The organism is Pediococcus sp., from assembly GCF_003533255.1.
GTDB lineage: Bacteria > Bacillota > Bacilli > Lactobacillales > Lactobacillaceae > Pediococcus > Pediococcus parvulus.
Map to the genome: position 1 here is coordinate 1 of NZ_DOEM01000033.1, position 57,671 is coordinate 57,671.

At 37.4% G+C, this 57,671-nt stretch carries 48 protein-coding genes, 1 pseudogene and 1 riboswitch (1 of these 50 running past the window's edge); of the genes and pseudogenes, 37 read left to right on the plus strand and 12 right to left on the minus strand.

Annotated elements, in window-relative coordinates:
• Nucleotides 1-48 precede the first annotated feature (48 nt).
• Nucleotides 49-1,584, minus strand: a complete 1,536-nt coding sequence (locus DD627_RS07680) for a DUF6056 family protein (protein ID WP_260274573.1) — start codon at nucleotides 1,582-1,584, stop codon at nucleotides 49-51.
• Nucleotides 1,585-1,864: 280 nt separating this feature from the next.
• On the opposite strand from DD627_RS07680, the gene DD627_RS07685 reads away from it, so the two are divergent.
• From DD627_RS07685 to DD627_RS07700, 4 genes are all read left to right on the plus strand, one after another.
• Complete coding sequence (locus DD627_RS07685) at nucleotides 1,865-2,998, plus strand: CDP-glycerol glycerophosphotransferase family protein (protein WP_260267954.1); 1,134 nt, start codon at nucleotides 1,865-1,867, stop codon at nucleotides 2,996-2,998.
• An 87-nt stretch (nucleotides 2,999-3,085) separates the two neighbouring features.
• On the plus strand, nucleotides 3,086-3,649 hold the full coding sequence (locus DD627_RS07690; RefSeq protein ID WP_260274572.1) for a hypothetical protein: 564 nt from the start codon (nucleotides 3,086-3,088) through the stop codon (nucleotides 3,647-3,649).
• A complete protein-coding gene (locus tag DD627_RS07695; RefSeq protein ID WP_260274571.1) occupies nucleotides 3,636-6,332 on the plus strand; it encodes a CDP-glycerol glycerophosphotransferase family protein in 2,697 nt (898 codons plus the stop codon). The genes DD627_RS07690 and DD627_RS07695 overlap by 14 nt, the downstream gene beginning before the upstream one ends.
• A gap of 220 nt (nucleotides 6,333-6,552) precedes the next feature.
• Entirely contained in the window at nucleotides 6,553-9,306 is a 2,754-nt protein-coding gene (locus DD627_RS07700) for an LTA synthase family protein (protein WP_260274570.1), read from the plus strand.
• 93 nt (nucleotides 9,307-9,399) lie between these two features.
• Here DD627_RS07700 and DD627_RS07705 read toward each other — a convergent pair whose 3' ends face one another.
• Together DD627_RS07705 and DD627_RS07710 are read right to left on the minus strand one after the other, a co-directional pair.
• Entirely contained in the window at nucleotides 9,400-10,143 is a 744-nt protein-coding gene (locus DD627_RS07705; protein WP_260274569.1) for a DUF4811 domain-containing protein, read from the minus strand.
• On the minus strand, nucleotides 10,143-11,624 hold the full coding sequence (locus tag DD627_RS07710) for an MDR family MFS transporter (RefSeq protein ID WP_057784863.1): 1,482 nt from the start codon (nucleotides 11,622-11,624) through the stop codon (nucleotides 10,143-10,145). Before DD627_RS07710 ends, DD627_RS07705 begins: the two co-directional genes overlap by 1 nt.
• Before the next feature lie 237 nt (nucleotides 11,625-11,861).
• On the opposite strand from DD627_RS07710, the gene DD627_RS07715 reads away from it, so the two are divergent.
• From DD627_RS07715 to DD627_RS07730, 4 genes are all read left to right on the plus strand, one after another.
• Nucleotides 11,862-12,281 carry a MerR family transcriptional regulator gene (locus DD627_RS07715; RefSeq protein WP_229923059.1) on the plus strand — a complete coding sequence of 140 codons (420 nt, stop codon included), beginning with the start codon at nucleotides 11,862-11,864 and terminating at the stop codon, nucleotides 12,279-12,281.
• A gap of 86 nt (nucleotides 12,282-12,367) precedes the next feature.
• Nucleotides 12,368-12,538 (plus strand): hypothetical protein, encoded by a 171-nt coding sequence (locus DD627_RS07720; protein ID WP_260274568.1) that lies wholly within the window; start codon nucleotides 12,368-12,370, stop codon nucleotides 12,536-12,538.
• 135 nt (nucleotides 12,539-12,673) lie between these two features.
• Nucleotides 12,674-13,537: a hypothetical protein gene (locus tag DD627_RS07725; RefSeq protein WP_260274567.1), complete on the plus strand. Its 864-nt coding sequence runs from the start codon at nucleotides 12,674-12,676 to the stop codon at nucleotides 13,535-13,537.
• A gap of 61 nt (nucleotides 13,538-13,598) precedes the next feature.
• Nucleotides 13,599-13,723, plus strand: a riboswitch (FMN riboswitch).
• Between the two features lie 117 nt (nucleotides 13,724-13,840).
• Entirely contained in the window at nucleotides 13,841-14,437 is a 597-nt protein-coding gene (locus DD627_RS07730) for an ECF transporter S component (protein WP_260274566.1), read from the plus strand.
• 73 nt (nucleotides 14,438-14,510) lie between these two features.
• Here the strand turns inward: DD627_RS07730 and DD627_RS07735 are convergent, their stop codons facing one another.
• Nucleotides 14,511-15,587, minus strand: coding sequence for an aminopeptidase P family protein (locus tag DD627_RS07735; RefSeq protein ID WP_260274565.1), 1,077 nt, complete (start codon nucleotides 15,585-15,587; stop codon nucleotides 14,511-14,513).
• Between the two features lie 158 nt (nucleotides 15,588-15,745).
• On the opposite strand from DD627_RS07735, the gene DD627_RS07740 reads away from it, so the two are divergent.
• A complete protein-coding gene (locus DD627_RS07740; RefSeq protein WP_260274564.1) occupies nucleotides 15,746-16,318 on the plus strand; it encodes a GNAT family N-acetyltransferase in 573 nt (190 codons plus the stop codon).
• A gap of 759 nt (nucleotides 16,319-17,077) precedes the next feature.
• Here the strand turns inward: DD627_RS07740 and DD627_RS07745 are convergent.
• Together DD627_RS07745 and DD627_RS07750 are read right to left on the minus strand one after the other, a co-directional pair.
• A complete protein-coding gene (locus tag DD627_RS07745; protein WP_057785032.1) occupies nucleotides 17,078-17,440 on the minus strand; it encodes a DUF1304 domain-containing protein in 363 nt (120 codons plus the stop codon).
• Nucleotides 17,441-17,646: 206 nt separating this feature from the next.
• Entirely contained in the window at nucleotides 17,647-18,249 is a 603-nt protein-coding gene (locus DD627_RS07750; RefSeq protein ID WP_260267048.1) for a nitroreductase family protein, read from the minus strand.
• Nucleotides 18,250-18,418: 169 nt separating this feature from the next.
• On the opposite strand from DD627_RS07750, the gene DD627_RS07755 reads away from it, so the two are divergent.
• The 6 genes from DD627_RS07755 (at nucleotide 18,419) to DD627_RS07780 (ending at nucleotide 23,317) form a co-directional block, all read left to right on the plus strand.
• Complete coding sequence (locus DD627_RS07755; protein ID WP_260274563.1) at nucleotides 18,419-20,125, plus strand: GW dipeptide domain-containing protein; 1,707 nt, start codon at nucleotides 18,419-18,421, stop codon at nucleotides 20,123-20,125.
• A gap of 125 nt (nucleotides 20,126-20,250) precedes the next feature.
• The gene (locus DD627_RS07760) at nucleotides 20,251-20,619 is read left to right on the plus strand and encodes a VOC family protein (protein WP_260274562.1); all 369 of its coding nucleotides are present in this window, start codon (nucleotides 20,251-20,253) and stop codon (nucleotides 20,617-20,619) included.
• A gap of 81 nt (nucleotides 20,620-20,700) precedes the next feature.
• Nucleotides 20,701-21,024: a hypothetical protein gene (locus DD627_RS07765; protein ID WP_057785036.1), complete on the plus strand. Its 324-nt coding sequence runs from the start codon at nucleotides 20,701-20,703 to the stop codon at nucleotides 21,022-21,024.
• A 161-nt stretch (nucleotides 21,025-21,185) separates the two neighbouring features.
• Nucleotides 21,186-22,019: a YitT family protein gene (locus DD627_RS07770; protein WP_057785065.1), complete on the plus strand. Its 834-nt coding sequence runs from the start codon at nucleotides 21,186-21,188 to the stop codon at nucleotides 22,017-22,019.
• Nucleotides 22,020-22,088: 69 nt separating this feature from the next.
• Nucleotides 22,089-22,703, plus strand: a complete 615-nt coding sequence (locus DD627_RS07775; protein ID WP_057785064.1) for a histidine phosphatase family protein — start codon at nucleotides 22,089-22,091, stop codon at nucleotides 22,701-22,703.
• A 98-nt stretch (nucleotides 22,704-22,801) separates the two neighbouring features.
• The gene (locus tag DD627_RS07780; RefSeq protein WP_057785063.1) at nucleotides 22,802-23,317 is read left to right on the plus strand and encodes a hypothetical protein; all 516 of its coding nucleotides are present in this window, start codon (nucleotides 22,802-22,804) and stop codon (nucleotides 23,315-23,317) included.
• Nucleotides 23,318-23,891: 574 nt separating this feature from the next.
• Here the strand turns inward: DD627_RS07780 and DD627_RS07785 are convergent.
• Nucleotides 23,892-25,748 (minus strand): FAD/NAD(P)-binding protein, encoded by a 1,857-nt coding sequence (locus DD627_RS07785; protein WP_260267887.1) that lies wholly within the window; start codon nucleotides 25,746-25,748, stop codon nucleotides 23,892-23,894.
• A 172-nt stretch (nucleotides 25,749-25,920) separates the two neighbouring features.
• Here DD627_RS07785 and DD627_RS07790 point away from each other — a divergent pair, with 172 nt between their 5' ends.
• From DD627_RS07790 to DD627_RS07815, 6 genes are all read left to right on the plus strand, one after another.
• The gene (locus DD627_RS07790; RefSeq protein ID WP_068805696.1) at nucleotides 25,921-27,372 is read left to right on the plus strand and encodes a glycoside hydrolase family 1 protein; all 1,452 of its coding nucleotides are present in this window, start codon (nucleotides 25,921-25,923) and stop codon (nucleotides 27,370-27,372) included.
• 571 nt (nucleotides 27,373-27,943) lie between these two features.
• Nucleotides 27,944-29,596, plus strand: a complete 1,653-nt coding sequence (locus DD627_RS07795) for a peptide ABC transporter substrate-binding protein (protein ID WP_260267885.1) — start codon at nucleotides 27,944-27,946, stop codon at nucleotides 29,594-29,596.
• 437 nt (nucleotides 29,597-30,033) lie between these two features.
• The gene (locus DD627_RS07800) at nucleotides 30,034-30,753 is read left to right on the plus strand and encodes a gamma-glutamyl-gamma-aminobutyrate hydrolase family protein (RefSeq protein ID WP_057784657.1); all 720 of its coding nucleotides are present in this window, start codon (nucleotides 30,034-30,036) and stop codon (nucleotides 30,751-30,753) included.
• A gap of 278 nt (nucleotides 30,754-31,031) precedes the next feature.
• On the plus strand, nucleotides 31,032-34,244 hold the full coding sequence (locus DD627_RS07805; protein ID WP_260275071.1) for a YhgE/Pip family protein: 3,213 nt from the start codon (nucleotides 31,032-31,034) through the stop codon (nucleotides 34,242-34,244).
• Nucleotides 34,245-34,468: 224 nt separating this feature from the next.
• On the plus strand, nucleotides 34,469-35,089 hold the full coding sequence (locus DD627_RS07810; RefSeq protein ID WP_068805709.1) for an HAD family hydrolase: 621 nt from the start codon (nucleotides 34,469-34,471) through the stop codon (nucleotides 35,087-35,089).
• A gap of 27 nt (nucleotides 35,090-35,116) precedes the next feature.
• Nucleotides 35,117-35,350 carry a helix-turn-helix domain-containing protein gene (locus DD627_RS07815; RefSeq protein WP_068805711.1) on the plus strand — a complete coding sequence of 78 codons (234 nt, stop codon included), beginning with the start codon at nucleotides 35,117-35,119 and terminating at the stop codon, nucleotides 35,348-35,350.
• Between the two features lie 67 nt (nucleotides 35,351-35,417).
• On the opposite strand, the gene DD627_RS07820 is transcribed toward DD627_RS07815, so the two are convergent.
• The 3 genes from DD627_RS07820 to DD627_RS07830 all read right to left on the minus strand — a co-directional run bounded on the left by DD627_RS07820 (nucleotide 35,418) and on the right by DD627_RS07830 (nucleotide 37,052).
• Complete coding sequence (locus tag DD627_RS07820) at nucleotides 35,418-35,816, minus strand: MarR family winged helix-turn-helix transcriptional regulator (protein WP_057784653.1); 399 nt, start codon at nucleotides 35,814-35,816, stop codon at nucleotides 35,418-35,420.
• 212 nt (nucleotides 35,817-36,028) lie between these two features.
• A complete protein-coding gene (locus DD627_RS07825; RefSeq protein WP_057784652.1) occupies nucleotides 36,029-36,433 on the minus strand; it encodes a helix-turn-helix domain-containing protein in 405 nt (134 codons plus the stop codon).
• A gap of 76 nt (nucleotides 36,434-36,509) precedes the next feature.
• Nucleotides 36,510-37,052, minus strand: coding sequence for a sigma-70 RNA polymerase sigma factor region 4 domain-containing protein (locus tag DD627_RS07830; protein WP_057784651.1), 543 nt, complete (start codon nucleotides 37,050-37,052; stop codon nucleotides 36,510-36,512).
• Nucleotides 37,053-37,449: 397 nt separating this feature from the next.
• Between DD627_RS07830 and DD627_RS07835 the strand changes: the two are divergent.
• The 5 genes and pseudogenes from DD627_RS07835 to apf (DD627_RS07855) all read left to right on the plus strand — a co-directional run bounded on the left by DD627_RS07835 (nucleotide 37,450) and on the right by apf (DD627_RS07855) (nucleotide 41,932).
• Nucleotides 37,450-38,661: pseudogene (locus tag DD627_RS07835) on the plus strand (PTS sugar transporter subunit IIC).
• 101 nt (nucleotides 38,662-38,762) lie between these two features.
• The gene (locus tag DD627_RS07840; RefSeq protein WP_057784649.1) at nucleotides 38,763-38,951 is read left to right on the plus strand and encodes a hypothetical protein; all 189 of its coding nucleotides are present in this window, start codon (nucleotides 38,763-38,765) and stop codon (nucleotides 38,949-38,951) included.
• A 24-nt stretch (nucleotides 38,952-38,975) separates the two neighbouring features.
• Nucleotides 38,976-40,160: a GNAT family N-acetyltransferase gene (locus DD627_RS07845; protein ID WP_057784648.1), complete on the plus strand. Its 1,185-nt coding sequence runs from the start codon at nucleotides 38,976-38,978 to the stop codon at nucleotides 40,158-40,160.
• A 266-nt stretch (nucleotides 40,161-40,426) separates the two neighbouring features.
• A complete protein-coding gene (gene apf, locus DD627_RS07850; protein WP_286984615.1) occupies nucleotides 40,427-40,996 on the plus strand; it encodes an aggregation-promoting factor in 570 nt (189 codons plus the stop codon).
• A 240-nt stretch (nucleotides 40,997-41,236) separates the two neighbouring features.
• Nucleotides 41,237-41,932 (plus strand): aggregation-promoting factor, encoded by a 696-nt coding sequence (gene apf / locus DD627_RS07855; RefSeq protein WP_068805731.1) that lies wholly within the window; start codon nucleotides 41,237-41,239, stop codon nucleotides 41,930-41,932.
• A 100-nt stretch (nucleotides 41,933-42,032) separates the two neighbouring features.
• Here the strand turns inward: apf (DD627_RS07855) and DD627_RS07860 are convergent, their stop codons facing one another.
• Nucleotides 42,033-43,490: an NCS2 family permease gene (locus DD627_RS07860; RefSeq protein WP_057784646.1), complete on the minus strand. Its 1,458-nt coding sequence runs from the start codon at nucleotides 43,488-43,490 to the stop codon at nucleotides 42,033-42,035.
• Between the two features lie 313 nt (nucleotides 43,491-43,803).
• Here DD627_RS07860 and DD627_RS07865 point away from each other — a divergent pair, with 313 nt between their 5' ends.
• Nucleotides 43,804-45,177: an MATE family efflux transporter gene (locus DD627_RS07865; protein ID WP_260275054.1), complete on the plus strand. Its 1,374-nt coding sequence runs from the start codon at nucleotides 43,804-43,806 to the stop codon at nucleotides 45,175-45,177.
• 12 nt (nucleotides 45,178-45,189) lie between these two features.
• Nucleotides 45,190-45,378, plus strand: coding sequence for a hypothetical protein (locus DD627_RS07870; protein ID WP_057784644.1), 189 nt, complete (start codon nucleotides 45,190-45,192; stop codon nucleotides 45,376-45,378).
• A gap of 177 nt (nucleotides 45,379-45,555) precedes the next feature.
• On the opposite strand, the gene DD627_RS07875 is transcribed toward DD627_RS07870, so the two are convergent.
• Nucleotides 45,556-46,749: an acetate/propionate family kinase gene (locus tag DD627_RS07875; protein WP_260266810.1), complete on the minus strand. Its 1,194-nt coding sequence runs from the start codon at nucleotides 46,747-46,749 to the stop codon at nucleotides 45,556-45,558.
• A gap of 218 nt (nucleotides 46,750-46,967) precedes the next feature.
• Between DD627_RS07875 and DD627_RS07880 the strand changes: the two genes are divergently transcribed.
• From DD627_RS07880 to DD627_RS07920, 9 genes are all read left to right on the plus strand, one after another.
• On the plus strand, nucleotides 46,968-47,927 hold the full coding sequence (locus DD627_RS07880; RefSeq protein ID WP_260266809.1) for a LacI family DNA-binding transcriptional regulator: 960 nt from the start codon (nucleotides 46,968-46,970) through the stop codon (nucleotides 47,925-47,927).
• A 91-nt stretch (nucleotides 47,928-48,018) separates the two neighbouring features.
• A complete protein-coding gene (locus DD627_RS07885) occupies nucleotides 48,019-49,680 on the plus strand; it encodes an alpha-glucosidase (RefSeq protein WP_260275055.1) in 1,662 nt (553 codons plus the stop codon).
• Between the two features lie 14 nt (nucleotides 49,681-49,694).
• Entirely contained in the window at nucleotides 49,695-50,993 is a 1,299-nt protein-coding gene (locus tag DD627_RS07890; RefSeq protein ID WP_260275056.1) for an alpha-amylase family glycosyl hydrolase, read from the plus strand.
• A gap of 143 nt (nucleotides 50,994-51,136) precedes the next feature.
• Nucleotides 51,137-52,429, plus strand: coding sequence for an ABC transporter substrate-binding protein (locus tag DD627_RS07895; RefSeq protein ID WP_260275057.1), 1,293 nt, complete (start codon nucleotides 51,137-51,139; stop codon nucleotides 52,427-52,429).
• A gap of 23 nt (nucleotides 52,430-52,452) precedes the next feature.
• Nucleotides 52,453-53,313, plus strand: a complete 861-nt coding sequence (locus DD627_RS07900; protein WP_260275058.1) for a carbohydrate ABC transporter permease — start codon at nucleotides 52,453-52,455, stop codon at nucleotides 53,311-53,313.
• Entirely contained in the window at nucleotides 53,313-54,125 is an 813-nt protein-coding gene (locus DD627_RS07905; protein WP_260275059.1) for a carbohydrate ABC transporter permease, read from the plus strand. Before DD627_RS07900 ends, DD627_RS07905 begins: the two co-directional genes overlap by 1 nt.
• A 19-nt stretch (nucleotides 54,126-54,144) precedes the next feature.
• Nucleotides 54,145-54,801: a hypothetical protein gene (locus tag DD627_RS07910; protein ID WP_068805759.1), complete on the plus strand. Its 657-nt coding sequence runs from the start codon at nucleotides 54,145-54,147 to the stop codon at nucleotides 54,799-54,801.
• Between the two features lie 92 nt (nucleotides 54,802-54,893).
• Nucleotides 54,894-55,997 carry an ABC transporter ATP-binding protein gene (locus DD627_RS07915; protein WP_260275060.1) on the plus strand — a complete coding sequence of 368 codons (1,104 nt, stop codon included), beginning with the start codon at nucleotides 54,894-54,896 and terminating at the stop codon, nucleotides 55,995-55,997.
• Nucleotides 55,998-56,068: 71 nt separating this feature from the next.
• Nucleotides 56,069-57,671, plus strand: the 5' portion of a protein-coding gene (locus DD627_RS07920; protein ID WP_260275061.1) for a glycoside hydrolase family 65 protein. 659 nt of this gene lie beyond the right edge of the window; only the first 1,603 of its 2,262 coding nucleotides appear in the window; the start codon lies at nucleotides 56,069-56,071; its stop codon lies beyond the right edge, outside the window.

Sequence of the window (57,671 nt, forward strand, 5' to 3'; positions counted from 1 at the left end):
CAGATTCTTGACCTAAATCCAGTGTCCGATTATTAATTAAAGGCAAAATTAAAAGGATTTTTGGTATTTTTTCCAATCTTTAAAAGGAACAAAGACTAAATTATGCGTTTTTTCAGGAATATGCATTCTTCGCATATAAACAAGATGTTGAACACGATTAGGCATAGGGGATGTATCCCAATTATATTGTTGAAATGGTAGTCTTGAGACATAAACTGTAGTTTTTCTTTGTCTTAGCTGGGAACTAATGGCAGCAGGACGGTAATGATTAACGTACCCGTTTGCAGTCATGGTTCCTAAAAAAAATATCATGGAAAACGTTCCAAATATAAGTGGCATGTATTTAAATTTATGAGTATGATCAATTTTAATGGTTAAACTAGAAATGTAATTTACTAATTCAAGCGCTGCAAGAATCATAAAAGAAACGGTTGCAAAGGCGCATCGAGGACCATACGGTGTTATAACTGCAAATGGTGCCGACAAAAGGAGTGCTGACGCAATATAAAAGATTAACTTTGTGCGTAGGGGTAGACTATTAACGAAAACAAGCGATAAGCAAAGTGCTACCACAAAAACAATACTAAAAATTGAAAGAATATTGAGTATTAGTTGTGAATCGAAATTTGCTGATGAAAATAAATTACGGATAAAAGCGGCAAAAAAACTATAACTAAAAAGAATAAGACTTAACAAAAATTTCAAAAACGAAACAATCAAATTTGATTTTGTTTGCCACATACAAACAATTAAACAAGTGCTGATTATAAAGATAATAACGCCGTTTTCTTGAAAAACAAATTTATACATACTAGTAGAATATATTTTTACGATTGCATTCCACATTTGTACTCCAAATGCGACATGGCGAAAATTGTCTTTTCCAGATAGTGCTGAGACGTAAATCGGGTTACTAAACATAGTTATAGCACCAAGCACAGTACCGAGTGTATAAGCAATAATGCTTGGTAACTGTGATTTATTAATAACCAAGAAGTAGACAATTGCTCCAATTCCTAAAACTACTGAATAGATCGTTATATTTTCAATAATTAAGCACGAAGTAATTCCTAAAATGAACATACCAAATAATGTGGGTAAATGAGTTTTATTCTTTACGAGTAGATGTTTTTCAAGCCAGTAGATAAAATAAAATACAGGCAACATTCCTAATATGTAGTTGATAAATCCGGCGAACCAACCAAAAGTTTGAGAATATATTTCAGTTGACATAGTAAGAAAAAGACCGATGGTTAATAAATAGTGCCAAGCATGTGCAGAATGTTGATAGAAAACAAGTCTACTTGTCCAGCCTATTAACATTGTGCCTAATATTGCGTACAGGAAAATTCGAATGAAGAAAACTCTTGTAATAATAATTTCTAGTATATTACTAAGTAATCGTCCGTTATATCCGACAAATCCCGTGGACAATCTATGCATTCCGATTTTCGAAGCCCAAGTCCAGTCATCACCACTTAATGGAGTGACAGTAGCTAGTAATAAAAAGAAAATAAATATTATTGCTAAAATAAAGAACGCTGCTTTCTTTGATGATTTACTTTTTTTGATAATTTGTGACATACTTCGGATCATCCTTTCCCCATAAGATATACAGGAACTTATTTACTATTTGCATAAAGCACAATATAATTATATTATTCGCTTCAACAAAATAACCTGCATAGACTAATTATAACAAAGTATGATAAACAGGGTTTAGGTAACTTCGTGAAGTCCTGTTGAACACACAACAGATGATTAAGATTTTAGGGAGAAGTTATATATGAATATGATGAATTCATCAATTGAATTATTAAAAGGGTTCGTGCGCAGAGGACGAACCATAATTATTAGAAATATTATGAAGCTTAGATTTAAGCCTTATCGTAATCCAACAATAGTATTTGAAAGTTTTCAGGGAAGACAAGTTAGCGATTCTCCGTTTGCTATTTATGAAAAACTAAAAAATAATTCCAGCGTAAATTGTATTTGGTCAATCAGACTAAGTCAAAAAGAGTTTTGTGAAAAAAATAATATTCCATATATGATTAGAAGAAGCCTGAAATGGGCTATGAGCATGCAAAGAGCGCGCGTTTGGGTGATTAATACACGGTTACCTATATGGATTAAGAAACCGCCGTACGTTCAATATATTGAGACTTGGCACGGGACACCTTTAAAAAAGCTTGGTTTGGATATAAAGAAGGTAACTATGCCAAATACCACGACTGATATGTACCACCAAAATTTTGTGAACGAAACGCATCGATGGGATGCGTTAGTGTCTGCAAATGATTATTCAACAAATATTTTCCGGAAGGCTTTTGATTATCACAATAAGTTCTTAGAAGTGGGTTATCCGCGAAATGATAAATTAATTAATTCAAGTTCAGATGAAATTCGCAACTTAAAACAAAAACTAGGGATTCCCAGTGATAAAAAAGTCGTTATGTATGCGCCAACATATCGAGATAATTCCTTTGCGGCAAAAGGTGAATACCTATTTAAAATGCCATTTGCAATTGATAAATTACTTGAAAAATTGGACGAAAATGCCATCTTAATTTTACGAATGCACTACTTGATTATAGGTCAACTAGATTTAAGTAAGTACGATGGTAAAGTGTTAGATTTTTCAAGATATCAAGATATTTCAGATTTATATTTAATATCGGATGTGTTAATTACAGATTATTCATCTGTTTTCTTTGATTACGCGTACCTAAAACGGCCAATTGTATTCTTCCCATACGATTATCATGAGTATAAAGATGACCTTCGAGGATTTTATTTAAACTATGAAACTGATTTACCAGGAGAAATTGCCTGGAATCAGAATCAACTGTTTAACTTAGTAGATGAAAGTTTAGGCGAGAACAATAAGCCATCAGCAAGAATGGAAAGTTTTTATAAGAAATTTTGTGCTTATAATTCTGGTAGAAGCTCTGAAAGTGTTGCAAATTATATCATGCAGTGGTTGAAAACTACGGCATGATATAAGAGTTTAAAGTATAATGTACTTTGTAGGTCAGAGAGCAGAATTAAATTTTTTTTAAATCTTTTGAATTAAGGGAAGGAAGTTTTGATCATTAGTAATTTTGCTATTTCACTTGTTCAAACAGATGATCAGTTAAAAATATCAGTAGCTAACGAAGAAACAAAATTAACTAAATTGTTTATTTCTCCTGTTTACTCAGAAAAAAAGCTACAAACCTTAGATCCTGTTCATGAAAATGAATTTTTTATTGATCTAAAGAAGCTTATTATAGATTTGAACCAGCAAAAAATTAATAGTAACAAACTAGACGTTCAGGTTTTGAATGAGTATGTGTCTGCGAGTGTTCTTGATGATGAAAAAAATTTAGAAATACAACCAGCCCGGCTTAACTTAAAAAAAGCTGACTTGCGTGTAGAGAACTTACATGCTTATTCATATGGAACTGATTTTATAACTCCGTACATTACTAGAAATGGTTTTTTAGTATTTTCCTTTAATACAGCGGTACCAGATAGTATATATGTAAGGCAAGAAACCATATCAAGTTTTTCTATTGATAACGAATCAATAAATATTTCAGGTAACGTAACTACTAATTTTCTTAAAGTGAAAAAAAATATCTATAGATTTCTACTTGAGAAGTATTGATAACACTTGCCAACTTCCTGGAAAGCTAGAATTCTCAAGTACAAATAAAAATTTAACTAGAAATAGATATAACTTTTCATTTCATATTTCAAAAACAGAATTAGCTGATACTGTTAAAAGTATTGATTATATTCGAGATGTGTTAGATTTTGATATTTCTGTTGAAGTAGAAGGCTATAACGAAATCTTAGGACATCGATTGGGAAGACCCAGAGCAAAAGTAAAGCAGAGCCTAAGAGGAAATATGATCCTTAAAACGGCTGACTTTAATGTTGAATTGACACCCTACTTTACGTTGAAGGGCAATAACTTAGCAATGTATTGTAATGTGTTTAACGACGAAGCTATTGCAACATATAAGAAGGTTCTTGAAAAAAAGGTATCTAAAGAAGATAACGTTTGGTTAATTGGCGAAAAAAGTAATAAAGCCCAAGATAATGGATATTTTTTCTTTAAATATTTAAGAAAGAACCATCCGGAAATTAATGCCTATTACGTATTAGATGAAACTTCGTTAGATCGGCAGCATTTTGAAACGACAGATCATGTGGTTGTTTTTAACTCGGCAGAACATTTTAGGGTCGCATATTCAGCAAAGGTAATTTGTGGGACACACGATTATAAAATCTTGTTGCCAACAATTAATCGAGATTTCTTGAAACTGATTAAGGCTAAAATTGTATTCTTGCAACACGGTGTCTTAGGAACCAAGAATCTGGTTGATATTAATGGACGGATGTTTGATACCTTTTATGCAGATGTTTTTGTAACCAGCTCAACGCGTGAGAAAAACATTGTGGTAAACGATCTCAAATATCCGGCAGATAGTGTACTTGTTTCTGGCCTGCCAAGATTTGACCAACTATTTTTGAAAGGTACCAAAGTAAAAAAACAAATCCTCATTATTCCAACTTGGCGCGACTGGCTTCGTGATGATGAGACGTTTAAAAAAAGTAATTATTTATCGATTTACAATAGTCTGATTAATCATTCATATTTTCATGAGCTAGCAAATGAAGGATATAAAATTCTATTTTGCTTGCACCCTAATGCTCAGCAGTTCTTGCATTACTTTGATATTCCAGATTATGTGATACCAATCAGCCAAGGGAAAGCAATGGTTCAAGATTTGATCAAAGAGTCTTGCCTGATGCTTACTGATTATTCTAGTGTGGGAATTGATTTTTCGTTTCTTGATAAACCAGTTATTTATTATGAATTTGATCAGGTTCGTTTTCTCGGAAAAAAGGGATCTCATTTAAACTTGGAACACGATTTGCCGGGTGATGTCGTCTACAGTGAAGATCAGGTAATTGAAAGCCTAAGAAGAGCTCACCAACGTGATTTTAAAATATCTGAAATTAATAAAGAAAAATCCGGTAAATTTTTATTGAAAAAAGACCTGAATAATTCCGAAAGAGTGTTTGAAGGTATTCAAAGCATTGGTAAAGAAACCACCTTTGAACGGCTTCGATACGGGTTTGTTTTTAATAAAGCTTTTAATCGGTTTAGAAAATCTAGGCATTATTTTAAAATTATGCAGTTTGTCTACAGTTTTATGAAAGTCTTTTGCCGAATCAAACCGAAACAAGTGATTTTTGAAAGTGGGATTGGCAAGCAATATTCGGATAGCCCAAAACAAATTTATCAAAAAATGTTAACTGATCCTTTTTTTGAAGGATACAAATTCATTTGGATATATAATGGTTACGATATTGAAAAAGATGATCGCTTGAAAATTATCAAACGCTTTAGTTGGGAATATTTTTATTATTTAGCAACTTCAGAGTATTGGGTAAATAATCAAAACTTTCCATATTACATCCACAAACCAAAGCACACAACATTTTTGCAAACTTGGCATGGAACACCATTGAAAAAAATGATGAATGATGTGGATAGTTTTTCAGATAAGGATGCCGGCTATGTTCCTAGAATGAATAAAGTGAATGCTCAATGGGATTATCTCGTTTCACCAAGTCATTATGCTACCGAACGGTTTGAATCGGCATTTCTACCAAAAGCTAAAATTCTTGAAGTTGGTTATCCACGAAATGATGTGTTCTTTTTGAGTGACAACGAAAAAGGCGAAATCCTCAGGCAGCTACGTAATATGTGGGGCATTAACAATAAAAAAGTTATTCTGTATGCACCAACATTTAGGGATGATGACAAGACAAGTGCGGGGAAACAGGACTTCAAATTAAATCTAAATATTGAGGCAATGTACAAGGCTTTACACGAAGATTATGTTGTGTTATTTAGGCAACATGCTATTGTGAAAACTAAGTTGTATATTCCAGATTATTTTAAAGATTTCTTCATAGATGTTTCTAAATTTTCGGACGTGCAACAATTATACTTGTTAGCTGATATGTGTGTAACTGATTATTCATCCGTCATGTTTGATTACGCAATCACTAAAAAGCCTTTGTTATTTTATACGTATGATTATGAAGACTATAAAGAAAATCTGCGTGGCTTTTATATTGACTTTGAAGCAGAGGCACCAGGCCCTCTTTTGTATGATACAGATCAACTGATTGATGCGGTTCAACACATTGACCAAGTGGAAAAGAATTATGAGTCTAAATATCAACAGTTTTATAACAAATACGGATATATTGAGAATGGTACTTCAACCAAAAAAGTTATTGATGCCGTATGGAAAAATGCTGAATAATACTTTTGGAAGAATTTGATTATATAGCGGTAATTAAGTGAGTATAAATTGTCAATGCAACAAAATCCGATGATTTATACTCATTTTTGATGATGAAAAACATTTTTTGCAGGCAAGTATGAAGGAGAATTATATGATATTTTCAAAGATAACCAAAAAATCATTAGTAGCAGGAGGTATTTCTATACTCTTGTTGTTATTCTCAATGTGTAGCAGATTATTGCTTAATGTACAATTACCAAAAATTAGTGAGGGCTTTTCTGAGTTAATAAGGTTCAGTTCACTTTTTCGAAACATTGGCATCATTGGCATTACAGGCGCTTTGGGGAGCACGATTGAATTAAAGAAAGTTTCATTTAAAGGCGTTGTGAAATTACTTTGTGAAGTGCTAGCTTATACACTACCAATTACTGGCTTTGTATTTGCGGTAAATGTTCAAAGTATTCAAAGGAATACTTTTATAGCAGCTTTTTTACCATTTTTGGAAAAAACTTATTGGTTTACTGCAACAATACTGGCTGGCTCACTTTTGCTAGCAATAATGGGGCAATTAAAATTATCTCCAAGGACAATTATTCTCTGTTTGGGTGGAATTAGTTTAGCAACATTTTTATTTTCAATACTTTATCCTAGTAGAAATTTAGCTCTTATGACGGTGTGGGGGTTACTAAGCTTCTTGAGTGCAAGTCTTTTAGAAAATGAAAAAGTTCAATACAAATTTTCATATGTAGCGACCCCCGTATTAGCAATACTACTAATAGCAGTTTTAATTTTGGACTGGAAAGATTCTGGGAATGACTTGTTGGATGCCTTATTGATTGTTTTGGCTTTTATGACGGTGACAAGTTGGGAACTATTTCCAAGAGCCACTAATTCACTAACAACTTTCAAATCTCTTGTTGTAACAAGAATATTTTTGGGAATCTCCTTGTTAGCTCTAAACCCTTTAGTGTATGAGGTGTTAGTTAAATATACCTTATTACAAATTGCAAATTTAACCACAATTTATTCTCTACTAGAATTTTACCTAATTACATTAATTATTGGCCTAGTAGCTGTTCTAATTGAGTCATTTGGGATTGCAAAATTATACTCTGGGCAGAGAACTATGCAAGTAACGTTGCCAATTGCAGTATTTGTTATCAGTATCAGTTATTTGATTTATGATGGCCTTCAATTTTTAGACACTGGGCTTGTGTCCTTACAAACCAGTCAAGGCAATTCCCTTTATCTAGCATTGATAAATCTGTTTATTGTAACCCTACTGTATTTATTCATTCAAGGCATATTTAATCGTTTCTGGTATTCTAACTTTATTTTTATAATGCTAATGATGATTCTGAGCTATGCAAATTATGCCAAACTAATGGCACGTGATGAACCTATCATTCGTCCTGATTTTGGGATGATTAAATCATTACCAGATATAGCTCAAATGGTGAACTTGAAAGTAGTTTATGGATTAATTGCCGCGTTTGTTGTAGTCATAATTCTTGCTGTAGTACTACAACGGTTTGTACTGAAAGGCCCCATTTTTCGGTGGCCAGTTAGAATAGTAGTTCTTTTCCTATCTGGCTTTTTATTGTTTGCTTTTGCACAAACTGAAAACAAAATGAATTTAATTAACTGGGACGATGAGAAAGTGACAGATAGCAATCCATTGATGTCTGTATTAAGTAAAGCAGGTTTTAGTGCACATCCTGGAGCGCTTGAAATGTCTACAAAAAAGTATGGTCCTGCAATTACATTTATGAGTACAGTCATTATTAAAACAATGGACAAGCCCAGTGATTATTCAGAAGCCCAAATTAACAAGGTTGTGAAGAAGTACAAAAAAGTTGCAAGTCAAATTAATAAAACAAGAACGAATGGTTCTTTGAAGAAGCAAACTGTTATTTATGTTTTAAGTGAAAGCTATGCCGATCCAAGAATGTTACCAACAGTCAAATTGTCTGCAAATCCAATTCCGTATGAACAATCTTTGGAAAAAAGCAATACCTCTGGATTAATGTACAGTCCAAGTTATGGTGGAGGAACAGCAAATATTGAATTTGAAGCGTTGACTGGATTGTCAATGAATAACTTTGATCCCTCAATGGCAACGCCTTATGTGTTCTTAGTGCCAAAAGTGAATAATTTACCTGTTATTACTGATTATTTTAAGATAAAAACGGCAATTCATCCATATTCTGGAGTCACATACAATCGGAAAAATGTTTTTAAAAAATTTGGTTTTCAACATTTCTACAGCTTTACTGGAGACAAGTTAACCTATACAAGCAAGCTTGGTAAATCAAACTATGTATCCGATGATTCAGCGTATAAACAATTATTGAAGCAAATTAATACGACCAACAGAGGCCAATTTATTCAGTTATCAACGATGCAAAATCATATGCCATATACACTGGGTACATATGCCAAAAATAATTTTAAGGCAAGTGGAAATTTGACAAAGGCAAGTTTGAACTCGGTTGAATCGTACGTGCAAGGCCTGAATTATACAGACCAAGATTTGAAAATGTTGGTTAGCAAAGTTTCAAAAATGAAAAAGCATGTCACAATTGTGTGGTATGGCGATCATCTACCTGGATTATATGAGGGTGGATTGGTTAGTGGTAAAAATCTGACTAAGTACGATAATAAGCTTCATCAGACAAATTATTTTATTTACAGCAATTTTAAACATAAGAAAATTAGCAACACAAAAGTTGTTTCACCAAATATGTTTACACCCATGATGTTTAAGCAAACGAATACCAAAGTTGATCCATATGTGGCTCTATTGACGGAAATAAATAAATACGTACCAGCGGCAGAAAGGAATAAATTCATGTCTGCAAGTGGAAATTATATTGAATATAAAAACTTATCAAAGAAGGCTAAATCAACCTTAAAAGATTATAAATTAATTCAGTATGATATTACGGCAGGAAATCAATATTCTATCAAGAATAAAGAATTTGTCAAATAAAAAAGTGTTGATATAATTTGATTAATTATCAGCGACCAAAATTGGTCGTCTAAAATAATCTACAAATTAATATCAACACTTTTTTTGGAATATTTATTTCGTAACTTCTTGCACAATCTTTGCCATTGCCTGCTTTTGATAAGCAGCAGTGGCTTTTTTAGTTGCTTCAGTTGTCAAAGCCTTTTGTTTGGCAGCTGACATTGTCGGATCTTTCTTCATAGCCGCTGTGACGGCTTTTTTAACTGCAGCTGTCACATAAGCTTTTGCTTCTTTTTTCATATTTGTTGAATTTTGTTTAACTAATTTTTGAAGTTTTTTAGTCTGAGCTGAACTCAAAGTTAGCCAATCTTTATTGATCTCAAGTGCATTGCGATGCTTTACTAATTTATGATCATTACCTGCAATACCGAACCAAAGTTTATAGCCAGAACTCTTATAAACCCACCGCGTTGTTTTGGTGACAACACGTGGAGTGCCAGAAATCACCTTAACTTTATTAGAAGTTTTGGAAGGGTCTGGGTTAGTTGTGGTCGGTTTCTTTTGAGAGGCATTTTCTTTATAGATGTAAACGCGATTCTTACTGGAAGTTCCAACATCTTGATATAGCAACATTTTAAGTTGTTTAGAAGGCGAAACGGAAATAAGATCTGTTGTTTTAGTCGTTGTGACTTTCTCCATGCCAAAGTGGTCGCTGTCATTTAAAACGATCAAGACAAGTGAGAGACCCAACAACGCTGCTAAAACAATACTTACTGTCCATCGTATAAATGGTTTTGAAATACTTACCATGCTGATGAACAGGTCGATGGCAAGAACTACAACTGCAACAATAATCATTAGTTCTCACCTCCGTTAACAACTTTTTCTGGTTTGATTGAACGAGGGCTTCGACCACTTACAAAGAAGGAAACGACAAGTCCAATTAAACAAAAGGCAATAGCAGCGGCAAATGCAGCATGATAGCCACTTAGGGTTGCATTCATAAAATCATTTTTATAGTTCAATGGTGCTGATTTAAGCAAGCTCTTTTCAGGTGCTTGATTGTTGGTCACATTAGTCAAAATACTGATTAATATAGCTGTTCCTACAGATGAGGCTACCTGACGAAGCGTGTTATTTACGGCAGTTCCGTTACTCATTAAATGCAATGGCAGAGCATTCATCCCAGCAGTAGTAACTGGCATCATGGTCATTGAAATTCCGGCCATTCGAACACCATATAATACAGTGATATAAATGACAGGTGTGGTGCGTGTGATAAAGGCAAACGGAATGGTTCCGATAGTTAATAAGAACATCCCTGTAATTGCCAAACGACGTGCGCCAATGCGGTCAAAAATCCGTCCGGTGATCGGACTCATTACACCCATCATTAAAGCTCCGGCTAGCAGTGTTAATCCGGATTCCAACGCAGAATCTCCCCGCACAATCTGCAGATAGAGAGGTAAAACCATTTCAACACCAACCATGGCCATGTTGGAAACTGAACTAAGCAAAGCTGAAACAGAAAATTCTGGGTTTTTCAAAACCCTTAATTCCAAGAATGGATTATCAAGGGTTAATTGACGCCATCCAAATAATAGGATGAAAACAACCCCAATAATTAGGCTGGCAATGACAATTGTACTTCCCCAACCTTCAGTTCCAACTTCTGAGAATCCATAAAGTAAAGATCCAAAGCCAATCGTTGAAAGCGCAGCTGATAGCCAATCCAAACTAGATTTTTTGGTTGGTAAAACGTTTTTCATGAACCAAAATCCGGCGATAATGACGATGATGACAATTGGAATTAACATGCCAAAAAGGACACGCCATTGGTAAGTATCGATTACCCATCCAGAAAGAGTAGGACCAATTGCAGGTGCTACACCGATAACTAATCCGGCAAGACCCATTGCTGTTCCGCGGCTCTGTGCCGGGAAAATTGAAAGCATCAAGGTTTGTAGGAGGGGCATTGTGACACCAACGCCTAAGGCTTGAATAAGACGACCTATTAAAAGTACTTGAAAACTAGGTGCAATGTAACAGGCAATTGTTCCAAGTAAGAAAATTGTCATAGCACTCTCGTATAAGGTCTTTGAGTTAACACGTGATGTTAACCACGCACTAATTGGAATCATAATTCCATTAACTAACATGAATCCGGTTGTTAACCATTGAACCGTTGAGGTGGTGATGTCGAAACTCTTCATTAAAGTTGGGTAGGCGGTAGAAAGAATCGTTTGATTCAATACCGTACAAAATGAGCCAACTAAGAGGAGCACAACAAGCAGGGAACGGTTATATGGTTTTCCATTTGTATCGATTGCTTTTCCCAAAATGATGCTTCCTTTCGTAAAAAAAATGTTCAAGAACTAATATAGGCCATTTACTTTTTATCGTCAACTAATTTGACAATAATGTTAAAATATATATAATTAGTGTTAGTTATTCTAACGAATACGTTTTCTTCTTATAAGTTCGTTATAATTTGTAAAGATATTAAATAGAATCTGAAAAGAAATGGAATGAAAAAACAAATGAATTCTGATTTTATTCAAAGAGTAAAAAATATTATGAAAACTCATGATTTTCTTCTGGGAATTGGCGATATTGCTAGTGCGACGAAAGTTTCTCAACGCCAACTGAGGTATTGGGAAAAAAAGGGATACATTCACCCAACCAAATCCTCTGAAGAACGTCGTCATCGTAAATACTCCTATCATACTTTGATGAAGGTATCAATGATTCAATCTTATGTAGATTCTGGCTATACCCTTAGTGTAGCGGTAGAAAAATCTTCTAAACATGAAGAAATGACAAATGCATTGAAACATTTAATTGGCGATCGATTACGTGATTTTAACATCCTTGAAGATGGTTATGAATTAGACTTTGGAGCCGTTGAGGGAATTTCAGAAAGCAAAAATTTGGTTGCGGTAATCCGGGAAGGTCAACCTACCAAATTTATTTTACGAGAAAAAAGTGATTCATAGGTCACATTTCAGTAATTTATGAGCTCCTGCGTACTATTTAGTGCCACACTTAGTGGTGTTAAATACATAGCAGGGGAGCTATTTATATGGAAAGAAAATCAAAATTTTTACGTCGCCTAATTTGTGGATTAGCTGTAGGATTAGTGACATTGGGCCTGGCAGATTCTGCGCTTGCGGCGACTTATACGCAAAAAAGTAACGCACTATCATCATACTCTGCCAGTAAGTTCAAATACGTTAGTAACAGTAACTACTAGTTAACTGGTAACTTTACAACTAAGAAACAATATTCATATGCATCTGGGTATAAAAAATCTACCTTTCAAACAAGACCAGATTCTGTAAATTATAAAAAAGGTAACAAAAAAGTTAGCTTTAAATCAAGTTATTTTTTGCCAGTTACTAAGTGGAAAGGGTTAAGTTGGGGAAATCCACAAAGTTTTGCGATGACCAGTGCGAATACAGCTTATGTTTTATGTACCAGTGGGTCGTACGCTTGGATTACAAGGTATAATCTGAAAGAGTTGCGGGCGTTAGGTGCTACAAAATCCGGTAAAATGGATATGATTCGTCGAGCTACATTTTATAATGCCAATGCGAAAAAATATCCAACACAAAATCAAAATACAACCTATAAAAGAGTTCTAAAAGCCGTCAAAGTTGGGCCTAAGTTTAAGAACTTTGGTCATGGACAATCTTTGGCATATAATCCAAAAGATAGTTCACATCTTTGGTTTGTTGGAACCGGATTGGTCGCTGGGAATCATGTCTCAACTAAGGCAAATGTTCAACGTGTCAAAATCAGTACGTTAAAGCCAGATAAGAAAATCAATTTCCGTTTCAAGAGCAAGAGTGGCTACATTGCTGGTGGGTTAAATTTGGCGTTTGATAAATCTGGGAATGCCTACTTGGATTCAAAAACTGGTACTCGCAGTTTGAAATTATTCAAAGGCAAAATTTACACTAAATCAGTTAAATTTAAATTGGTTATGCAAGGTATTAAGTATGCTCCCGGTCCACGAACTCAGTCACTTGCATACAACAAGAAGCGCAATCGCCTGTACATGATTGCCGATGATAGTGTTATTTCAGTCCCTGTTTCTAAATTAGGAAAACTAAAGAAGTCTGATGTTCAGTCAACTCAGTTTAGTGCTAAACGGGAATTTGAAGGTATGCAGTTTACTAGTGATGGTAGTTCATACTTACTAACCAATAAGGGTGCTGAAATTATGCAAGGTAGTACAAAATCATTCTAAATACAAATTACTAGTTATTTAATTGAAAGTAGTGTAACATTACTCTTGAAAATTAAATAAGGTTCGTCTTCAGGGGCAGGGTGAAATTCCCGACCGGTGGTTATACAGTCCACGACCCATCCGCGTGATGGTTGAATCGGTGAAATGCCGATACCGATAGTTAAAGTCTAGATAAAGAAGATTGGGTTATTTAGCTTACTAAAAATTCAATTGGCTCTCTATACTCTGAAATAGTATAAAGGGTCATTTTTTATGAGTAAAAATAATTCACCTGGGATGAGTCCTTCAAGGAGGATGTCTCACATGGGTAACAAAAATGTTCCGCGTTTAGTGGTCATCGCAATGATGGCTGCGATTTCTTATGTTTTATTATTGTTTAGTTTTCCAATTTTGCCAGGATTTTCATTTTTGAAAATCGATTTTGCCAATGTTCCAATTCTTATCACAATGTTGGTCTATGGACCAGGCGCAGGAGCGGTTACGACGGCCGTTGCAGGTTTGTTGGATATTGTGACTAAGGATAGCAGCATGGTTGGTGTGATTGGCATTATTGCCAATTTCTTGGCGACAATGTGCTTTGCATTACCAATTTACTATTCTTTGAAGAAACACATGGATCAAGGGATTAAACAGCAAGCCCGATTTTTGGTTCGGGGAATCATTTTGGGGACAGTTTTAATGGCGGTCTTTATGAGCCTGACCAATCTGTTCATTCTGTTACCAATCTACTTTAAGCTGGTGAGTTTCCAGATCAGTATTTCAACACTCAACATGGTACTGTACGGCGTCTTGCCGTTTAACCTAATTAAGGGTGTTATCGTTGGAATTGCCACAGGTGTGATTTATGCTCGAATGGTACCGTGGCTCCAAAGCCGTTTTCAAGCTGTTAAACATTCATAATAAAATAATGCCTGTTGGTGAGAAATTATCGAATTGATATTTCTTCACTAACAGGCATTTTAATTTCAGTTAATTAGTTTAAGATAATGAGATCGTGGGTAATATCCGAGAGTCGTTGACAACCGTCCTTGGTCACAAGCACGTCATCTTCAATCCGGATGCCACCGAGATTCGCCACATAAATTCCTGGTTCCACGGTTAAAATTTCGTTTTGAGACACCTTGTATTCAGGCATCGCGCCGTAACTTTGAGGATATTCATGGATATCTAGTCCAATTCCATGACCAATACCATGATTGAACTCTTTGCCGTAACCTTGTTCAGTAATAAAATCACGACCAATTTTATCAAGAGCTTTGCCACCGACGCCCGGTTTGATGGCATCAATGACTTTTTGTTGGGCTTCTTTGACAATTTCATAGATGTGTTTCAGCTTCGGATCAGGTTCGCCTAGTGAAATGGTACGGGTAATGTCTGAGGTATAACCATCAAAATAGTAGCCAAAATCAATGGTAATCATTTCTCCAGTTTTAAGTACTTTAGTAGTGGCATCTCCATGAGGCATTGCCGCACGGGGACCACTAGCCACGATTGTATCAAACGAAGCACCAGTGGAACCATGATCCTTCATCCAGATGTCCAGTTTGTTCACAACTTGGATTTCAGTCATGCCCGGGTGAATTTGGGTGAGGAGATACTTGAAGCCTTGAGAGGAAAGCTCAATGGCTTTGGTGGTGGCTTGGATTTCTTCAGGACCTTTAGCAGCTCTGAGAATATCGACGACTTGTGAAGTTGCAGTTAAGGTGACTCCAGGTAAGTGGGTCAGTTTTACATAAACGGAATACTTGAGATTGTCTTCAAAAGCTAACTTGTGGACCTGCTGTTTAGTGACCACACTAGTGATGATTTTCATATAATCACGGGTAATGGCAAGGTTAATGCCTTTTTCGAGACGCTCATGAAGATCCTCTTCATAGCGAGCGTCGGTGATTAACGTTGCGTTGTCAGTAGTCACAAGTAAACGGCCGTCATCTTCAAGACCATCAAAGCCTGATAGGTAAAGCAGGTTGAATCGGTTCTCAATTAAGATTGCATCAACTTTTAAGTCAGTTAATTTAGTTTGCAGTGCTTGGATTCGTTTTGTATACATGAAAAAACCTCTTTTTCTAGAATTGTCATAAACCTAGTTTAACCTAATTTTAATGAAAAACAACTTGTTTTTATGGGATTATAAAATCAATAGTAACTTTCAAATTGGCTTTTAATGTTTAATAAACTAGATTGGCTGCAACAGCGGGAGGTTTTGTAATGAATATGGAAGAAAAACTTTTGTTGAATAATTGTTTAGAAACGGAGCGCTTATATTTACGTCCGGTGACAATTGAAGATGCTGAAGATATGTACGAGTATACAAGTGATCCAGAAACGGTCAAGTATATGTTTGAAGTTCATCATAATTTGGATGATACCAAGCGTGAGATCTTAAATTATTTTGTCAAAGAGCCCATCGGTAAATGGGGAATTGTGCTTAAAAAGACAGGCAAGTTTATTGGCAACGCCGAAATGCATCTAGATACGCATAATTTAAGTGCCGAAATTGGTTATGCGATTGGACGGAAGTTTTGGGGAAATGGCTATGCTCCTGAAGTTGCAACGCAAATTTTGGAGCTTGGATTCGATGAAATGGGCCTGAAACGGATGTATGCACTCTATTGCGTGGATAATAAAAAATCGAGCCGGGTGCTGGAGAAAATTGGCATGCAAAAGGAGGGTGTTTTACGAAATCATAGTCAGTTAGAAGGTAAAATGGTGAACGATGGGTTGTATGCAATGACCGATGAGGATTGGCAGAAACTAAGGAAAATGGGTGAAGCATTTTAATTGTAACCGTTTGCATTCTGTGGTAGTATTATAAGTGAGGAAGGGGTTAATCCCCAACCAAAAGTTCTTCTCATATTGAAGGTTAGCTGGTTAAATTTGAACCAATCTGATAAACGAAAATTTAAAAACATCATCTACAGACGTGATGTAGAAAAGAAGTCTGAGATTGTTGCAGAGATAGTCGGTTAACGGAGAAACACCTTAGTTTGTTGGAGGATTTTCAACATCGGTAAGATAAACTGGATAAACGGTCAAAAAGTTCGCTAAGGCTCGACAAAAGTGTGGAATCAGTGGGAGACTACTTGAATCGCACCAGTAGATAGATAATGGATAATGCGAGTGGGCTAGAACAAAGGCCGATGAAGCACAATTAGTAAGAATAGCAGATGTTCGAAGATGAAATGTCATGCGGGTTCTTACGAAACAAATATGAAAGTTGTGAAGGTGTAAGGTTATTTCAAAAAGTACAGTATTAAAAGGTTGGGGAACTTCCTCATAAGGGAATCCAAGAAATGAGAAGATCTTGGGTTCTTTTTTTGTGCAGTGAGTGAGATAAAGTGGTAACAAATAGAATCTAAGTTCGCCGTAAGCCGGGAGAATTCCCCGCAGTAGGCGAACTTAGATTCTATTTATTACTTTATCGAACTGTCCTAAACTAAATTAGAGAACAGAAAGACATGCCGAATGCGGAATGTTTATTCCGCGGTAGGCGTGTCTATTTAGATTTCTGTAGCATTCCTCAAATATTTGAGAACAGTCTTACAAAAAGAGCAAAATAAAGGTCACAGCAGCTGGTAATAACTGTAATATAAAAATTTTCTTGGTTGCTGTCAAGCCGCCGTAAGTTCCTACGATCATAATAAAGAACATTAGCAGCCGCATAACTGTTAGTAATGTTACGCCATTAAATAAGAACAATGAACTAATAATTAATAGGCCAAGGGCACCATTGTAAATACCTTGGTTGCTCAGTGCAATTTGGGCATTTTCCTGTTTCAAAAAGGTAATTGGCATATCAAATGCATTTGCTTGTGTGTGTGGACCTGCAAACATTTCTAGAAACATGATTCCTAAATGCTCAAGGCCGATTAATCCAGTCAAAATAAGCGCGAATGTTGTCATGATCTCCTCCTATTTTTTTAAATAACCTACCCTTGTTTCAGTATAATTGTTATTCTCATAAATTTGTAAAAAAATATTCAATTTATTAATTATAAAGAAAACATTTGATAAATAGAAGGCAATTATGCAAAACAAAAGAGATAACCGAAAGTAATTAAACAATCAGTTATCCCAAGCATATCGAGAAATAATAAAAATGGAAGTAACTATTTCAAAATCTTAAATCGATCATTATCTGATACAAATGTCTTGTCGGCAGCCGGCTTTTCAATTGAGCCAAATGGCATTTGTCCACGTAATTCCCAAGTTGTGGGAATATTAAATGCAAGACGAACTTCGCCATCAATTAATGGATTATAATGTTGCAAATTGGCACCAATGTGATTATCGGCAAGTGCCGTCCAAACATTTTGTTGAGCGCCGCCAATCCCTTGTTCTGCCCAAGGAGCAATATTTGCGGCATACAAAGGTACTTGCTTTTCATAGTCAGCAACAACACTGAGATCAGTAAAGTATAAAATAGTCCCATAAGCGGCTTTAAAAGTGGCTACTTTTTGTTTTGTGCTAGCATATACTTGTTCGTTAGGAACTTCAGACTTTAAACGATTGGCCACAATGTCCCAGAGTTGATCATGTTTGGCACCGTATAAAATTACGGCACGGGTTGTTTGAGCATTGAATGAAGTGGGCGACTGTTTAATTGCAGTTTCAATTAATTCATTAATGTCCGCTTCGGGCAAGGTCACATTTTTACCTAAATTATAAATGGAACGACGTTGTTTTAATATATCAAGATATCTTGTATTCATTTTGAATATTCCTCTCAATAAGATTACCTATTTATCCTACCAGCTATATTTTCGTAAGTAAAGAAGCTTTCTAATGTTTCAATGTGATTACTATTAGGTGGAAATGGTAAAAACAAATTATATGACATGGTAAAATAAATTGTTTGAGGATATAAGGGGAGAAGATAAAATGTCTATTCAGTTAAAAAAAAGGGTTTCGCAGGCAATTTTTACTATTATTGCAATACTTGCGTTGTCAACACCAGCTTATGCAAGTGCGACACACACAGTTACTGGAAATAAGGCGGTTAGCCATACTGCTAAGGTTGTTATTCGGACTTACCGTGCCAAATCGAATAAAAAAAGAATCTACACGTTAAAATCAGCAAGTCACAGTAAGTACATACTGAAGGCTAAATATTATGTACATAGTTTTAGCAAATTTACATTATTACGTTCAGCAAAAGTAGGTGGAAAACTTTACTATGAAGTTAAGAGTCCCTCGGGATATACGGGATGGATCTGGTCGGGATATCTTGGTGATCCAACGACATACTATACTAAGCTTTCTGCAAAGACCCTCCAGGTAAAGTTAGCAGCTACGAACAATTTCTATAACCACGTGCCAGGTGGCGACTATGGAAAAGGCAAGTTAACGCACTATGGTAAGAATTATCACGGTAAAGTAGTTACGGTTACGGGAGAGGCAAAAAAAGTCTATAAGACTCACTACTTCTGTGTGTCTTATAATGGTAAAAATCTTGGCTGGGTTTACGGTGGAGCGTTGCAAAAGCCAATTGTCACCAAAAAAGTTGTAAAAAAAATATCGACCTACACACAGCCAGAGGTTGCTTTAAATGCTTTTGACAAAACAAAATATACGTATGTAAAAAATGTAAATTATTTTGTGAACGCCCCCTCTTCTTATGGGATAGCTCCAAATTATCCACATATTGTTAGTATAGCAAATACGATTAAACATGAATCTGGTGAAGGGCAAACAGATTTTACGACGGATATATATTTGCCAAGTACTTATAAAAAAAGTGGCGATTTTGGAAACGCACAAAGTATGATCATCGATGGGGATACCGCTTATGTAATGAATGAAATCCCACATACAACCACAGGCCAAGGTTTTGTAGTCAAATATAATTTGACAAAGCTTCGTGATTTAGTGAAAGACTCAAAAGATTATTCTGTATTACGGCGCGCTGCCTATAATAAACTGAATGGTAAAGCATTAACAGATGATGAAAAAGAAGCAATAACTTGTATGACGGTTGGACCAACGTTTACGACTGGTCATGGGCAATCGATGGCACTTAACCCCAAGACAAACCAAATTTGGTTTGTTGGGAAAAGTGGGTTGAGCAATGAGACAAGCAATATTCAAGAGCTTAACAAAACTACGTTGAGACCAGACAAACAAATCAACTTTAAAATGGGACAAAATCAAAATACACCCAAAAATTTAACTTTTGACAAAAATGGAAACTTTTATGAATTTGTACAGAATACTGCCGCTTGGGGGCCAAAAAACGGCGTGAAGATTTATAAAGGTAGTATTAGGTCTGATAACTCGGTACAAATTAATTTAGTGATGCAGGGCATGGAACATGCACCTGGCACTCATTCACAGTCAATCGCTTATAATGCGGTAAATGACCGGTTATATTTTGTTGCGGATGGCAGTATCTTGTCTGTACCTGTTTCAAAACTGGGCAAACTATCTGTAGGAGATGTCCGTTCAGAAAATTTCCAGTCATATGATGCAAATAACAAGAAGATTAATACACGCGAATTTGAAGGCTTAACTTTTGATGCGTCTGGAGCGGGTTACTTGCTTTCTATCCGTGGAGTTGAAATAATGAAAGCAACAAGTTCAAACTTCTAAATACGATTGATCTTTGAGGAGAAATTAACGATGGCAGCACATAGCGCAATCTATCCTTACTTAACGTTTACAAATACGAAAGAAGCACTTGAGTATTACAAAAATACGTTTGGAGCCAAAATGTCGTGAGACTTCCAGTGACAGCTGAAGCAGCTGCAGCGATGAACGTTCCCGCAGATGTTGACTTTTCACAAATGACCATGCATGCGGCGTTTACGATTTTAGGGAATTGGATTTATGCCTCAGACAATTTTGAGGGTAATGATGCATTGACCAATAGTACACGTTTATTGATCGACATCGATAGTGATGATGCTGAAAAACTTGCGGCAGCGCAAAGCTTATATGCTAGTTTGGCTAAGGAACCATCAGTCAAAATCACTATGCCATTGGCGGACCAAGGATGGGGTGCTAAACTTGCCATGTTTACAGATAAATATGGGTTAACGTGGATGCTTCAAATCCGTTCGTGGTCACAACCCAATCATGGCTAGAATTAAAGTCGTTCATCTTGTTTTGACAACTACTTTTGGGATATAATGCAGGTTATAATATGCAAAAGTGAGGTCGAACAAATGATATCGGTATTTGATGTAGTACGAATTAGTCGGATTGATCATACTGTGGTGAATAGTCACCAGTTAGTCATTACCGATGAAAATGGGAAACCGAATGGCTTGCTGACAGATCTATTAAGGGATGTTGTTGAGAAAATCAACATTTTCATGAACATTTCTTTGAGTACAACGGTGGATGATGTGTTGGTTTCTTTGAGTAATAACACCCCCTTACCGGCTGATGCGTTGGTCGAGTACGAAAAGATTTTGACTGAAACCGTCATAAACATCAATTTTGCACCTCGTAAACAAGTTATTGAGCTAGTTTTAGATCGACATTAATTTAGATTTTTAATAAAAGTAACGCTAATCATCCAGATGACTATCGCTACTTTTTTTGTACGTTTATATATTCATTAAAAATTATACACATCATTAGCTTTTTTTGCTTAAATTTGAGATAATTAATTTAAGAAAAATTACTTGGAAGGAAAGGTGATGTGATGAACAAACGCGAATTTCATTGGTTATCCCAAATGGGTTTAATAATTATTGCCCTCGAAATTATCGCCATTAGTATTAATATGTTTTACGCACCGCACAATGTTGCCTCAGGAGGAACCACAGGGATTGCCATTTTGCTGCACGAAAGTTTCGGTTTCAATATGTCACTTGTCGTCTTGATTCTAAATGTGGCAATGCTGGTGCTATCGTACTTTACTTTGGATAAAGCAACCACGCTGCGCATAACGTTTGGTAGTTTGTTTTTACCTATTTGTTTGGCATTAACACCCCAGATAAAATTGGTGAATGATAGATTGTTGGCTGTTATTGTAGGAGGCGCAATCTTTGCGGCTGGGGTGGCGCTTTTATACCATATCGATGCTTCCAGCGGTGGGACCACCGTACCGCCGCTAATTTTCAAAAAGTACTTTAATATTAAAACATCATTTGGATTGTTGGCCATTGATGGCTTGGTTTGTTTTTTCAACGTATTTGTTTCTGGGTTTGAAGCTTTCTTTTTGGCCATTCTTTCATCGGTGCTGACCATGTTCATCATGAACTATATTGAAACTGGTTTGGATCGAAAAAAAGTAATATACATTATGAGTGATGACAATTTAGATGATGTTAAACATAGTCTAGTCACTTTGATGGAAAAAGGCATGACTATTTTTGATGTCAAGGGCGGGTATACTGGTGATCAAAAGCAAATGCTGATGATTGTGGTTGAAAATGCGGAGTACCAACACATTTTGAATCAAATTCATGCCGTGGCCCCAGATGCATTTGCACTTGTTTACAATGTCGCAGAAGTTCGGGGTGGAAACCTTTAAAAGGGTTTTCAATTCTCGCTTAAGAGCTGTAGTATGGAATTAATAACTATAGATAAGTGGGGATAAAACATGACTGAACTTTACATTGTGCGACATGGTGAAACCCGAGGAAACATTATGGGATTTAAGCAGGGCCAGGTTGATGCCGAGCCTTCACAATTGGACGAGACGGGAATTAAACAAGCCGAGAACTTGCATGATCATTTTGATATTAGTTTTGCGGACCAAATTTTTGTGAGTCCATTGACACGAGCAAAAGATACGGCCAATTTGCTGAATAAGGGGCGCAATTTACCAATTCAAGTTGATGATCGTTTATTGGAAATTTCTTACGGTGACTGGGATGGTCAATATGATACGGATTTGAAGGCTAAATATGGTCAGTATTTCATTCCAGGAAGTAATGCAATTTATCCTGAGTACTATAAAGTCGCAAATGGCGAGAAATTTACGGATGTAGAAAATCGAGTGGCAGCATTTACTGATGAGATTTGCCAAAAATATACTGACCAAAAAATTGTCATTGTCACACATGGATTTACGGTGCGAAGTTTTGCACAAAATGCAGTGAAGGCAACGGATCCGTTGGCTTTTAAAGAGCCAATGAATTGCAGTGTGACAAAAATCGAAGTTGCTGAAGATGGACAACAAGGATTGTTTTATTATGGCAGGGTGTTTGAATAACTCCTAACTTGACTAGCTGTTACCAATTTAAATCAAAAATTGCCCACAAACCAGCAAGAAAATTAAATTCATAACTCACTAAGAAAAAGGAGAAACCCATGAAAAAAACAACAATATTGCTTCTTTCTTCCGCGTTCCTTTTATTGGGAGGATGTACGAATAATTCTGACAATTCAGAATCAAAAAATGATGCCACTAGTTCTTCGGTTTCTGTAACAACTTCTTCAAAAAGTAGTTCGAAAGCAAGTGGGAATAGTTCAAGTCAAGCTGTTGTTGGCGATGACGATATGGCATTGCTGAATAGTAGCTGGAAATATAATAAATTTACAGTTCATCAAATTGAGGCTGAAGTAGATGATGACCAAGTAGAAGTGAAAGTAGAGTGGGAACCTAAAACTGAAAAAAAGGCACCTTTTGCTAATTTTGGTCAGGTTAAAGTGACCCAAAATGGAAAAACTTTAAGTTCAGTTGAAAACGACGACGATATCGATGAAGGTGAAACGATACGTGATCTAGATTTAACGTATAATTTCGAGGGTAAAACTAATCCAATTAAAATCGAAATTACCTCAGCAGATGGTGAAAAACATTCCGTTAGCTTCCAAATACAGTAAGTTGGGGCTTGAGGACAGCTTCACAAGTCAGTACCATCAAAATAAGCTGGGTTCCCAGCCAGGAATTCTCCTGACTTTCACCCAGCTTATTTTGATAGTACTTGCGACTTGTTCCGCTCACTACTTGAGGACAGCTCAACAAAGCAAACAAAGACCTATAAGAAAACCTCCCGCGGGATTGCGATCCCGCTTCCGGTTCTCTTATATTGATGAGACTAAACGCCACAATCCGCTCACTATTTTAGGACAGCTTCACAAGTCAGTACCATCAAAATAAGCAGGGTTCCCAGCCAGGAATTCTCCTGACTTCCACCCAGCTTATTTTGATAGTACTTGCGACTTGTTCCGCTCACTGCTTGAGGACAGCTCGAAAAAGCAAACAAAGACCTATAAGAAAACCTCCTGCGGGATTGCGATCCCGCCTCCGGTTCTCTTATAGGTCTTTGTTTTAACGCTTTTTCTCACTCACTGTTTTAGGACAGCTCGGCAAAATAAGAGAGAGCAGATAAGCATTCCTACTGCGGGGATTCCCCCGCATACGGAATACTTATCTGATCTCTCTTACCATTTTGCCTCACTCACTATAATTTAACATCTGGTTCGCTATCATATCCGCCATTCTCAAACGCACATCGTTCACACTTGGAATTGGACTTCCATTCGTCAACCAGTGACGTCCCTCCGTCGTAATTCCCCAAACATAAACGTTTGGCACCGGCACGCCATCACTATCAATTACTTCCGCCGTTTCCGTCGTCACATCCATTGCTCCCAACTGCTTCGTTGAGCCATCATTCAAATGCAATTCGTATGGTCTGGCCATTCCAGTTTTTAATAAGTCTTGAATCAACGGGTTCGTACTAATTCGAATATCAACTGATGCCAGTCGCGCCTCAATCACATCATTTATCTCAATTTTATGCTCAGGGAACCGTTTTGAATACGTAACAAAATGATCCTGATTGGTTTCTAACTGCAACTTTGGTCCCAGAATTTCTACGATACCCGCTTTTATCAACGCCAGGAGTTGTTCCAATCGTAAAATTGGTTGACCGACCGCCAAGAAACTGTTGAAACTATTAAAACCACCCAGAATATCTTTAGCATAGTCTTCATCCGAAATTAGTTTATAAGTAATGACTTTTCGGATATTTGTTCGTAGTTCACGCAAAGTATCCATTGCACTTGCAAACGGACTCGTTTTGTTTCCCCGTTTAGCCTCAGCAATATCATGTTCCAAATAAGCCAGCATTAATTTTTGAAACGCTTTGTCAGTTTTGACATCCTGATCAGGGTGCGCCAGGTGTCCCCAGTCGAGGCGATCAGCCTTAGCAATCCCATAATCGTCTAAAACTTGGGCAGATAACGGATCCTTTTGAAACGCCTGTTCAAATTCATGGGAACTTATTCCGGTATAGTTGGTTGCCACCAATTTTGTATAGTAGGTGCATGCCGCGTCGGAATAAATATAGTCGAGGAATTGTTGACCACTCATTTGTTCCTGATGCTCAATCATGTGCGCAACTAATTGATTAGACAAAAAGTACAATGGGCGTGTTTCACCCACAACTTTCTGATCCATGCCACGTGCGTGATAAGGAAACCCTCGTCCAGAACCAGCATAGATTTTTGGCTCTTCACCCGATGCATGATAGGTGAGCGTGTCGTCGGCTTCACGATGGAATTTACCGCCACGATGTTGAGTCAACATAATCATGGCGTCCATAAAATTCAGACCAAGACCGCGCAATAAAACAGAGCTGTGAGCTGGAATTTTAGCAAAGTCCTGCTCTGCCGGGTAACCGGTTCTTAAGTATGTGAGCTGATGAGCATGGGCAAACTGGGCCAAGTTCTTTTCAGAAGTGGAAAGCTCTGACATGCCTTCTCCAAGGGCCATCGAAACACCATCAAAAGTTTCAGCCGCATCATCAAAACTCAATTTATACGTATGATGGGTTAGGCGGGCAATACTGGTCACGGCCGTTTTGTGAAAAATAATGTGAATCGTTTTTGAAACTTGTTTGTGGAGTTCTTGATAAAACCATTCTTGATAGACACCAAATAGCGCCCGACTTGCGTAACTTTCTGGCGTTAAATGAGAAATCTCTTTCAGTAAATACTGCGATTTTTTATAATTGTTTTCTTGTATGAACCGAGAGCCCGCTCGCCGCGCCCATTCGAGCAACGTTGGTCCGGGAACACTTGGACCCTCCATTTCAATCGTATGATCGGTAAATAAAGTGATTTTTGCTGCCAATGAATTCATCAAGAGTTCATGTGGTTGATCAGGTTGCCAAACACGGCCGGCAATTCCCGCCGGGTCGAATAAATGGATCTCGATTTCCGGAACAGAAACCTTTTTGTTCCAGGCTAAAATGCGTTCCAGAGCCATTAAATTTCGGGGCCCAGCACCAATTAGAGCTAGTTTCATGATAAATCACCGCATTCCTATAGTTTTGTCTTTCTCCCATATAGTAGCACAGAAAGAGGTAAAAAGACGTGGTAAACGCAAGAGTGAAATAAAATTGACAGCGCTTTCTAAAAACGGTTACACTAACCTATGTAAATATAAATGTAAATTAATGTAAACAAGGAGGAAACTAATGACAACAGAATTTCCAAAGAACTTTTTATGGGGTGGTGCAACAGCAGCCAACCAAATCGAAGGTGCATGGGATGTTGATGGTAAAGGAGTCAGTGTCCAGGATTTGCTAACTGGAGGTACGGTGGATAAACCGCGGCACTTCACCGCTAAAGTGGATCCAGATGCCTATTATCCGTCACATACCGCAAGTGACTTTTATCATCACTATAAAGAAGATATCAAATTACTTGCAGAGATGGGCTTTAAAGTTTATCGTTTATCAATTAACTGGACGCGAATCTTTCCTAATGGGGATGATGAAAAGCCTAATCAAGCAGGTATTGATTTTTATCATAAAGTTTTCCAAGAATGTCACAAGTATGGAATTGAACCACTAGTTACAATTTCGCATTATGAAGTGCCTTACCATTTAACTGCAGCTTATGGTGGTTTTTCAAGTCGAAAAGTAATTGACTTCTTTGAAAATTATTGCCGTGTCTTATTTGAATCTTATAAGGATGAAGTGCATCTTTGGCTGACTTTCAATGAAATTAATACAGCGCTGATGTTTGGCGGTGGTTATATTCAAGCCGGTGTGCCCGTCAAAGATGGAAGTTCGATTTTTGACCGTGTGACGAAAGAACAACGCCAAAACGCATTTCAAGCTGTGCATAATCAGTTAGTTGCAAGTGCTAAGGCTGTGAAACTTGCCCATGAAATTAATCCAGAAAATAAAGTCGGTTGTATGATCGCAGGTTCTGAAGTTTACCCATTAACACCGGATCCTAAAGACGTTTTACTAGCACAACAACAGACTGAAATGAACAATTTCTATTGTGGAGATGTGCATGTCCGTGGAGCCTATCCAGCATTTGCCAAAAAATATTGGCGGGATAATGATATTCATTTGGAGATTGACCCAAGCGACGCCAAAACATTGAAGGATGGAACGGTTGATTTCTATAGTTTTAGTTACTATTCATCTGGTGCAGTAACCATTCATCCTGAAAAACAAGAAAAGGTGAATGGCAATATGTCGTCAGGGACCAAGAATCCTTATTTGAAATACAGTGACTGGGGCTGGAGTATGGATCCTGAAGGCTTGCGGATTTATTTGAACCAGGTTTATCAACGGTATCAAATTCCATTGATGATTGTGGAAAATGGTCTGGGTGCTTATGACAAGGTTGAGGCAGATGGTTCAATTAATGATGATTACCGAATTGATTATTTGCGTGGTCATGTCGAAGCTATGAAAGAGGCACTAGATGATGGTGTTGATTTGATTGGTTACACGCCATGGGGATGCATTGATTTGGCATCTGCAAGTACGGGACAGATGTCGAAACGTTACGGATTTATTTATGTGAATCGCCATGATGATCAAACAGGGGATTACTCAAGAACACCGAAGAAAAGTTTTTATTGGTATAAAAAAGTGATTGAAAGTAATGGAAAAGAAGTAGAGTAAAAAAAGGGTGGATAGCTTTTGAGCATTAGCGTATGCTAAGCTCAGAAGCTGCCCTTTTTTATGTTTTCGCAAACAAAGATTGAAAGTGTCTAACCAATTTTCAGTACCAGACAATCTCACCAAAAACACGAGATCGTTTTCATGAACGTTTTTAAGTTTCAAAAATAATTTCCAAAAATTTAGGTTTTTACTTGACTTACAATAAGTAATTGGATAATCTAAGTAGTGAAATAACCAAACAGAAAGGAAGATAGTTATGATGAAGTTACGAATGCAAATTGAATGTTGCGAAGCATGTTGTCAAAACAACATGGTTATTTGTGTGGCTGCAAACTGTAATTGTCTTTCGCAAAAATGGGCCTAGTTTTTTAACATAGGTCAAAGTGAAGCCGGCTAATTGCGCAATGCAGTTAGTCGGTTTTTTGTTTGGTATTTGAAGGGACGTGATGTTGGATGTCACCAGGTTGTTGTCCGTGTTCAATGAAAATAGATTTAAAAAGTAGGCAAAGAATTTCGCGTAATTGAAGTACAAAGAGATTTCTAAAATAATTTTTTAGGGGAGTTAGATCATATGAAGAAAAAATGGACACTTTTAGCCACTGTATCAGCTGCACTAGTATTGGTGTTAGCTGGTTGTGGTAATCAGAGCAGTACAGGTGGTTCCGGGAAATTAGCTACAAAGCAAGTACTTAATTTATCAGCCGATGCACCGTTGGATACAATCGATATTGCGAAAGCAACAGGTTATGGACAAACTGGAAACGTATTTGAAAGTCTTTATCGATTAGGCAAAAATGGTAAACCAATCGCAGGACTGGCTTCATCAGGTAAAGTTTCAAAAGATGGTAAAACTTGGACATTCAAAATCCGCAAAAATGCAAAATTTAGCAATGGTCAAAAAATTACCGCTCAAGATTTTGTTTATTCTTGGCAACGGACTCTGAACCCAACCACGAAGTCACAATATGCATACTTATTCTCAGGTATTAAAAATGCGGATCAAATTAGTTCCGGAAAATTGAAGCCTTCAAAATTGGGTGTTTCGGCACCTGATAAGCAGACTTTCGTAGTTAAGTTAGACGAACCAATTGCATATTTTAAAGTTCTGATGACATATCCATTATTCTCACCGGTAAGTAAGAAAGTTATTGAAAAGTACGGTAGTAAGTATGCGACAACGTCTAAATATATGGTTTATACAGGTCCATTCAAGATGACTGGTTGGAAGGGTACCAATGATCACTGGTCATTTGTGAAAAACAATCAGTATTGGGATAAGAGTAAGGTTAAATTGAGTAAGATTAACTATTCTGTAAATGAAAATCCTTCAACAATTTTGAGTTTGTATCAATCCAAGAAATTGGATATGGCACAGCTTTCAAGTACTCAAATTAAAAACTTTAAGAACAATTCCGATTATCAGACTGTTCCGTATAGTATCACGCGTTTCTTAGCGTTCAACTTTAAGGCATCTAATTCAAAGGTTCGTAAGGCGATGAATAATAAACATATTCGTCAGGCAATTTCTTTGGCAATTAACCGTAAGCAGTTGATTACAAAGGTTATTGGCGATGCTTCAACGACACCAAAGGGTTTTGTACCAACTGATTTGGCTAATGATCCCAAGACGGGTAAGGACTTTGCAGATGAGGCTTACCTGAAAGGAACTGTTAATTATGACAGTACAAGAGCCAAAAAACTTTGGAAACAAGGGTTGAAGGAAATTGGCGCAAAATCGTTAAATGTGACTTTGATGTCGACGAATGATAATGATGACAAGAATATTTCTGAGTATTTCCAAGTACAACTACAGAATAAGTTACCTGGAATGAAAGTAAGCTTAGTGAATATTCCGGATAAGGTGGCTTATTCTCGTGCAGCGAAGGGTGACTTTGATATTTATGTGTCGGGTTGGGGTGCAGACTTTACAGACCCAATCTCGCATTTACAGGTATTAACGACGAATAGTGGTTATAACTATGGTAAGTGGAATAATAGTAGTTATGATGCGTTAATTAAGAAGGCCCAAAATTCGGATGCGAATAATAAGAGTAAACGTTGGGCGGATATGATTAAGGCGGATCAATTGGTGGTTAAGCAGGCAGCAATTGCACCGTTGTATCAAACAAATTATTCATTCTTGATTAATCCAAAGGTGAAGAATGTGATTCACAATACGGCTGGTACGCAGTGGAATTATAAGACGGCGTATATTAGCAAGTAGTGAACGAAGCAAATCGGTAGGTTTAGATAATTAAGCTGGGTGGAGTCGGGATCGTAATCCCGCGGGAACCTCGCCTAATTATCTAAACCTGATTTGCGGAGTTGTCCTAAAGTAGTGAACGAAGAAGAACGGGAGTCAGAAGTGCCTAAGCGTAATGGAGGTGGGATCGCAATCCCGCAGGAATTATGCTTAGGCACTTGTAACTGTTCTTCTGAGTTGTCCTGAAGCTCAGCGAAAAAATGCAGTAGAAGGGCATGGAGGTGGGATCGCAATCCCGCAGGAATTACGCTTAGGCACTTCTGACTGTTCTTCTGAGTTGTCCTAAAGCTCAGCGGAATTAAATAAGTAGCAACTAAAAGCACCAAGTCAGTCACAAATTGATGGTGACCAGGGTTGGTGCTTTAGTATACATAACAATCACAAACGGAGGAAGAAATATGAAACCAAGAATTGGCATCGTGGGTAACGTGTTCACTGGTGATTCGGAAATCTTTTATCATAATCACGCAACTTATACGTTCCAAGGCAACATTGATGCAATTACGCAAGCGGGTGGTTTGCCGGTGGTTATTCCGATTCAGTCAGAAGAACTGGCAGGAGAGTACTTTGAAAATATTGATGGATTGTTTTTGCCAGGTGGCCAGGATGTCACCCCCAGTTTATACGGTCAAGAACCGGATCCGCTACTAAAAACAACCTCTTTGAAACGGGACAAGTTTGAGCTGGCCTTATTTAAATTAGCGTGGGAGACTCACAAACCGATTCTTGGGATTTGTCGTGGGGTGCAATTAATCAACGTTGCACTGGGTGGGACCTTGTATCAAGATCAGTCGCTCATGAAACGATCAGTTACTGTTGAACATGATCAAGCTCCTGAGTTTTTGGGAAATGTGGCTACACATGTCGTTAAGGTTGATGGTAATCTTCAAAAAGTTCTGGGCAATAAAATTTTGGTAAATTCATTGCACCATCAGATGATTAAACAACTAGCAAAACCTTTAGAAAGTTTGGCACGGGCAGAAGATGGTGTTATTGAAGCAGTCCAGTCAAAGGATGCCGTTCATCCGTTACTGGGTATTCAGTGGCATCCAGAAATGATGCTTGATCATCCCGAAATGCGGGCAATTTTTACAAATTATTTGAGCTTGTTCGACTGAATTATAAGTTTTTTATGTTTCAAATCAACCGCTTTGTCACTTATCTTGTGAAAAGAGTGATAAGCGCCGGTAATATGGTGTTTTCATTTGTTTTCATAAAATAATTCATAATATTTTTCAAAATAGTTCAAGGCCTTATCTAATTAAGGTTTTGGACTATTTTTGTTTGAAATAGACAATTAACTAAAATAAATTTGCTTTTGACGATTTCTTTAGCAAATATTAAAGTTTTAACTTGTAAGTGATTTGATTACGTGAAAAACAGGAGATGGCAAGAGATGATTTTTAAGAATTGGGAACCGCGAACGAAAAGATGGAGTTTTTTGGTGTTAGCTCTTTTAATTCCAATTTTATTGACAGGTCTTATTTTTAGATACATCAATTCTTCGCAGGAAACGCATACCACTAATACAAATGTGGCGGTTGTGAACAACGATCAATCAGCAAAATTTCAGAATACAAAGGTGAGTGCTGGAAAACAAGTCATCCAAAATCTGAGTCATAATAATCAGGTTAAATGGCACTTTGTTTCTGCCAGCAAGGCCAAAAGAGAAATGAAGAAGGGTCATTATTTGATGACCATTATCATTCCAAAAAACTTTTCTCAAAATATTACTACTGCTTTGGACAAGAATCCCAAAGCTAGTAATTTAAAGATTAAACTCTCCAAACATAATAGCTATGTGTCACAGGTGATTAATGAACAGGTTGCTAGTCAGGTTAAAACTGAGGTGGTATCAAGCATTCAAAAATCCTATGACAAAACATTGCTTTCTTCAATTAATGAACTCGGAACTGGTATCAAGAGTGGTTCTAATGGTGTGAAGAAATTGAAGAACGGTGTGGTTCAATTAAAGGATGGTAATGCTAAAGTTGATCGAAACTTACATGTTTTGGCAACAAGCATGATTACCTTTGAAAGTGGCACCAAGAAACTCAGCACGGGCATTGATACATATACCGCTGGTGTCGATACTTTGGCTAAAGGTAGTAAGGCCCTTGCAAGTGGTTTAAGTGAAATGAAATCAAAAACGGCTCCTCTAGCAAGTGGAGTTCAGAAATTAACTACTGGGGCAAAACAGTTGAATACCGGAGTAAAGAGTTATACTGCCGGCGTGTCCAAAACCCAATCAGGAGCTGGTCAACTTAGCACGGGTTTGGCTCAACTTTCAGATAAAACTGTGGCCTTGCCATTAGGCGTTTTACAGTTATTCAACGGTTCTTCACAAGTCTCAGCCGGCTTAAAAACTTTATCAAGTAAAACCGGTGCATTGGCTAGTGGCGTGGGACAGTTAAGTTCAGGTTCCAAAAGTCTAGCGTCTGGGGTGACTTCATATACGAATGGTGTCACTAGTTTAAATGGTGGATTGAATACATTAAGTGCCAGATCATCAACCTTGAATAGTGGTTCGGATTCCTTACTTACAAGTGCAACTCAGCTTTCCCAAGGAGTCTCACAATTAAATACCGCCGCTGGTCAGGCCAATGAGCAAATTGCAGAAATGCAACAATTATTGGAAACTGATTCATCAGCGATGGAAAGTTTGAAAGATGCGCCAACCACGATTGCGAGCGCACAGCAATTACAAACTAAGTTGCAAGAATTAGAACCGGTTTTAAAACAACTTTCGAGCTTAGGCAGTGTCTTATCTGAGTTAAGCGATGCACAAAGCAGTTTAACAGATGTGAACAGCGCCTTTGAAAGCTTAGATAGCGCATCAAGTGCCTTAACTGATGCAGCAACAAAGGCGAAGACTTCGGCAACTGATAGTCAAAAAGTGGCGACCATTTTAAGCGGGGTTGATACTTCCAACTTAAGTAGCACGGATAAGGCAAAAATTACCGAAGCTAAAAGCCAGGCCACAGACAGTGCTACAAACGCTGCCGCTTCAGCTAAAGAGATTGCAACTACCGGGACTAGCTTACAAAGCCTAAGTAGCGCAAAAGATAAAATAAGTAGTTTGGCTACAACTCTTGGCAAGCTCAACATTGATAGTAGTACAACCACTGCCATTTCAAGCTTGAGTAGTGTTGTGAGTCAAGCGGATGAATTGTTATCATCACCATTAATGAGTGATACCACGGTTCAAACTTTGGAATCTCTTGAAAAACAGTTACCAACGTTAAGTGACAATTTAGATGATTTCAAACAATTTACTGCAGGAGTGACACAATTAAACGATAAAGTAAATGGTGAAAACTCATTAGTTTCTGGTGTGACAACCTACACAACGGGGGTTTCTAAATATACCGCTGGAGTTAGTTCAGCTAGTAAAGGTGCTTCACAACTGGCCGCTAGTAATAGTAGCCTGACCTCAGGAGCGACTCAAATGCAAGCTGGTTTGAGCTCTTTAAACAGTCAAGTACCAAGTTTAACAAGTGGTGTCACCCAACTCAGTAATGGATCCAGCCAAGTAACTACAGGACTTTCAACGTTGAATGGTCAGGTACCTAGTTTGGTAAGTGGTGTTAGTCAATTGAAGGCGGGTTCAAGCAAATTAACAATTGGTTTGACCACTCTGAAGAATAATTCATCCAAGCTGAATTCTGGATCACAACAATTAAGTACAGGTTTGCAAACGTTGAATAGTCAGGTGCCCACTTTGGTTAGTGGCGTAACGCAATTATCAACCGGGGCAAATAAATTGGTTGCTGGTGGAACCAAATTAACTAAGGCAAGTTCTCAATTAACCAGTGGTGCTAATCAGTTAGAATCTGGTGCTAAAGAAGGTAAAACAGGTGCTGATCAGTTAGCCAGCGGTTCTGATCAAGTTCAAGATGGACTTAAGACAGCGACACTTGGAATTGGGTTATTAAACTCTAAATTACAAGATGGTGCCCAACAGGTTCAAAATGTGAATGCGGAACCTGAAAATGTAAACCACTTTGTGAATCCAGTTAATCAGGATCAGACTTTAGATTCAGTGGGCTCAGTTAAAAATATGTTTGCACCGTTGGTTGTTGCGATGATTTTGTTCATTGCGGCTATTCTCAATCAATTAGGTCAGTACGCGCGTCGTAAGGGTCATCGTCATAACGGGTTTGGGTTATCAAACAATATGTTGCTCTTATTGACTTTGCTTCAAGTGGTTGGTGTTCTAGCATTTGTTGCCATTGATGGTATTCAGGTGATTCATCCAGTTGAATTGGTGTTTGCGGCCGGTGTTAGTGCGATGAGTTTTACAGCGCTGTGTGTGTTCATCGATTTATTATTTGGTGCACCGGGAATCCTGTTCTCACTAGTTCTAATGCTAGTCCAGTTAGCAGGTGTCTTGTTACCAACATCGATGCTGACTACCGTTTATCAAGCAATTTCAGAATTATTGCCAGTGACACATGCCATGAGCGCGTTTAACTACGCAATTAATGGTGTCGGTAATGGCATGCTATTACAAAGTCTCATTGTGTTACTTTATCCAGTTGTCATTGGTGGTATTTATTATTTTGTTTCCCCACAAACAAAACATGGTTTAAGGAAAGTAAAAGACTAAATGGGCTTTAAATGAAAGAACTGAAGAAAAGTTGAAACAGCTGTCGTAAAGCAGTTTACCAATTCACTTTTCTTCGGCTCTTTTTGATTTAAATGCGTATTTATAAAGGACAGCGGCAGAAAAAGGAAACAATTAAAAAAATTTCAAAATCAGCATTGAGAGAAATCGCTTACTTATGATATAATGCATTGTTTGTTTCATTTGAAAGTAGAGGGGGGCTAGATATGTACCAGGTTATTTTGTTTGACGTGGATAATACGCTTTTAAAAACGGATGTAGCTGTATGGGAAACGGTGAAAAAAGTCTTCGGGCGATTGGAAATTCCAGTATCGGAAAAGCAAACACGCCGACTTATGGGACTGTCAGCGGTTGAGATCTTCGAAAAACTGGGTGCACCTAATCCAAAACAAACTGTTCAAGATTATGGAGAAGAATTTTTGAAGCACCAGGATTTAGTGAGTGTTTTTCCAGGAGTGAACGAACTTTTTAAGACTTTGCAAGCAAAAGGCATTTCTATCGGAATCGTCACTTCTAAGACCAAGTATGGTTGGCAAACACAGGTTGCGCAATATGGATTTACGAAGTATGCTGAGCAAGTAGTTGTGGCAGAAGACACCAAGCAGCATAAGCCGAATCCAGCACCTTTAATTGCAGGAATGAATAAGTTTCCTCAGGTGGCTAAGAATCAGTTCTTGTATATTGGTGATGCCCAATATGATATGCAGGCAGCACATGCAGCTGGAATTGATTTTGGTAATGCCAAATGGGGCGCAATTCCGAGCGCTGATTTTGCAGAAGCAGATTACATTTTTGAAGAACCATTAGATTTATTGAAAATTCTATAAAATAGTTAATTAAATGGAGGAGCAACAATGGATAAGCAAGTAGTTACGGACGACGAAGGAATTAAGGTACAAGTAGCAAAAGAACTAGTACAGTTTAGAATTCGCAATGGCTATACCCAGACTCAATTAGCTGAAAGAGCTGGCAAGCGCCAGTCGCAAATTGCGCGTATGGAAAGTGGTCGCGCAAATGTTTCATTTAAAACTTTAGATGAGATTGTTAGTCGTGCGGGCGGAAAAATTGCCATCAAGATTGTTGATTAAAAATGCATACAAAAGAAGAGGCTAGGAAAAATGTTTTCCGGGCCTCTTCTTTTGTTTCCTGTAATGGTTAGTTTTTTAAGTCATCCTTTAATAAAGAGTCAATCTGAATTTTTAGTTCAGGGATCCGGTCATTTAAAAAATTATTAACTGTTAATGCAAGTTGTTTTCCCGCTGGTGTTATATTTAACCAGTGTACTCGATGATCTTTGCTATCAGCATGATCTACCATATAATTTAAATTGAATAAGACTCGAATTTTACGAGAAATTGCCGGTGAACTTGATTCAAAATGCCTACTGACTTCGCTTACACTGGCTTTTTTGCTTTCGAGTGACAAAATATAAGCCATTATTCGATATTGCTCAAAACTAATTGAATAGGCGGTTTTTAAATGACTATCCATTTGAAGAAACACACGATATATTTTTGAGAAGTTGGTAAATTCCAAAGGATTTGTGCGTTGCATAACATGTCCTCTTTCTGTATATTAATTATGCCTTGAAGATATTATTGCCAGATAATATTCAACGCCGTTAATGTAATTGAACCACAACTATATTAGTCTTTGCAAGCGGATAACTTAAATGCTTCCAAATAGTTATATAGTTGACTAATTGTCTAAAAACAAAAATTTGGTATTACTAAAATTTCACAGCAATACCAAACTAAATTCTATGACTATTTATTATCATTCTTAATTGTATTTGAAAGAAGAACCAATATTTTTGTTTCGAGATCAGGCAGTCCCGAATCTACAACGATTTTAATATCGTGAATAATTGCATTGCCTTTTTGAGCTAGCGTGATCCAATGTGTCCGACGATCCTCACCTGAGACATGATCTTGAATTAAATTTTCTTTATATAGCACACTAACTTTTCGTGAGGTGGCTGAATTGTTAGAATGAAACTGTTTGGCCAGAGCACTCACAGTAGTTTGTTTAGGATAGATATTCTTAATAAAATCAAGAATGCGAAATTGTTCAAAACTTACAGAAAATTTTGACTGCAAATCGGTATCAACCTTTTGAATCAGTGCTGAAATTGTAGAAATCGTCTCGTAATCAGAATGACTAGTAGCCATATAGTTTCCTCCTCATATCAATATCCATGCGTATCATATATTTTAATCCCTATATATATTAACATTGTTAAACGAATTATTGGTTACTTTTTGAAATATAAGCAAGTGCTTTGTTTCCAACAGTGCGTCGCCAGTTGGATACGCATTGGCGTGTGACATGATGCTTTTTTGCGATTTCTGAACCTTTTAGTTGCAAAACATAGCAGTCTATCAGAAACAGCCGTTCAGATTTTGTACAGTTTTGATAAAGATGTCGAAATAATTGATCATGATAAATATCCTCATAGGCATGATCTAAATTGGATTGAACTTGTGAATTTAGTGCGTCTTGATCACTTTGGATGCGTTCAGTATGTCGATTTGTTTGGCGAATTAAGTCCAAAAGACGCCAATAAACAGCTTGATAAGCAAAAACTCTAAATTTTTCCAAGTTTTGCTCAATGTTATCTGGATAACGAACATAGGCCTGAACAAAAGAAAGTGCCCCTTCCTGAATGAAGTCATCGTAATTTGGATGAAAAGGCATTATGTGTAATCTTTTAGCAGCTCCGTAAATAATTTTTTTGTTATTGTCTGTGTATAGCAGTTTGAAACCAGCTTGTATTGAATGTTTTTCCAATTCTTGAATCTCCTTATAAACTAAGATCCAAGGGCCCTTGGTCATTAAATAGCATATATAAAAAAGAAATAGTGAGAAACTGGAAAAAATGCGTAGCGCTTTGGAGGTAAAACGCTGCAATCGGTCCAGAATAAAAAAATTGGGAAAATATCTGTGTTTAAAATTACGTGTACGGATAAATAAGGATCAATAACGGTACTAAAGGTATATACCTTTGAATAAATGACTTACTAGTAGGATATTTATTTCAATTGTTCATAAATATTACGTTTAATTAACTAAACATTCTTTGAAAGGGTTTACATTTTGCTGAGGAGCTTCTATACTTGGCATGTAATTTAATTATGGGAGGGTGATTATTTTGAAGAATTTTATGAATTGGATTCAAAACGTGTTAATGCCACCTTTAGCAAAAGTTGGTAATAACAAATATCTGGTTGCGGTTCGTAACGGGTTAGTTATGACACTTCCAGCGGTTATTAGTGGGTCGGTATTTTTAATTATTGGAAATATTCCAATACCAGCGTGGACCGCCTTTATGAAGCCATACATGTCTGCCATCAGTGTGGCGGTTAACGGATCATTTGGTATTATTTCATTGTTATCGGCGATTGGGATTGGCTATGAACTTGCCAAGAATTTAGATTTAGATGCGATCAATGGTGCAGGGCTTTCAACAATGGCCTTTGTGATTGTGTCGTTCAATAATAAGAATATCTTGGACACCGCTAATTTTGCGTCATCGGGATTATTTACAGCAATTGTTTGTGCGTTTGCGTCCGTACTGATATTAAATTTCTTTGTTAAACGAAATCTAGTGATTAAATTGCCAGATGGTGTCCCAACTGCAGTTAACCATTCGTTTGTTTCATTAGTTCCTGGTTTTGTGATTTTGCTCTTATTCTGGACAATTTGAGTTCCACTTCATTTTGACATCAATGTGTTCATTCAAAATATTTTCCACCCATTGCTTTTTGCGATGAATAGTTTACCTGGAATTATGTTCTATACACTGCTAGTTAGTTTACTTTGGGTTGGTGGTATTCATGGCGATATGACCTTAGAAGGAATTGCCGATCCTATTTTTCTACAATTTTTAACTGCCAATGCCACTGCATGGTCCCATCATCAAGCAATTCCTTACATTACATCAACCGGATTTTCAAGTCTGTTTGTCAACGTAGGTGGTACAGGAGCCACGATTATGTTGGTTTTCTGGATGTTATCTTCTAAGAGTAAAACTTATCGCGAATTAGGAAAGGTTGCTTTTCCGAGTGCTTTGTTTGAAATTAACGAACCCGTTATTTTTGGATTTCCGGTTGTTATGAATCCAATTACGCTGATTCCATTCGTATTGTTACCTCAAATTTTAGTCGTCGGTACTTATGCATTGATGGCCTTACATCTATTAAGACCTGCTGTGACGATGGTTCCTTGGACAATGCCGCCGATTATTGGTCCTCTAATGGCAACTGGCTGGGATTGGCGTGCAGGAGTTTGGTCTGCAGTTGAATTAGTCATTGCAGCAGCGGCATATTATCCATTCTTTAAAGTTGCCGAAAAACAAATGGTTGCAAAAGAAGTTCTAACTAACGCTGAAACGAACTAAAATGCTGACCTATTAGGCGTACTGATTGAAAAAAATAACAAATGTTTTGAATTTATTGTGAAATGTGAAATGCGCTGGCTTATAATATAGAAGGAAAAAATATGAAATCAGGAAAAATCATTTTATTAGGAATCATTGGAGCAGTTGTCATTGGTGCTTTGGCAATGTTTACGACTGTACTTAAACTGAGAGTCATTTCGTCACAGGTTTTGGTAGACATTGTGGGGATCATTATGTTCACAGCCTTTGGTTTCTATGTAGGCAAACTGCGAGAAAAAGCAAAGAAATAAAGAAAATAAGAAGGTGCCATCACAATGAGCGAAATTCATACACTTACCGCAAAAAATTTAGACGAGTTTTATCAGTTATATTTATACGCATTTAATAATCAGGATAGTGAAGAGCGACGCGCCTTCTTCAATGATCGTTATGAACATTCAAAAGTGTACGGACTTTTAAATGGCGATAAATTAAGCAGTGGCATGCTCAGTATTCCTTTCAAAGTTAATTTTCATGGTGTGACGTACAAGATGAATGGCATTGGGGATGTAATGAGTTATCCCGAATTCGGCGGGCACGGTGCAATTACTGCATTGATGCGGCAAGCATTTGCTGATATGCGTAGTGATGATGTTGCGCTATCCTATTTAGCGCCATTTTCCTATGAATTTTATCGCCGATTCGGTTACGAAGAAGTTTTTGATCGCGCTGTTTACAAAATTAAAAATACAGATTTACCACGTGTAAAGCTTTCGGAAGAACGCGGGCAGTTTTTGCGATTGCCGCTTGAAGACGCCATTTCATTAATTGATGAGGTTTATGAAAATAATGCCCAAAGTCGAAACGGCGGGTTAAAACGTGAGAATTGGTGGTGGCACTATCTAGGCTTAAAACACCCACGCTGGCAGGTTGGTGTTTACCTAGAAGATGGTCAAAATGCTTCAGGTTACGTGATTTATGAGGCAGCTGGTAATACGTTCAAAATTCAAGAAATAATGTATACCAATCAGTTAAGTTATCAATATTTGCAACGTTTTATATGCCAACATGAATCGATGTTTGAAGAGTTTGAGTACGCATCTGGAGATCCTAAAGGCTTTCCAGATGTCATGGCTAATCCGTATGTTGTGAATGTGAAAATTATGCCGTACATGATGGCCAGAATTATTAATCTGCAAAAATTTGTTGATACTTATCCATTTATTCAAAAGGTAAAATCGTTACGACTTGGCGTCAAAGATGAGCTGATTCCACAGAATAATGGTATTTGGCGGTTAAAAGTGAATGTAAATGGCACAAGCTTTGAGAAAATTAGCGAAAACGAGCGAAACTTAGCTGACATTCATCTTGATATTCAAAACTTAACTAAAGTGTTTATGGGTTATCGTCAGTTGATTCACTTAAAGCAAGTGGGAAAAATTACAGGTAATATTGAGTCAATTCAAAATCTGGGGCTTGCTTTACAGAGTGAATCACCCATGCTTTGGGATTATTTCTAGTAAAAATATAATAAACAAGTGATTGAAAATCAGTAATTTACAAGAAATTACTGATTTTTTTGTGTTTTTGAAATGAATTTTGTCATTTTTATAATTAGATAACCATAGGCATTAGAAGCACTTTTTAGCTTCACGATTACAAAACATTGCAGAAAACGCCTAAATAGATATCTTTTTGACATCCTTTTGTAAAAAAGAGGGGGTAACATAATGAGGATAAATTAAATAACAAACAACAAACACAACAAACAAGGAGAAAATCATACATGACATTAAGAAGCAAAATTACAAAATTTTCAGTAGCAATTTTATCAACAGTGACATTAGGTTCAACTATTTTAACAACAGCTGCAAATGCTGATGAAATTTATACAGTTAAATCTGGCGATACACTTTCAGGTATTGAATACAGTTTGAATAAAGATACTAACTATTCAAAATTAGCTAAAGCTAACAAAATCTCAAACGTTAACTTGATCTATGTTGGTCAGAAATTGTTGATCAAGAGCGATGGCGAAATTAAGGCAGCTACTAAGAAAGAAGTTGCTACTGTTCCCGCAACACAAAAGACTGCTTCAACAACAACTACCACAGGTTCGAGTAGTACAACAAGTAGCTCATCATCTGCTAAAGCATGGATCGCTAACAAAGAATCAGGCGGTTCATATACAGCACGTAATGGCCAGTACGTTGGTAAATACCAATTAAGTGCTTCATACTTAAATGGTGATTATTCAGCTGCAAACCAAGAAAAAGTTGCTAACTCATACGTATCTTCACGTTACGGTTCATGGACCGCTGCTAAAGCATTCTGGGTTGCAAACGGCTGGTATTAAACTAAAAATTAAATTTTAAATTCGAACAATTCTGAGTTGAAACTAACTTGGAATTGTTTTTTTGTGACCAAGTTTTAGTTGCTGAAAATAATGAAGCGCTTAACATTTTAGAAAGATTACAAAATATTACAGAAATAGCAAAACTGATATATTAGCGAAACCTCTTTGATACGTTGAGTCTGTATCATAGCATCCGTTGGTTAATAAAAAGGCATAAACAAAGAGGAGAGTTTTATTTTTATGAAGTTAAACAAATTTACTAAGTTTTCAGTAGCATTCTTATCAACCATTGCATTGGGGACAATTGCTTGGACAACTGCGGCTAGTGCAGACGAAACATACACAGTTAAATCTGGTGATACCCTTTCAGCAATCGAGTACAATTTTAAGCATGACACAAATTTTCAACAATTAGCTAAGACAAATAACATTTCTGACGCAAACGTCATTTATGTAGGTCAAAAATTAGTGATTAAGACTGACGGTACTGCTGCTCAAACATCAACAGCTACACAATCAAGTCAATCAACTAATACTGCAAATACGCAAAGTACACAAAACACACAAAACACTCAAAGTTCACAAACTACACAAAACAGTACTGCTTACAGTAACCCAAGTTCGCAGTCGACACAAAACACAGCTAAGAGTTCCACAACCAACACTTACAAGAACACAGCAAAGACTACTAGCTCAACAAGCACAACAACTGGTAGTGACTCGTCAGCAAAGGCTTGGATTGCTAACAAAGAATCTGGTGGCTCATACACAGCTACAAACGGTCAATACATTGGTAAGTATCAATTGAGCTCATCATACTTAAATGGTGACTACTCAGCCGCTAACCAAGAAAAGGTTGCTAATTCATACGTAGCTTCCCGTTATGGCTCATGGTCAGCTGCTAAAGCTTTCTGGCAAGCAAACGGCTGGTATTAAACTAAAATAGTTTAAACAGTAAGAAAAGATGTCGTTCGATCATTTGGATTTTTTAGTCCAAACGATCGAACGACATCTTTGTGTTTATTTATAATTTGAGTTAGGCAATGGCCAGCACTGTAAAGTTGATAACAAAAAGTGCGGACACAATCCAGATAAGCGGATGAATTTCTTTGGCTTTGCCAGTCACGGTTTTTACGATGCAGTAGAAGATGAATCCCGCTGCAATTCCGTAGGTGATGTTATAACAAAACGCCATAAAGATAGATGCCATAAATGCGGGAACTGCTTCGTTGAAATCTGACCAGTTAATTTTTTGAAATGAGCTCATCATCATGATTCCGACTATGATCAATGCTGGTGCAATTGCGGCATCTGGAATTACTGAAAGTAGTGGAGATGCAAAGCTACTGAGTAAGAATAGAATGGCAACGACGACACTAGTCAGGCCAGTACGGCCACCAGCACCAATCCCGGCGGAGCTTTCGACGTAGGTTGTAATGTTTGATGTGCCAAAGATTGAACCCACACCTGTTGCGATGGAATCTGCAAACAAAGCGCGATCTAGTTTGGAAGAGAAACCTGGTTTATCTTCGAGGTCTTTTTCATCTTCAGCAGAGAAAATTCCTGTTCGACGCCCGGTACCGATAAAGGTGCCAAGCGAATCAAAAATATCTGATAGACTGAAGGAAAGAATTGTCATTAATACTAATAGAATACGATGACCGTTCGTGAATAAAGAGCCCATTCCTTGTGAAGAAAAGGCCGCCAAAAAGGTTGTTTTTAATGCACCAATTGAATTGATTAACGAGTTAGCGCTTGAAATATGTAAATTTGTTACGCCCATGGGAATTCCAATCAGCGTGGTTAAAACAATTCCGATTAAAATACTTGCAGGCACTTTTTTTATTTGCAAAATCACGGTGATGGTAATTCCGATCAAAGCTAAAACAACGCTTGAATTGTTGAAAAGGGTTAGTGAAGGAGTAATCCCGCCATTTGAGACGACACTGGTCACCCCATGTGTAAAGTGGGTTACGGCTGAGTTATAAGCCTGCCCATTAATTGTGGCAATGCTACTGGAATCACTGGAAAACTGCAGGATGTTGGCATTCTTTAACCCCAAGTAAGCGATGAAAACACCGATTCCACCACTAATTGCCAGCTGAATAGTTTCAGGAATTGCTGTGATCAACATTTTTCGAATCTTGGTGATGGTAATCACAATGTTGATGACACCACAGAAAAATACAAGGGCTAAACCTTCTTGCCATGTAAAACCAAGTGACATGACAACGGTATAAGTGAAAAACGCTTGTAAGCCAACTCCAGGAGCTAACGCATAAGGGACATTGGCAAAGAGCCCCATGACGAGGGTTCCGGTAACCGAGGCAATAATCATAGCTAAAAAGACAGCTTGAGCAGGCATTCCAGTCTGACTGAGGACTTCTGGGTTAACGAATAAGATATATGACATTGCAAAAAATGTGGTAATTCCGGCAGTAATCTCGGTTGAAACTTTGGTGCCGTTTTTCTCTAAATCAAAAAACTTTGACATGAAATTTCCTCTTTTCTTATGATGTACGTTAATAATAACTGTTTTTAAAAGAAAATTCTAGGCTAAATACGTAAAATAATTAAATTGTTTTCTATAATGTTCGTGTTCTAAGCAAAACAAAATTGTTTAATTATTTTTATATAATATTTGAGAGTAAAAGTAAGAAAAGGAGTTTGTAGAGGAAAAGGTAGTAATTAAAAAAGTAAATTATTTCGTTGTAATTTGTATGAAACAAGTTATAGTATAGAACTAACTTAATTAAATGTAGAAACCGTTTTCTATACTGAAATTACGGTCAGAGGAGGCGCATAAAATGGACAATTCGCTCATTAAGGGCAGTCCAATTAAAGGGATCATCTTTTTTAGTATTCCGTTGTTTTTAGGAAATATTTTTCAGCAAATTTATACAATGTCAGATACTCTGATTGTTGGGCGAGCAGTTGGTGTCAACGCGTTAGCGGCAGTTGGTGCAACCGGAGGCTTAAGCTTTTTGATTATTGGATTTGCTCAAGGGATGACAACCGGTTTATCGATCATAACAGCGCAAGACTTTGGAAATGGTAATCTTAGAGGCGTAAAAAAGAGTTTTGCTAATAGTATTTGGATATGTGCTGGGATGAGTGTTATTTTAACAATTATAAGTGTGAGTTTGGCACGCCCGCTCTTGCAAGTCATGCAAACTCCTGCGGTCTTATTAAATGGTGCAGAAACCTTTATTAGTATTTTATTTGCAGGTGTTACGGTGACAATGTTTTTCAACTTGTTTTCAAATATGTTGCGGGCACTCGGAAATAGTCGCACGCCACTGATATTTTTAATTATTGCGGCCGTTTTAAATGTTATTTTGGATATTGTTTTGATTATTGGATTAAATTTTGGCATTGCAGGTGCGGGAATTGCCACAGTGATTGCGCAGCTGGTGTCTTGTATCATGTGTATTTGGTATATTAAACGTCGAATTCCCGAATTAAATGTGACCCGCGCTGACATGAAAATTGATCGTGCAATCATCAAACAAGAGCTTAAAATTGGTTTGCCAATGGGTTTTCAAGCTTCCATTATTGCGATTGGGTCCATTATTTTACAAGTATCGCTAAATGAGCTGGGACCGCAATCGATTGCGGCCTATACTGCGGCTGGTAAAGTTGACCAGCTTGCCACCCAGCCAATGGTTTCGCTTGGAATTACGATGGCTACCTTTACAGCCCAAAATTTTGGCGCTAAAAATTACGATCGTATTCTGATCGGTATTCGCCAATGTTTGACTGTAACGGTGGTTTATAGTGTGATTATTGCGGCTGTCATTATTTTAAATAGTCATGCGTTGGTTAACCTCTTTATTGGAAACTCGGAACCCCATGTCACAGAACTTGCGCAAACTTATTTTTGGGTTGTGAGTACAAGTTATTTCCTCCTTTCTATTTTGTTTGTTGTGCGGTATGCACTGCAAGGGCTTGGTCAAAGTTTTGCACCAACCATGGCAGGGGTTGCAGAGCTGATTTCACGAATCTTTATTGGGGCTGTGATGGTGCCAATGTTTGGGTTTATTAGTGCATGTTTCGCCGGTCCACTGGCTTGGTTGGCTTCAAACGCGGTTTTGATTGTGTCATTTTTCCGAACGATTCGTAATTTGCGTGGTGCCAGTGGTTTGAAACGGGAAATACCAATTAATGATAAAAAAGAATAATTAGGAGAATATATGAAAATTTCAACTATCATACTGTTAATTTTAGATGCCCTTATTATTCTTGGGTTAGTAGGCGTCGTGATCAATCAAATCCGTCAAGGAGATTTGTCGGATCGATTTTGGATTGGCCTAGCGGGAATTATCGCATTTGGGTACTGTGGGCAGTATTTGTTTAAGTATTCAAAAACACCTAGAAAATAATAAAGAACGAGTGGGAAAAGAGGCGGTTAGATTCTGAGTATAGCCTAGACTAACGAATGATTCGTACTTTGGATCGTTTGTTAGTCGTAGCTAGGCGGAAGACCACGTTTTAGAAATAATATTTGAAGAAATATAAAAAGGGCGGGCAAAAACATCGTTTTTGCCCGCCCTCTTATATTAATCTTTAATAATTATTCGTTTTACAGATTTAGCAATTGCTAACTCTTCATTAGTGGGAATCATCAAAACCTTGACGGTTGAGTCTTTGGCACTAATTACCCGTGGTCCGTTTCCATTATTGTTGCTATCTTCGTCGAGTTTAATACCTAATACAGCAAGTCGATCAATGATGTCTGTTCGTAAGGAGGCTTGATGCTCACCAATACCAGCGGTGAATGTGATGACATCCAAGCCACCTAGTTCGGTGAAATAGCCGCCAATATACTTCACAGCAGAGTTGATAAACATATCATACACTAATTTAGCTCGCTGGTTTGTAGGGGCATTAGACACAATGTCACGCATGTCAGCTGAAATGCCAGAAACGCCAAGTAAACCTGATTTTTCGTTGAGAATATCAATAATTTTGTTAGCGTCAACGTGTAATTCATCCATCAAGAATGGGACAACGGCCGGATCAACTGAACCAGACCGGGTTCCCATTGGTAAGCCCTCAAGCGGTGTAAAGCCCATTGAAGTATCATAAGGTTTGCCATTTTCACTTGCAGTTATAGATGCGCCGCCACCAAGGTGTAAGGTGACAAGTTTGATGTCATGGTAATCTTTTTTAAGAAAGTTTGCTGTTTCATGCAGAATATATTCATGACTAATTCCGTGTTCACCGTATTTGCGGATTTGGTACTGTTTAGAATAGTCATACGGGATGGCATATAAGGCGTTTTGCTCAGGCATATCTAGGTAGAATTTGCTATCAAAAACGGCAATTTCAGGAGTGGATTTTGGTAAAACTTTCATAAGGGTTTCGATACATTCCACTTGAACCGGATTATGCAGTGGTGCGTATTTATTTAAGGATTTTAACTCGCTTAAATTCTTTTCGGTGATTTGAGTAGGTTGTTTAAAAGTGGTGGCACCAGCAACTACGCGATGGCCGACAGCGGCAATTTCATCCACATCTTGAATTAAGTGTAGATGCTTCAATTGATCAAAAAGCAATTCTACACCCTGTTGATAAGTTAAATTAGCAATTTGTTCGGTAAACTTTTCGCCGTTTCGAACAATAGTGAAGATTGCTTCAGGGGTTTTCATTCGTTCCATAACTCCCTTATTAATGAGAGAAAGATCATCAAGCCCGGAAAGCTGCCATTTTAGTGAAGAGCTACCGGCATTGAGAACTAATATTTTTTTCAAAAATATGCACACTCCTATTTATATTTCATTTTAAAATTTGATTTAAATTGATTATTGTAACTTCAGTAAAAAGTGTAGCACAGTTTCGAGTCTGATAAATAGAATTAATAGGAAAGAAAATAAATGAAAGGGCTTTTAGAAAAATAACTGAGCTTCGAAAGGGCTTACTTGGTATAATGAAAGTGTTGACTATCTAAATCAGTGGAGGGGAATGCTAAATGGCAACTTTAAATGACGTCGCTAAACTTGCAAATGTCTCGAAAATGACAGTTTCGAGAGTTATTAATCATCCAGATAAAGTGACGGATGATTTAAAGCAATTAGTTTATCAGGCAATGCGCGAAGTAGACTATCATCCAAATGTTGCGGCAAAAGCGCTGGTGAATAATAGCACCCGAATTATTAAATTTTGTGTACTTGAAGATATTGACACAACAGAACCTTATTATATGAACTTAATGATTGGCATTGCCCGCTCGCTCGATGCGCAACAGTACTCGTTGCAATTAGTGACTAGACGAAATTTTGATATTGGTAATTGTGATGGGTACGTGATCACGGGAATGCGCAAAAAGGATTTTGATTGGATCGGCGAGTTGAAAAAGCCATTGGTTATTTTTGGCGAAAATCGATTTGGATTTGACTATGTGGATACAAACAATAAAGCTGGTACGTTTATGATTGCCGATTTGGCTTTAAAACGAGGTTATAAACGACTGATTTTTATTGGCATGGACAGCCGAGAATCGTTTGAATATTCGCGTGAGGCTGGTTATTTACAACTTTTACAGGAAAATCAAATGGTTTCAGAAATTCACCGATTCGATAATCACAGTCATCTTTCCCAACAATTCGTGATTGATAACTGGGATAAATTTGAACCCAATACTTGTTTTATTTGTGCTTCAGACCGGCTTGCTTTGGGAGCAGAACGGGGAATCGAAAGTTGCGGCGGATTAATTCCCAAAGATTATGGGGTGACTGGTTTTGATGGGGTGTTTTTAAACCAAGTTGCGTTTCCACAAATTACAACAGTCAAACAAGCCATCGTAGAAATGGGAATGGCCTGTGGTGACAAACTTTTAGATAAAATTGTGAATCACATTCAAACATCAGGTTCCTTAATGTTTGAGCCTAAAATTAGTGTGGGTGGAACCATTCGCAACAATGTTAAATAATGTTACCGGTAACATGCACGATAAGCCTTGCAATTAGATGGCTTATTTTTTATGCTTTCAATGAAAAGGTTTTCAAAGAGGAGCGGTTGCAATGAATGAGTGGTATCAAAAATCAGTAATTTATCAAATATATCCTAAGAGTTTCAAGGATTCTAATAATGATGGTGTCGGTGATTTACCAGGAATAACGGGGAAATTGGACTATGTTCAACGGCTAGGGGCAAACACAATTTGGCTAAATCCGATTTTTGTTTCGCCACAAATTGACAATGGGTATGATGTTTCTAATTATTTTGCGATTGATCCATTGCTTGGAAACATGGATGATTTTCAAACAATGGTTAAAGAAATTCACAAACGAAAAATGCATTTAATATTGGATTTGCCGATTAACGACACCTCGGATCAACATCCTTGGTTTCAAGATGCGGTCAAAAATAAAAATAGCATTTTTCACGAATATTATATTTGGGCTGAAAATCAAGGCAAACGGCCCAATAACTGGGGCTCATTTTTTGGTGGCAGTGTCTGGGAACCTGATCCAAATGGCGGTTCCGAATATTATTGCCACATTTTTGATAAAAAGATGCCGGATCTGAATTGGAAAAATCCAGAAGTTCGCAAGTCGATGGCTGACATTGCCAAGTTTTGGATTGATAAAGGGGTAGACGGTTTTCGATTAGATGCTTTTATTCACATTGCCAAAGCTAATTTGGGACAAAATATTTTAAACCAAACTGAAAATTACCCGGTAGACTCCTCGTTTTACGCAAATTTGCCAGAGGTAAAACTTTATTTGGAGAATTTCATCAAGCTTGTTAAAACGTACAAAGATGATGTTTTCTTCCTTGGCGAAGCTTCTTCAGCAGATGCCTATCAAGCTGCCGAATATACGCGCCCTGATAATTTTAGTTGCGATATGGTGGTAACTTCCGACAATTATGGCGAAGACTATCCATTGAAAGATCCTAAAATTCCCATGTTCTTTCAACCGCGCCAATTGAGCCTCAAAAGATTAAAAGAAACTTTTTCAGTTTGGGAAGCTGTTTTACAAAATATTAGTTTACCAGCTTTAACTTGGGGGAATCATGATATTAGCCGAGTTTTGGATCGATTATACATCGACCCTAAAGATTCTGACTTACCGAAAGCTTTGGCGGTATGTATGTATTTGCAGCGGGGAATCCCCATTATCTATTACGGTGAAGAAATTGGGATGCGTAACCTGAAGTATAAAAAGCTCCGTGATTTCCGTGATCAACGGGCCCTAGATTTAATTCAGTTTATGCAAAATCAAGGATATAAGGATGAAGCAATTCTTGAGCTCCTCAATCAACAAGACGAAATGACAGCACGGGGTCCGTTTCAATGGAATGCAGGTAAGTACGTTGGTTTTTCAAATCATCATCCTTGGAACTGGGCAGACCATAATGAGGCTGCAGCAGATACAGCTGTAAAAAATGATGATGGCTTGTTTGCTTTCTACCGAGCAGTTTTAAAAGTTAAGGCACAACCATTGTTCTCACAAGGAAGTTATCTATTACTTGAAACAAATTCTAAAATTTATGCGTTTGAACGCGAATTGAACGGTAAAAAAGCATTTGTGATTGTGAATTTTGATGACAAGGTGCTCAAATATCATGTGCCAACTTTGAAGGTCGTTCATACGCTGTTGTCCAATAAGGCTAGTTCCCTGGTTGATAACGTGGTGACAATGGAGCCCGCCGGAAGTATTGTGATTGAAGAAAAATAAGGGAGATAAAAAAGATGGCTGACGATACAAGTACAGATTTGCGGAAGTTACAAATTTATAGTGTGTTTGTGAGAAATCACACGAAGGAAGGAACCTTGAAGGCGTTAGAGCCAGATTTGCCCAGAATCAAGGCGCTGGGGACTGATTTTATATGGCTGTTACCTATAAATCCAGTAGGTGAAGTGGACCGAAAAGGCAAGTTGGGATCACCTTATTCAATTCAGGATTATCGCAAAATCGATCCCGCCCAAGGAACTTGGGATGATTTCGTTCATTTGGCAGATAAGATTCATGAGCTAGGAATGAAGTTAATGATTGATATTGTCTATAATCACACTTCGCGAGATTCAGTGTTATTAAAAGCTCATCCGGAATATTTCTTGCATGATAAACAGGGGAAACTGTTTAATAAAAATCCAGAATGGTCTGACGTCGCAGAGTTGGATTATTCGAATCATGAGTTGTGGGATTACCAAATTGAAACTTTGAAACAGTATGCGAAGGTCGTTGACGGCTTTCGTTGTGATGTTGCTCCCCAAGTTCCCTTGCCATTTTGGGTGGCGGCTCGTAAAGAAGTTGCACAAGTTAAACCAGATGTAGTTTGGCTTGCTGAATCGACAGGTGGAGATTACATTCGAGAAATTCGGAGCAAAGGCTACTGGATTTCATCAGATGGCGAGATTTATCGGGCATTTGATCTTGCATATGATTATGACATTGATCAGGATTGGCATGACTATGTATACGGAAAGTCCTCACTTGCTGATTATGTGAAGGTATTGAATCGGCAAGACCTTACATTCCCCGCGAATTATATTAAAATACGATATTTGGAGAATCATGACCATGAACGTGCTCATGAGCTTTTCCCGAATTTGAATGATTTGATTAATTGGACGGCATTTTCGGAGTTTCAAAAGGGAGCTACGTTAGTGTATGCCGGGCAAGAAGTCGGCATTTCACATACGCCAACATTGTTTGATTCAGATAAACTAGATTGGGAAAGTTCCATAGACTTATCACCTCTGATGAAACGCATGCATGAATTAAGCCAAGATGCGATTCAAGTTAACGGGAGTTATCACTTAGCAGATTCTGGAAACGACATTGTAAAGGTTGTTTTCGAGACTCATGGAAGGCAGAGACTTGGAATATTTAGTTTAAGAAGCAATAGTGGTCGAGCTAAAACAACCCTTGAAGATGGGAAATATGACAATCTAATAGATGGGTCAATGGTAATTGTGAAAAATGGTGTTATTCGAGTTACAGGTGAACCAATAATAATCGAAACTAACAATTTTACAAGCAAATAGCCAATTTTATGGGTTAGTCTCTGAATTGTTAGAAAAAAGCTGTTACCGTTAACAGCTGGAAAGCGCTTGCATAACATTAATTGAGCTGCGTACAATATGTGTTGTAAGAACAAGTTAAAAAATTTTACAGGGAGGTTCTTATCATGAGTCATAAGTTTTGGAAACATCTCGCGACGGTTACGATGGTAGCCGGTGCAGCACTAACATTAGCTGCTTGTGGAAGTAGTTCCGCAAAAAAGAATGTTAAGATCACAATTTTACAAGGAAAGGTTGAAAATAATAAGCAGTTCAAACAAATTGCTGCTCAATATGAAAAGTCTCATCCTAATGTAAAAATTGAGGTTACCTCAATTGGTGGTGGTACTCAATATGATCCCGTTTTGAAAACTCGTATTTCATCTGGTAATGCACCAACCATCTTTAGTTTAGCTGGTCCTGCAGATGTTAAGCAATTTAAGTCACATGAAGCTGACTTATCGAACACGAAAGCTGCAAAGGCTGCACAGCCAGGAACTTTGGATGCGGTAAAGACAGATGGTAAGACAGTTGGTTTACCATTTAACGTTGAAGGATATGGATTTGTTTATAATAAAAAAGTCTTTAGAGAAGCAGGAATTGATGCAACCAGTTTAACAACTTATGCAAAATTACAAGCAGCTGTTAAGAAAATTGATTCTATGAAGACAAAATTAGGTATCAAAGGTGTCTTTGCTTTACCAGGTAAAGAAGCTTGGATCATGTCAGATCATTTAGCTAACTTATACATCGGCCAAGATTTCAAAGGAAATGCTTTGAAACTATATAATTCAAAGACAATGCCATTTACGAAGAATGCCGATATGAAACAAATGCTTGATTTGCAGAGTACATACTCTATCAAACCAGTAATGCAAATGGATTATTCAGCACAAGTTAACCAATACTTCTCACAAGGTAAGACAGCTATGATTCAACAAGGTGACTGGATTTATCCAACAGTTGAACAAATTGATAAGAAATTTGCTAAAAACGATGTTGGTATGATTCCAATTCCTGTTAAGGGTGAAGAAGGCAAGTTACCAGTTGGAACATCACTATACTGGGCTGTTAATAAGCAAAAATCATCTGCTGAACAAACGGCAGCAAAGAACTTCTTGGATTGGTTGTATACTTCTAAAGCAGGTAAAAAAGATGTTGTAAACACTTTGCATTTCGTACCAGCTTATAAAGGTTACAGTAATTTCAAGATGCAAGATGCTTTAACACAAACAGTGTTCAAGTACTCAAATGAAAACAAGACCATTGGCTGGGCATTCCCTGCATACACTGGTACTTCATGGGATCCAGATGTCGCACAACCAAACTTACAGAAGTATCTCTCAGGTAAACAAGGCTGGGCTGCAACTGTAAAGAACATGAAAGATGGTTGGAAGAAACAACAAGCAAGTTCGAACTAATAAATAAAAGAGGGTAATGTAACATGAAAAATCGTAGTCTTTCATTTTGGCTGTTTTTAACGCCAACCCTCGTTGCGTTAGCCTTGGTTGTCTTTATTCCGATGCTAGAAGGACTGTTTTATTCCTTTACTGATTGGGATGGATTGTCATTTACCAAAATGGTGGGATTTCAAAATTACATTACGTTGCTTCACGATAAGGCGTTTGTTAACGCCTTTTGGTTTACAGTTGCGTTTGTAATCGTTACCGTCATTGCACTTAACGTAATCGGGTTAGGCTTAGCACTTTTGGTTACACAGAAGTTTAAGGGAAGTAGCTTTTTGAGAACTGTGTTCTTTATGCCAAATATGATCGGTGGATTAATTTTAGGATTTATCTGGCAGTTCATTTTCACGCAGGGGTTCAGTGCTTTGGGAAGCGCGCTTCATGCCGGTTGGCTAGAAAACTGGTTAACAACCGAGAACACTGGATTTTGGGGATTAGTTATTGTGACAGTTTGGCAAATGAGTGGTTATATTATGATCATCTATATTGCTTATTTACAGAATATTCCTCAAGAGATTATTGAAGCGGCTGAGATTGACGGTGCTTCCGCTTGGCAAAGATTTACCAAAATCACTTTTCCAATGATTGCACCTGCATTTACAGTTTGCATGTTCTTGACACTTTCGAATGGTTTTAAGATTTATGATCAAAACCTTTCATTAACTGGTGGGGGACCATACAACTCGACTCAAATGTTAGCAATGGATATTGTTAATACAGCTTATAATGCCAGCAACTTTTCGTTAGCTGAAGCAAAAGCAATTGTGTTCTTTATCATCGTTGCGGCAATTTCGTTAATTCAAGTCTTCTATAATCGTAAGCGGGAGGTGGATTTGTAATGAGTAAGAAAAGCACACATTTGATTGCTGTTTTAGGAGCTTTAGTCGGACTATTATGGTTGTTTCCATTTTACATGATTGTTACGAACTCTTTTAAAACACCAAAAGGAATCTTTGCTTCAGTTTTAGCATTACCACATCCATCTACTGGAAGAAATTATGTAAATTCTTTTAAAGCTTTAGATTTTATTGGTTCATTGACGAATTCACTAATCATTACGGTTTGCAGTGTATTGTTAATTATTCTTTGTTCATCAATGGCAGCATATGCTTTACAGCGTAACCATAGTAAATTGAGTGGTGCATTACTATTACTATTTATTTCAGCAATGTTGATTCCATTTCAATCAGTTATGATTCCGCTGACTGCCAACTTTGGTAGCGTACACGCATTGAATATGTGGGGACTCATGTTCATGTATTTAGGGTTTGATTGCAGTTTGTCAATTTTCCTTTATCAAGGAACCCTTTCAAGTATTCCATTTGCAATGGATGAGGCTGCTGAGATGGAAGGTGCCAGCAGATGGCAAATCTTTTATAAAGTGATTTTTCCAATGTTGAGTCCGATGACTGTGACGGTTGCAATTTTGAATATTATTGCGATCTGGAACGATTATCTATTACCTTCATTAGTATTACCACAGGCACAGTACACAATCCCGTTGCAGATGTTTAATTTCTTCGGAGAATATACAAAACAATGGCATTTGGCGCTTGCCGGAATCACTCTTTCAATTATTCCTGTAATTCTCTTCTATCTCGCAGCACAGAAATGGATTATTAAAGGAGTTACTGATGGTGCGGTTAAATAAGTAAGGAGTTGGGATAAGGATGATTAACCTAAAAACTAAAGGTGGTCAAAAGTTACTGACAGCGGGCAACTGGGCCTGGTCAATTTTTACCATTAACTTTGCTTGGTTTTTAATTAATTTTTCCGTTATTCTGACGGCAATCATATTGGGAAGTATTAATTTAAGCGTAAGTTTCGTTATGATTAATTTGATTTTGACGTTTATGTTGGCGATTTTTACCATCCCAAGTTTAATGGCAAGTTTTAAAACAGTTCAAGATTGGCAAATTAATGGGAATGCTTCTTATTTCAAAAAGCAATTTGCGAATTGGATTCAGATGCTGAAAAATTTCAAACTCAATGTAGGATTTGCATTTATGTTTGGTGTGTTGATTCTATTAAATAAGACATTTTTCGGATTTGTATTTCCACATATGTTTGTTTTAACAACGACAGTGATCGTAATCGCGTTGTTGATTACAGAAAGTTTCCAAATTGGAACGAATTCTGACGAAAGCTTTATAGAACTTTGTCTGGATCATCCTGTTAAAATCTTGGGTGCAACAGCGATTTTCATAGCATTATTAATATTAAATTTAGTTTTACAATTAGCATTTTTGATTGTAATTTGCAGTATTTCTCTTTCGGTGTATTTCACTTATCGATTATTTGGCGGAAGAGTGGAAAAGAATGATTGACTTTGGGATGTGAAGTTACCACATCTAGATTGGTTCATAGGATTACCTATGATTACTGAAAGTCAAAAAATTAAAATGAGGGGCGTTTCAGAATGGTACAAATTAATTTAGATCACATTTATAAACGCTATCAAGGCAATACTGACTATTCAGCTAGCGACATTAATTTAGCTATAAACGATGGTGAATTTATAGTCTTCGTTGGGCCTTCCGGGTGTGGTAAATCAACCACATTACGTATGATAGCAGGTTTGGAAGATATTACTAAAGGCGATTTTAAGATGGACGGCAAAGTCATGAATAAAGTCGCACCGAAGGATCGAGACATTGCCATGGTTTTCCAAAACTACGCGCTTTATCCACATATGTCAGTCTTTGAAAACATGGCCTTTGGGTTAAATATTCGTAAGAATGATAAAGCCGATACCAAGAAACGGGTTGAAGATGCGGCAAAGATTCTCGGCTTAACAGAGTATCTTAAAAGAAAGCCAGCTGCTCTTTCAGGAGGACAACGTCAGCGTGTCGCTTTAGGGCGTGCGATTGTTCGAGATGCCAAACTGTTTTTGCTTGACGAACCTCTTTCAAACTTGGATGCTAAACTCCGAGTCCAAATGAGAACAGAGATTGCTCAGTTACATCAACGACTCGGAAGAAACTTTATTTATGTAACTCATGATCAAGTTGAAGCGATGACGATGGCAGACCGAATTGTTATTATGAATGAGGGCCGTATTCAACAAGTTGGGACACCTGCGCAATTGTATAACGAACCAATCAATAAATTTGTTGCCGGGTTTATGGGTTCGCCAGCGATGAACTTTTTCAAGGTTAAAATTGAAGATGGATTTGCAGTTGGTGAGGACGGCCTTAAAGTTGCCATTCCTGAGGGCCAACTCAAGGTATTGCAAAGTAAAGGGTATGTTGGTAAGAACTTAACGCTGGGGATTCGTCCAGAGGATATCCATGCAGAAGAGGTTGCTTTGCAAACATTCCCAGATGCAATTATCAATGCAACTGTTGAAGTTTCAGAGTTGATGGGTTCCGAATCCATGCTGTATTCACGTACAGGGACAACTGATTTCATTGCCAAAGTAAATTCGCGGGATTACCACGAGCCGGGTGATACTTTAAAAATGGCATTTGAAATGACAAAAGCTCATTATTTTGATGATGAAACTGAAGAAACGATCATTTAGGTTGAATTATAAAAAGGGATTGGGCGTAAGTCTTGCCTGATTCCTTTTTTTATAGAGGAGGAGATTAAATCATGCTACGAACTTTTGAAATCGATCCGTGGAAAATTGTGACTCATAAGCTAGACAAAGAAAACAAACGACTTCAGGAGTCCATGACCAGCATTGGTAATGGCTATATGGGCATGCGTGGGATGTTTGAAGAAGACTATTCTGCAGATACCCATTCTGGAATATATATTGGGGGCGTCTGGTTCCCAGATAAAACTGTTGTTGGCTGGTGGAAAAATGGCTACCCCAAGTACTTTGGCAAAGTGATTAATGCAGTTAATTTCGATAAGGTCAATGTTTGGTTAAACGAAGAAAAAATGGATTTAGCTAAAACGCCAATTAAAGATTTTGAATTATCATTAAATATGAAAAACGGCATCTTAACCCGTAAATTTACAGTGGTCGAAAAAGGTGCTGAGGTACGGTTTACTATTCGACGCTTTGTAAGCGTTGCCGAAAAAGAATTGTTTGATGTAGATTATCAAATTGAGAATTTAGGCGATCAATCGGTTTCGGTAAAAATAGTTTCCGAAATTAATGCGGATGTTTTTAATGAAGATTCTAATTACGATGAAAAATTTTGGAATGTGAAGACCAAAGATCAAACTCCGGATAGTGGTTATTTGATTGCAGAAACCAAACCCAATAATTATGGTACGCCACAATTTACGGTTGGTATGGAGATGACACACAAGTCTGAACTTAAGGCGATTGAAGAAGCTGTTGATGATCAAAAGGTGGCCAATACGTTCAGTGGATCACTTGATGCTCAGCAAACGACGAATTTCGAAAAACGTGTGATCGTGGTTACCTCCCGCGACTATGACGATGATGCGACTCTTAAAGCTGCAATGCAGAACTTAAGTCAAAAACTGGGCGCAAGTAATCATCAAAAACTGGTCGATGATCAAACGAGCGGTTGGGCACAACGTTGGGAAAAAGCTGATGTTCAAGTTTCTGGTGACGATGCGGCCCAACAAGGCATCCGATTTAATCTTTTTCAACTGTTTTCAACTTTCTATGGGGAAGACAAACGGTTAAATATTGGACCAAAAGGGTTCACTGGTGAGAAATATGGGGGTGCTACCTATTGGGATACAGAAGGCTTTGCGATTCCACTGTATCTATCGTTAGCGGATAAAAAGGTTTCAGAAAATCTATTGGAGTATCGTCACAACCAATTGGCAGGCGCGTTTCATAATGCTCGTGAACAGGGGCTCAAAGGTGCTTTGTATCCAATGGTGACCTTCAATGGTATTGAAAATCACAACGAATGGGAAATTACATTTGAAGAAATTCATCGAAACGGCACGATTGCTTATGCAATTTACAATTATACCCGCTATACCGGTGATGAGACCTATCTGAAGACAAAGGGGATTGATGTATTAACTGCCATCTCTCGTTTTTGGGCAGATCGCGTGCACTGGTCTAAACGTAAGGGCGTCTACATGATCCACGGGGTCACCGGCCCAAACGAATACGAAAATAACGTAAATAATAACTGGTACACCAATATGTTGGCGCAATGGACATTAAAATATACACTCGAAAGTTTAAAAAAGGTAAGTTCAGAGAAGTTAAACGAGCTAGATGTGATCGCAGAAGAGAAACATCACTGGCAAG

Excerpts from the sequence above, each read along its gene's own strand:
- DD627_RS07800 (WP_057784657.1), top strand. The coding sequence starts at position 30,034 with ATGAAACCAAGAATTGGCATCGTGGGTAACGTGTTCACTGGTGATTCG.
- apf (WP_068805731.1), top strand. The coding sequence starts at position 41,237 with ATGAAGTTAAACAAATTTACTAAGTTTTCAGTAGCATTCTTATCAACC.
- DD627_RS07785 (WP_260267887.1), bottom strand. The coding sequence starts at position 25,748 with ATGAAACTAGCTCTAATTGGTGCTGGGCCCCGAAATTTAATGGCTCTG.
- DD627_RS07685 (WP_260267954.1), top strand. The coding sequence starts at position 1,865 with ATGAAGCTTAGATTTAAGCCTTATCGTAATCCAACAATAGTATTTGAA.
- DD627_RS07905 (WP_260275059.1), top strand. The coding sequence starts at position 53,313 with ATGAGTAAGAAAAGCACACATTTGATTGCTGTTTTAGGAGCTTTAGTC.
- DD627_RS07815 (WP_068805711.1), top strand. The coding sequence starts at position 35,117 with ATGGATAAGCAAGTAGTTACGGACGACGAAGGAATTAAGGTACAAGTA.
- DD627_RS07680 (WP_260274573.1), bottom strand. The coding sequence starts at position 1,584 with ATGTCACAAATTATCAAAAAAAGTAAATCATCAAAGAAAGCAGCGTTC.
- DD627_RS07750 (WP_260267048.1), bottom strand. The coding sequence starts at position 18,249 with ATGAATACAAGATATCTTGATATATTAAAACAACGTCGTTCCATTTAT.
- DD627_RS07735 (WP_260274565.1), bottom strand. The coding sequence starts at position 15,587 with ATGTATACAAAACGAATCCAAGCACTGCAAACTAAATTAACTGACTTA.
- DD627_RS07910 (WP_068805759.1), top strand. The coding sequence starts at position 54,145 with ATGATTAACCTAAAAACTAAAGGTGGTCAAAAGTTACTGACAGCGGGC.
- DD627_RS07745 (WP_057785032.1), bottom strand. The coding sequence starts at position 17,440 with ATGACAACATTCGCGCTTATTTTGACTGGATTAATCGGCCTTGAGCAT.
- DD627_RS07740 (WP_260274564.1), top strand. The coding sequence starts at position 15,746 with ATGAATATGGAAGAAAAACTTTTGTTGAATAATTGTTTAGAAACGGAG.
- DD627_RS07845 (WP_057784648.1), top strand. The coding sequence starts at position 38,976 with ATGAGCGAAATTCATACACTTACCGCAAAAAATTTAGACGAGTTTTAT.
- DD627_RS07865 (WP_260275054.1), top strand. The coding sequence starts at position 43,804 with ATGGACAATTCGCTCATTAAGGGCAGTCCAATTAAAGGGATCATCTTT.
- DD627_RS07810 (WP_068805709.1), top strand. The coding sequence starts at position 34,469 with ATGTACCAGGTTATTTTGTTTGACGTGGATAATACGCTTTTAAAAACG.
- DD627_RS07870 (WP_057784644.1), top strand. The coding sequence starts at position 45,190 with ATGAAAATTTCAACTATCATACTGTTAATTTTAGATGCCCTTATTATT.
- DD627_RS07820 (WP_057784653.1), bottom strand. The coding sequence starts at position 35,816 with ATGCAACGCACAAATCCTTTGGAATTTACCAACTTCTCAAAAATATAT.
- DD627_RS07720 (WP_260274568.1), top strand. The coding sequence starts at position 12,368 with ATGGAAAGAAAATCAAAATTTTTACGTCGCCTAATTTGTGGATTAGCT.
- DD627_RS07795 (WP_260267885.1), top strand. The coding sequence starts at position 27,944 with ATGAAGAAAAAATGGACACTTTTAGCCACTGTATCAGCTGCACTAGTA.
- DD627_RS07755 (WP_260274563.1), top strand. The coding sequence starts at position 18,419 with ATGTCTATTCAGTTAAAAAAAAGGGTTTCGCAGGCAATTTTTACTATT.
- DD627_RS07885 (WP_260275055.1), top strand. The coding sequence starts at position 48,019 with ATGAATGAGTGGTATCAAAAATCAGTAATTTATCAAATATATCCTAAG.
- DD627_RS07900 (WP_260275058.1), top strand. The coding sequence starts at position 52,453 with ATGAAAAATCGTAGTCTTTCATTTTGGCTGTTTTTAACGCCAACCCTC.
- DD627_RS07715 (WP_229923059.1), top strand. The coding sequence starts at position 11,862 with ATGAAAACTCATGATTTTCTTCTGGGAATTGGCGATATTGCTAGTGCG.
- DD627_RS07730 (WP_260274566.1), top strand. The coding sequence starts at position 13,841 with ATGGGTAACAAAAATGTTCCGCGTTTAGTGGTCATCGCAATGATGGCT.
- DD627_RS07770 (WP_057785065.1), top strand. The coding sequence starts at position 21,186 with ATGAACAAACGCGAATTTCATTGGTTATCCCAAATGGGTTTAATAATT.
- DD627_RS07765 (WP_057785036.1), top strand. The coding sequence starts at position 20,701 with ATGATATCGGTATTTGATGTAGTACGAATTAGTCGGATTGATCATACT.
- DD627_RS07780 (WP_057785063.1), top strand. The coding sequence starts at position 22,802 with ATGAAAAAAACAACAATATTGCTTCTTTCTTCCGCGTTCCTTTTATTG.
- DD627_RS07895 (WP_260275057.1), top strand. The coding sequence starts at position 51,137 with ATGAGTCATAAGTTTTGGAAACATCTCGCGACGGTTACGATGGTAGCC.
- DD627_RS07860 (WP_057784646.1), bottom strand. The coding sequence starts at position 43,490 with ATGTCAAAGTTTTTTGATTTAGAGAAAAACGGCACCAAAGTTTCAACC.
- DD627_RS07775 (WP_057785064.1), top strand. The coding sequence starts at position 22,089 with ATGACTGAACTTTACATTGTGCGACATGGTGAAACCCGAGGAAACATT.
- DD627_RS07825 (WP_057784652.1), bottom strand. The coding sequence starts at position 36,433 with ATGGCTACTAGTCATTCTGATTACGAGACGATTTCTACAATTTCAGCA.
- DD627_RS07790 (WP_068805696.1), top strand. The coding sequence starts at position 25,921 with ATGACAACAGAATTTCCAAAGAACTTTTTATGGGGTGGTGCAACAGCA.
- DD627_RS07880 (WP_260266809.1), top strand. The coding sequence starts at position 46,968 with ATGGCAACTTTAAATGACGTCGCTAAACTTGCAAATGTCTCGAAAATG.
- apf (WP_286984615.1), top strand. The coding sequence starts at position 40,427 with ATGACATTAAGAAGCAAAATTACAAAATTTTCAGTAGCAATTTTATCA.
- DD627_RS07915 (WP_260275060.1), top strand. The coding sequence starts at position 54,894 with ATGGTACAAATTAATTTAGATCACATTTATAAACGCTATCAAGGCAAT.
- DD627_RS07890 (WP_260275056.1), top strand. The coding sequence starts at position 49,695 with ATGGCTGACGATACAAGTACAGATTTGCGGAAGTTACAAATTTATAGT.
- DD627_RS07840 (WP_057784649.1), top strand. The coding sequence starts at position 38,763 with ATGAAATCAGGAAAAATCATTTTATTAGGAATCATTGGAGCAGTTGTC.
- DD627_RS07705 (WP_260274569.1), bottom strand. The coding sequence starts at position 10,143 with ATGATTATTGTTGCAGTTGTAGTTCTTGCCATCGACCTGTTCATCAGC.
- DD627_RS07805 (WP_260275071.1), top strand. The coding sequence starts at position 31,032 with ATGATTTTTAAGAATTGGGAACCGCGAACGAAAAGATGGAGTTTTTTG.